Source organism: Providencia sp. PROV261 (genome assembly GCF_028477945.1).
GTDB classification, from domain to species: domain Bacteria; phylum Pseudomonadota; class Gammaproteobacteria; order Enterobacterales; family Enterobacteriaceae; genus Providencia; species Providencia stuartii.
Window position 1 is genome coordinate 57672 of the sequence record NZ_JAMPMC010000006.1, and the last position, 57671, is coordinate 115342.

The following is a 57671-nucleotide window of genomic DNA, read 5'->3' on the forward strand; positions in this document are numbered from 1 at the left end:
TTGCTTAACAGCATGCCAACCATACCCGCTTGCTATAACTCACCAATCTCTATGATTGTGGCCCTTGTTGGCGCGATTTTCTCAAACACCCAACAGCACCTTGCTACAGCCTTGGTAATTTAGAGTATACTTAGATACTAAACCTACCTATTTAGACGGAGCTAACAATGAGAGATAGCCACCCACAAGCTTTGTTCGATGTTCTTGAGGAGTCACTCGCAAAAACGCGCAGCCCCTTGCTCACCATTCAACGTAATGCTATCGCGATTAATAAACTAAACAAAGCCGTTAAAGCACTGCTGCCAAGCGAATTAAAACCCATGTGCCGCGTAGCAAACTACCGTAATTGCATTTTGGTTATCGAAGTTGCTAACGCAAGTTGGATGACGCGACTGAATTACGAAAAACTTCAGCTACTTTCTGCATTACGAAACTCTATTCTACCATCTTTATCTTCTATAGACATCAGAATCAATCCCGTTCTCATGCGAAAAAAGGCTGAAAATAGCTCACTGAATAATCAAACAGCTAAAACTGCTCAGGTTGCGAATAAACGTAAGATCAGTACAGAAACGGCAAAACAACTTTTGCATTTAGCGGAGAATAGCCCGAAGAGATTAAAAGAGAGATTAGAGCGGCTGGCTGCACTGGCCGGAGAGAGTACCAGTACAACCAACAGAAAAGACTAACACATCATTATATATGTGGTAGTAATATCACTGCTTACTCAACACTGACTATTATCAGTGTGATTAGGCGTAAACAGTTGAAGGTGCTTTGAATGCCACCGGCAATTCAGCTTCATCTTCAAATGTGACCAGATCCCAAGCAGATTCTTTTGCTAATACCGCTTGTAGAAGTTTGTTATTCAATGCGTGGCCTGACTTGTATGCAGTAAATGCACCAATAATATTATGTCCACACATGAATAGGTCACCAATAGCGTCGAGAGTTTTGTGACGAACGAATTCATCTTCAAAACGTAGGCCATCTTCGTTGAGTACACGATAGTCATCAACAACGATAGCGCAATCGAAGCTACCACCTAAGCATAAGCCTTGGGATTGCAGATATTCAATATCACGCATAAAACCAAATGTACGCGCACGACTAATTTGGCGTACAAACGCTTCTGCTGAAAAATCCAGCTTATAACGTTGAGTGCTGCTATCAATCGCTGGGTGATTAAAGTCAATGGTAAAATCTAGGCTAAAACCATTGTATGGTGCAAATTCTGCCCATTTATCACCATCTTCTACACGTACTTTCTCTTTTATACGTAAGAATTTTTTCGCACTGTTCAATTCTTCAATACCAGCATCTAGTAATAAGAAAACGAACGGTGCTGCACTGCCATCCATGATCGGGATTTCAGGCGCATTGACTTCAATAACAATGTTATCGATACCTAATCCTGCCAAAGCAGCATTCAGATGCTCTACGGTCGAAATACGCACGTTGTCTTCGTTGACTAAGCAAGTACATAACATGGTATCGCGGACAGACTTAGCATCAGCCGGAAAATCAACCGGAGGATTTAGGTCAGTACGACGGTAGATGACCCCGGTGTTTGCCGCCGCTGGACGCAGAGTAAGCGTGACTTTTTTGCCGGTATGTAAACCAACACCAGTCGCTTCAACTATACGTTTAAGTGTCCTTTGTTTGATCATCGTATTTTTCTCGCAATGTTATCCGTCCTGCTGATTATCTTACTAGATAACCAGCGGGAAAGTTTAGCACAAAAAGCGGAGAATCCAATATTAATTAAAATTAATCGGCCTGTTTACGCAAAAATGCCGGAATATCCAAGTAATCAGGTTCTTTATTCGCTTGCGTATTTTGGTCATTCACCGCTTTCGCAGCAACTGGTTTTTCCTCTGTCAGAGAAGACATGCTATTTTGCATTTGCTGATAACGCTGCTCCATAGACGCTTGCTGTGACATCTTGTTATTCACCAGAGTGATTTCAGGGCGTTTGTCCATACCGATACCGGTAGCCACGACAGTCACGCGCAATTCATCATTCATCTCAGGGTCAAGTGATGTACCAATTACGACGGTTGCATTATCAGATGCGAATGCGCGGATGGTATTACCCACCGTTTCAAACTCATCCAAACGCAGGTCGAAACCAGCGGTAATGTTGACAAGAACACCACGTGCGCCAGACAGATCGATATCTTCCAACAGTGGACTTGAAATTGCCATTTCAGCCGCTTCTTCAGCACGATCTTCACCACGAGCCACACCGGACCCCATCATTGCGTAGCCCATCTCTGACATCACAGTACGTACGTCAGCAAAGTCCACGTTCATCAGACCTGGGCGTGTGATCAGTTCCGCAATACCTTGAACAGCGCCTTTCAGTACATCGTTAGCTGCGCCAAATGCATCAAGTAAAGAGATACCACGACCCAAGACTTTTAATAATTTATCATTTGGAATCGTAATCAATGAGTCAACATGCTTAGATAGCTCAGTGATACCTGATTCCGCAAATGCCATGCGCTTTTTGCCTTCAAAGTTGAATGGCTTAGTCACAACAGCAACTGTTAAGATGCCCAGCTCTTTGGCAACCTCAGCCACAACTGGGGCAGCACCTGTACCTGTACCACCACCCATACCAGCTGCAATAAAGACCATGTCAGCACCTTCAAGTGCATTACGTAAAGCTTCACGATCTTCTTCAGCGGCATTGCGACCGACTTCTGGGTTTGCACCCGCGCCAAGGCCTTTAGTGATACCAGTACCGATCTGGATTGTTTGTCCGACTGCAGTTTTACGCAGTGCCTGTGCATCAGTATTGACGGCGAAGAATTCCACGCCTTCAATACGTTCACGCACCATGTGTTCAACGGCGTTACCGCCGCCGCCACCAACGCCGATGACTTTAATCACCGCATCGTTGGTTAGCTCCATTGGTTCAAACATAATGTCTCTCCGTTTTGTGCTTTACTTCGAAGCTAATAATATGCTTCTGAATAAAAATTAAAATTCTTTTCTCAGCCAGCCTGTGATTTTACTAAACCACCCTTTAACTGAAGCACGTTTTTCCGTTTCGGTATCATCGCCAAGATGGCTCTCTTTACCGTAATGCAGAAGCCCAACCGCAGTTGAATAGTATGGCTCCTGAGCATAATCCGTTAAGCCTGTAATATTGAGCGGAATACCGACCCTAACTTGTGTATGGAAGACTTTTTGAGCACATTCGACGAGGCCATCGATTTGTGCCGCCCCTCCCGTTAGCACGATACCCGCTGCCAAATGGTGTTTGACACCTTGTTGGCGTAACTGTTCCTGTAAATTTAAAATTTCTTCATTTACAAGGTTTAACAGCTCTGTGTAACGTGGTTCAATGACCTCCGCTAAAGTCTGACGTTGTAGACTTCTTGGAGGACGCCCTCCCACGCTAGGGACTTCAACAGTTTCATCTTTGCTCACTATCGAACCGACAGCGCAGCCATGACGAACTTTGATTGCCTCCGCATCACTCGGTGGAGTACCGAAGGCATAAGCGATATCACTGGTAACGACATTACCTGCATAAGGGATAACTTTGGTATGACGTAGTGCCCCACCGGTGTATACCGCCATATCCATGGTTCCGCCGCCAATATCGACAACACAAACGCCAAGTTCGCGTTCATCTTCGGTCAATACTGAATAGCTCGCCGCAAGACCTGCAAAAATCAGCTGGTCGACTTTTAATCCACAACGCTCAACCGCTTTTACAATATTTTTTGCCATGTCGTTATGACAAGTAATCAAATGTACCTTGGCTTGCATACGTACACCTGACAAACCAACAGGGTTCTTAATACCTTCTTGGTAATCAATCGCGAATTCTTGTGGTATGACATGAAGAATTCGATGCTCATCACGAACCCTAACTGATTTTGCGGTATGAACAACACTGTCAACGTCTTCTTGTGTCACTTCCTCTTCCGAAACGGGCACCATGCCGATTTCGTTTTGGCAGCTAACATGCTTACCTGATAACGCAAGATAAACTGAAGAAATTTGGCAATCCGCCATCAACTCAGCCTGATCAATCGCCCTTTGCACGCATTTAACGACTGATTCCAAGTCATTAACGCCACCTTTGTCCATTCCACGAGATGGACAACTTCCCACCCCGATAATATTCACCATACCATCGGGCAGAATTTCGCCGACAAGGGCCGACACCTTGGAAGTTCCAATTTCAAGGCCTACAACTAATTTTCTGTCCGTCGTTTTGATCATTTGCTTCTGCCTAGTCTGAGTTATTAGCAATATTAATTATTGTAACTCCAGTGGAGCATCCACTAGGAGCGGAGCCCACCCCACCGCAGCACCACTGGTATAACGAAGGTCAACATAGTCGACACGTTTATCTGTGGCTTGCTGCAAAAGCGGATAAAGTTCAAGGAAACGATTTAACCGCTGAAAAACTTCTTTTTTCCCGAGCTCTACTCGGACATCATTATCTAAGATAAGTTGCCAAGCATGGCGTGCCGTCATAGATACTGATTTCAATTTTAAATTGTGTTCTGACAATATTCTTTTAAATTCAATGTACTCTTTTATAACTTCTTTTTGGCTACCTTGGGGGCCATAGAGCATCACATAATTGCCCTTGCTGCTTTCACTCGCAGGGAGGCTAAATACTCGCCCCTCCTGATCAACCATATTTTGGTCATTCCAACGTGCGTAAGGTACGTATTCTACCAGATGTATCTTTAACTCATCAGGCCACTGTTTGCGAACCGTCACCTGACGGATCCAAGGCATCGCACTTATCTGATTTTGGATGGCATTGACATCAACTGTCATAAAAGTACCAGGTTGCCCTAGAGATAATATCGCCTTCCTCACATCATCATTGCTGGTATAGTGGCGCTCTCCGGTTAATACTAACTTTGACATTGGCAGCCTATCTGCATCTTTCATCCAGTTCATGACGGTCCAGCCACTCCAAATGATTGTTCCCACAACCATTAGAAAGAAAATCAACCCGCCGAGAAAAGCACCATTACTTGGGCCTGACCCTGACTCGTTGTTGTCATCATTATGCTTATGATGCCGAACATTCAATGCTGCCTGTGACATATCAGTTAGCCAATTCCAAAATACGTACTACCAACTGCGAAAAATCCATACCTGCTTGGCGCGCTGCCATTGGCACTAAACTGTGACTTGTCATTCCTGGTGAGGTATTCACCTCTAGCAAGTAGAATTGACCGTCACTATCTTGCATTACATCAACTCGCCCCCAACCGCGACACCCAACCGCCTGATAAGCACGCATCGCAAGTTGTGATAACTGCGCTTCTGATCCTGCATCTAAGCCACTTGGGCAAAAATATTGCGTTTCATCAGAAAGATATTTCGCCTCATAATCGTAAAACACCCCAGGAGGCTGAATACGAATTGATGGTAATGTTTGTTCACCAAGCACTGCGACCGTATATTCTGGACCACTTAACCATTTCTCAATCAGTACGGTTTCATCGAAACGAAACGCTAGTGCCAACGCCGCTGATAAATTACCTAAATTATCAACTTTGCTCATCCCTACACTTGACCCTTCAAGGCTCGGTTTGACAATAAGTGGTAATCCTAGATATGCGACTAATTCTTCAATTTTTTCAGTTTTAAGTGAACTAAACTCAAATTTACTCAACGAAACATAAGGCGATACTGTTAGCCCTGCTCCTTCCCAAAGTTGCTTTGTTCTTAATTTATCCATACTCAAGGCGGAGGCCATCACGCCACTACCTGTGTACGGCAAACCTAAAAACTCCAGCATTCCCTGAATTGTACCGTCTTCCCCCCCTCGGCCATGAAGGGCGATAAACACTTTATCAAACCCAGCATCCTTGAGAGTGACCACTGGAAAATCTTTTGTATCAATAGGATGCGCATCAATTCCAGCCTGACGTAAACCAGCAAGCACCGCATTGCCTGATTGAAGAGAAACTTCACGTTCAGCAGATGTTCCGCCAAATAACACCGCGACTTTCTCGGCCATGAATCACTCCTCTACCATGGGTGGCTGTAATTTTGTTTCAGCAAGATTACGCGCTATTTTACCAATATTCCCAGCACCTTGAACTAAAATTAAGTCATTATCTTCAAGTGCTTGAGCTAAAATTTGTGCAACTTGTTCAGGCTCTGCCACATAAATTGGATCAAGCTGACCACGACCGCGTATCGTCCGACATAATGAACGACTATCCGCCCCCGGCACAGGCTTCTCTCCCGCAGGATAAACCTCTAGCATCAGCAATACATCTACTTGGCTGAGGACATGGGCAAAGTCATCATATAGGTCACGAGTACGTGAATAACGGTGTGGCTGAAACACCATCACAATTCGTTTGTCTGGCCATCCGGCTCTTGCCGCTTTTATTGTCGCGTCAACCTCTGTTGGATGGTGACCATAATCATCCACCAACATCACTTCGCCTTCTTTACCATTCACATGACGTAGTGAATAGTTTCCAAGAAAATCAAAACGGCGCCCTGTACCTTGGAACTCAACCAGTGCAGACAAGATATGCTGATCATCAATGCCTTCTTCCGTCGCCACGGCGACAGCCGCTGTTGCATTCAGAGCGTTATGTCGCCCCGGTGCATTCAGCACTACGGTCAGTTCCGGCATATTTTCACGGGCAATAGTAAAGAAGCCTTGATTACCTTTTTGCTCATATTTAACGATGCGTACATCGGCATCTTCACTAAAGCCATACGTCGTCACGTAGCGACTGACTCGCGGTAATAATGAACGGATCACAGGATCATCAATACACATCACCGCACGACCATAAAATGGTAAGTTATGCAGGAAGTTGATGAACGTATCTTTCAAGGTTTCAAAGTTACCTTGGTAAGTATCCATATGGTCCGCTTCAATGTTAGTAACCACTGCAACTAAAGGCTGCAAATGTAAGAAAGAGGCGTCACTTTCATCAGCTTCTGCGATTAAATAACGGCTACTACCTAAACGGGCATGAGTCCCCGCGGATTTCACTAGACCGCCGTTAACAAATGTAGGATCTAAGCCCGCTTGCGCATAGATCCCTGAAATCATCGCTGTTGTCGTAGTTTTACCGTGTGTACCTGCCACTGCAATACCATGACGATAACGCATTAATTCCGCCAACATTTCAGCGCGGCGGATAACAGGAATACGTAATTCATGCGCCGCTTGGATTTCAGGGTTGTCCGCTGAAATTGCAGTCGAAACAACGACTACGCTCGCATCTTCAACATTCTCAGGACGGTGATTAAAATAAATAGTTGCACCTAAAGCCGTAAGTTGCTGAGTAACGGCATTTGGCGCTAAATCAGAACCACTAATTTGGTAACCTTCATTTGCCAACACTTCGGCGATACCACCCATGCCAGCACCACCGATACCGACAAAATGGATGTGCCTGACTCTTCTCATTTCTGGCACTGATGTTCTTAATTTCGCCAACTGTTGTGTATTCACTGTATGTCTTCGCTTTTAGTTAATTCTATATCTATGCCATGTTATCGATGGTGATAACTATTTAGCCACTTCACTGATTACTGCTGCTACACGCTCTGTCGCGTCGGTGATAGCACAAGAACGTGCCTTTTTCGCCATCGATAATAATGCTTGCCTATCCCACTGCGCCAATAGGCTAGCAACGTTATCCGCAGTAAATTGTGGTTGCTCAAGGATTTTTGCCGCTCCCGCCTTTTCTAGCGGAAGCGCATTCCAATACTGTTGACGATCTTTATGCTGAAATGGCACAAAAATCGCAGGTAACCCTGCTGCGGCAATTTCACTGACCGTTAACGCTCCAGAACGGCAAACCACAATATCCGCCCATGCATACGCCTGAGCCATATCATCAATAAACTCCGTAACTTTATACTCGGAATTAACTGAATTTTTTAGCCGTTCATTATACAACGCTTCTGTAGTTTCCTTACTGCCTTTTCCCGCTTGATGCCAGATATTTAACTGTTTGCCTACTTTTTCAGCAACCTCTGGCATTACTTGGTTCAAAATACGCGCGCCTTGACTACCACCTACAACCAGTACGCGTATTTTACCGTCACGATCCGATAATCGCTCCTCGGGCAGTGGCAGCGCTAAGACATCTTTTCGTACTGGATTGCCAACAATTGGCGCATCCGCAAAAGCACCGGGGAACGCTTGAAGTACTCGTTTTGCAATTTTTGACAACCATTTATTCGTTAAACCTGCAATCCCATTTTGTTCATGTAGCACCACAGGTACACCTGATAACCAAGCCGCAATCCCACCAGGCCCTGAAACATATCCGCCCATACCGAGTACAGCGTCAGGTTGATATTGTTTGATAATGGCTTTTGCTTGGCGTATCGCTTTAAAGATCCGCCAAGGCGCGGCAGCCAATGCTAACGCGCCTTTACCTCTAAGCCCTGATATCCGTATAAATTCAATCTCAATACCATGTTGCGGTACTAACGTTGCTTCCATGCGATCGGCTGTGCCTAACCAACGGATTTCCCAGCCTTGAGCCTGCAAATAATGGGCCACAGCTAAACCTGGGAATACATGCCCCCCAGTACCACCAGCCATGACTAATAACCTTTTTGCTTGACTCATTTAACACTCCTTACAAACGCCTGCGCTTTTTGCAGACGTGTTTCAAAATCGACACGTAATAACACGGCAATAGCAGCAGACATAATTAATAGGCTTGAGCCACCATAGCTGATCAATGGTAATGTTAACCCCTTCGTCGGTAACATACCGGCAGCAGCCCCAACATTAACTAATGCTTGGAAGGTAAACCAAATACCTATCGAACACGCTAAATAGCCAGCAAATAATTGGTTAGCTAATAAAGCTCGACGGCCTATCATCATTGCGCGAAATGCCAGCATAAATACCATCAATAACACCAACACAACGCCAATATAGCCAAGCTCCTCAGCTAAAACCGAAAAAATAAAGTCCGTATGCGCTTCTGGTAAATATTCCAGTTTTTGGACTGAGTTCCCTAACCCTTGCCCAACTAACTCACCTCGACCAAATGCCATTAATGATTGGGTAAGCTGATAACCGCTACCAAACGGGTCTTCCCATGGATTCAAAAATGATGTCACTCGGCGCAAACGGTAAGGCTCAAACCAAATCAGTGCTAATACCCCGACAACACACGCCGCAATCCCAATAATAAAGGGGGCCAATCTTGCTCCGGCAAGGAAGAGCAACCCTAGGGTGGTGACGACTAGTACGATAACAGTTCCTAAGTCAGGCTGTAGTAGCAATAATGATGACATCACAATCAAGATACACATTGGTTTTACAAAACCAAGGAAGCGTGTTCTCACTTCCTCTGACTTTCTTACTAAGTAACTGGATACATAGCAAAATAGAGCCAATTTAGATAACTCAGCCGGCTGAATTTTAACAATACCGATATCAATCCAGCGCGATGCCCCGTTGACAGAGCTCCCTGCAACCAGTACTACCGCTAATAACAGCAGGGAGACCATTAACAATACAAAGCTGTATTTTTCCCAAACTGCCATTGAGATCCGCATCACGCCTAACACTAAAACAAAGGCAATGGCTAAATAAACGGCATCACGCTTGGCAAAATAAAAAGGATCTTCTGTCAATCTTTGCCCCACCGGCATGGATGCCGATGTCACCATAATAAAACCGATTGCAGCGAGGCCAAGTGCCAGCCATACCAAGGTGCGGTCATAGAGTGTTGAGCCAGCAATAACGCCACCCTTTTCACCAAGTACCCAGTTTTTTATGCGCACAGCACCTGGTATAGTCATCAGCCTAACTCCTTCGCTAACTGAGCAAAAATCATCCCTCGCTGCTCAAAGTTTTTAAATTGGTCGATACTTGCACAAGCTGGAGACAGTAAAACCATATCGCCTGATTTTAAATGTGGAGCCAAATAACGCATGCTCTGCTCCATCGTTTCCGTCAGCACAGATTTTTCAGGCTCCAATTGGGCTAGAGCTTTACCGTCACGACCAAAGCAGTACACACGCACATTATCTTGGGCAAGATACGGCTTTAAGGGTGAAAAATCGGCAGCTTTACCATCACCACCTAATAGCAGATGCAGTGTTCCATCCACTTTTAAGCCATTTAGTGCGGCTTCCGTGCTACCCACATTGGTCGCTTTAGAGTCGTTAATCCAACGTACTCCGTTGTTCAATAACACCAGTTGGAAACGGTGCATTAATCCAGCGTAATTTTTCAGTACATCCAAGCAAGCCTTACGCTCTATGCCTGCAATATCTGCCAGTGCAAGCGCTGCCAGCGCATTCGTGTAATTGTGTTGCCCAGTCAAATGCATATCAGCAACATCAATGATGGCTTGCCCTTTCGCAACTAATAAACGCTGCTGTGTATCAAAATAATAATCACCACTATCGACCCCAAAGCTGATACACGCTTCATGACGTCTATCTCGTGGTAACGTCAGTGGGTCTTGCGCGTTCACAATGCAATTCGCCGCATTATGATAAATACGTAATTTAGCGTCGCGATACTGCGCTAACCCTAATGGATAGCGATCCATATGGTCTTCTGTCACATTCAGTACGGTTGCCGCTAAGGCTTGTAAACTGGATGTGGTTTCTAATTGGAAGCTTGATAACTCAAGCACATAAAGCTGGTGACCTTGGTTCAGTAGGGATAATGCAGGAATACCAATATTGCCACCCACACCAACAGAGATACCTGCGGCTTTTGCCATTTCCCCGACTAAAGAAGTCACCGTGCTTTTACCGTTAGAGCCAGTAATGGCAATGATTGGTGCATCAGCCTCACGACAAAACAGCTCAATATCGCCAACAATCTCAATGCCTTTATTAGCCGCCTGTTGCAACTCAGGTGTCGCTAGAGCAATACCCGGACTTGCGACAATCAAATCAGCTTCTTGTAACCATGAGTTATTTAAACTGCCATGGTGATATTCGACATTGCTAGGTAATTGCTCTACGCCAGGTGGGGCAGAACGAGTATCTATCACACGTGGAATGACACCTTGTGATAAGAAAAAGTGCACACAGGATAGGCCTGTTAGGCCTAACCCGATAATCACCACTTTTTTACCTTGATACTGTTTACCCTGAATACGAGCCATGTTTAACGTACCTTCAATGTTGCTAGCCCAATCAGGACTAGCATTAAGGAAATAATCCAAAAACGCACAATTACGCGTGGTTCCGGCCACCCTTTCAACTCATAATGATGATGAATTGGTGCCATACGGAATATACGTTGACCACGTAATTTGAAAGAACCCACTTGTAAGATGACTGATAATGTTTCTACAACAAACACGCCACCCATAATGACTAACAAAAACTCTTGGCGTAGTAGAACTGCGATAGTACCTAAAGCGCCTCCGAGTGCTAAAGAACCTACATCACCCATAAAGACTTGTGCTGGGTAAGTGTTAAACCATAGGAAACCTAATCCCGCACCAACAATAGCCGTACAGACGATCACTAGTTCACCAGCGTGTGGCAAGAATGGAATATGCAAGTAACTCGCAAAGTTAACGTTACCTGTCGCCCACGCGACCAGAGCAAACCCTGCCGCAACGAATACTGTTGGCATAATTGCTAAACCATCAAGACCGTCTGTTAAGTTAACGGCATTACTGGTTCCAACAATTACAAAGTAAGCCAGCAGAATATAAAGCATTCCCAGTTGAGGCATCACATCTTTAAAGAAAGGTACGACTAATTGTGTCGCTGGCGTCTCGTTACCGACTGCATACATTGAAAAAGCAACAATGAGCGCAATGACGGATTGCCAAAAATATTTCCAGCGAGCAATTAAGCCTCGGCTATTTTTTCTAACCACTTTTAAGTAGTCATCAGCGAAGCCTACAAGGCCATACCCCACCAATACCAACAGGACACACCAAACATAGGGATTATCTAAACGCGCCCACAACAACACCGATATACTGATTGAAAATAGAATCAGTATGCCGCCCATTGTAGGTGTGCCACGTTTACTAAAGTGAGACTCAGGCCCTACATCGCGAACGACTTGACCAATCTGCATTTTTTGTAAATAGGTAATTAAACGTGGCCCCATCCATAACGCGATAGCGAGTGCCGTTAGCAAACCGACAATGGCTCTGAACGTCAGATAAGAAAAGACGTTAAAAACAGAAAAATGATGCACCAATATTTCGGCAAGCCAGACTAACATGCAAAGCACTCCTTTAATGCATTCACGACATCTTCCATCGCGGAGCTACGTGAACCTTTAACTAAAATAGAAACAACTTCATTCTGCTGGACTAGCGGAATCAGTCGGGTTAATAAATCTTTTTTGAATGCAAAGTGCTCACCACATTCACTGAATTGACTGATCATTTCGCTCAGCGTACCCACACTCAGTACTTTATCCAGACCTGCATCTTTTGCCGCAATGCCAACTCGTTGATGACAATCTTGTGCGTAATCGCCAAGCTCGCCCATATCACCTGCAATCAAAATACGATAGCCGGGCATTTTAGCTAAAACATTAATTGCTGCAATCATTGAGCCATCATTCGCGTTATAAGTGTCATCCAATACCACTTTTGTTGGACTCAGTTGTACCGGATATAAACGCCCCGGCACTGCTTTCGTCGTCGCTAACCCATTGCGAATATCTTCCAGCGTTGCGCCAACTGAAATGGCAAGCGCACTTGCCGCAAGGACATTGGCAATGTTATGCATCCCCGGTAAAGGCAATGTGATTGCAATTTGCCCAACTGGCGTATGCAACGTAAAGTTTGTTGAAAGTTGTTTAACTTCAATATCCGATGGATAGAAATCCGCTTTGTCTTGTGGCTTCAGCGAGTAATACCACACGGTTTGCCGCGGTTGAAATTGCCAATGTGGCGAATAACTATCAAGGTTAACAATCGCGGTACCTTCGTCAGGTAGACCTTGGTAAATTTCCCCTTTTGCGCGAGCCACACCTTCAGGTGAACCAAAGCCGGCAAGATGTGCTGCAAATAAATTATTCACCAGTGCACTCTCAGGCTTCACGATATTCGTGGTATAGGCGATTTCATTTGGATGATTCGCCCCCATTTCAATTACGGCATAATCATATTCGTGAGTTAGCCGAAATAGCGTTAATGGCACACCAATATCATTATTTAAGTTACCCGCTGTATACAGGGTTTTGCCACGCTGAGATAAAATGGATGCGGTCATCTCTTTAACAGAGGTTTTCCCCGAGGAGCCTGTTAAACCGACTACTTTCGCTTGGCTTTGCTTGCGCACCCATGCAGCAAGTTGCCCCATAGAAAGACGAGTGTTCGCCACAATAACCTGTGGGCAATCAACATCAAGCTCACGCTCAACCAGTAATGCAACGGCGCCATTTTCAACCACAGAAGGGGCAAAGTCATGGGCATCAAAACGCTCACCTTTTAAGGCGATAAATAAGCAGTCTTGACCAATTTGGCGGCTATCTGTACTCACTTCACTTAATGTCAGTGTAGCGGCATCAATACCTTCAGCATTAAATAAACGCCCAGCGGTCACGGCCGCCAGTTGAGCTAACGTTAAGGGGATCATGCTAACACCCCCAATAGCCTTGCAACGGTTAGGCGATCTGAATAATCTAAACGGCGATGACCGATAATTTGATAATCTTCATGGCCTTTACCTGCGATCACAATCACATCATCCGCATTTGCCTGCATGATTGAGCTGGTAACCGCTTCCGCACGCCCTGGGATCGCAAGAACTCGACTTGAATCGAGGATCCCCGCCATAATGTCATTGATAATATCTAACGGCTCTTCACTGCGCGGGTTATCATCAGTAATAACGACTTTATCCGCCCACTCTTCTGCCGCTGCGCCCATCAAAGGTCGCTTGCCTTTATCACGGTCTCCCCCGCAACCAAAGACACACCATAATTGGCCTTTACAATGTAAGCGTGCTGCCGCCAACGCTTTTTCGAGTGCATCCGGTGTGTGGGCATAATCAACAACCACGGTTGGTTTGTTTGGCGCACTAAACACTTCCATTCGACCACATACTGGTGAAAGAGATGATGATGCCTCTAATAGCTGTTCTAACGAATAATCCATCGTCAGCAGTGTTGCCATAGCTAACAATAAGTTGCTGACGTTAAATGCGCCCATCAATGGGCTTTCTAACGTTCCGTTGCCCCATGATGAGGTAAATTGAATGGTTGCTCCGCGATCATGATATTCAACCGCTGTTGCTTGTAACCATGGCCCTTGCCATTGCTCAGGAATTCGTTGTTCCATAGAAACGGCGCAAGCTTGCGGTAAACGCTGTAACCATTTTAGACCCACATCATCATCAGCATTAATAATTTGCGCTTTGGTTTGATGTGTCGAAAACAGTAACCATTTCGCCGCTTCATAACTTTCCATATCACCATGGTAATCTAAATGGTCACGGCTTAAATTTGTAAATACTGCGGCATCAAAAGGTAAGGCAGCTACGCGACCTTGCACAAGGCCGTGAGAGGAGACTTCCATCGCGGTTAATGTAGCCTTCTGCTTCAATAACTGAGTCAACTCAACTTGAATATCCACAGCGGAACCTGTGGTGTTTTCACTCGGCGCAACTTGCCCAAGTAAACCATTCCCTACGGTCCCCATGACAGCACTGGTTTCACCTAATCCTTGTGCCCACTGCGCGATCAGTTGAGTTGTCGTCGTTTTACCATTAGTGCCTGTCACCCCAACCAATTTCATTTTTTCAGCAGGATGTTGATAAAATGCCCCCGCTAATGCTGATAGGCGACTATTCAGATCATTTAGGTAAACAACGGGAACGCCGTGGATATAACGAATTTCACCTTCAGCGGCTTCACCATGCGCTTCTGCAACCACCGCGGCGACCCCTTGGGCGATCGCTTGAGAAATATAGTGTCGACCATCTGATTGATGGCCTTTAATTGCGATAAACAGATCACCGGCAGCCGCCTTACGACTGTCTAATGTCATCTCACGTAACGAGACACTTGCTGTGCTAACGCCAAATGGCGAAAGAAGATCACAAAGATTACGATCTGCCACTTTTAACCTCTTTTCTGTTAAGAACTGTGTCGTTTTTATCGTCTGTTTGTAGTGCATCAGGTTCAACGTTCATCATGCGTAAAACACCGCCCATAATTGAACCAAACACGGGTGCCGATACTGCACCACCATAATATTTACCCGCTTTAGGCTCATTGATAAGAACGACAAGGGCATAGCGTGGGTTACTTGCAGGCGCGACGCCTGCGGTATAAGCAATATATTGATTAATGTAGCGCCCTTCCGGCCCTACTTTTTTCGCAGTACCTGTTTTTATCGCGATACGATAGCCTTTTATTGAGGCTCTTGTTCCCCCACCACCCGGCAAGGCAACACTTTCCATCATGTGCACAACGGTGCGCATTATATGCTCAGGAAAAACGCGTGTTCCCGGCACAGGAGGGTCAACTTTAGTAATCGATAGCGGGCGATAAATCCCGAAACTACCAATTGTTGCATAGGCACGGGCTAACTGTAACGGTGTTACCATTTGCCCATACCCGAAAGAAAAGGTGGCCCTTTCTAAATCAGACCACCGTGTTTTTTTACTTGGAAAGATGCCACTACTTTCCCCGACTAACCCCAGATTAGTCGGCTTGCCAAACCCAAAGCGGCTATACACATCCACCAGCTCTGTGGCAGGCATCGCTAACGCCAGTTTTGAAACACCCACGTTACTCGACTTCTGTAAAATACCTGTAATTGATAATTCAGGATAACGAGCTACATCTTTGATTTCATGACCATTAACTCGATATGGATAGGTATTCAATACGGTATTTTCTTTGACAATACGGTTATTTAATGCACTCATAACGACGAGCGGCTTGACCGTTGAACCCGGTTCAAAAATATCGGTGATCGCACGGTTACGCATAGCATCCATGGGGGTTCCTGCCAAATTGTTCGGGTTATAGGATGGGCTATTCGCCATCGCTAAAATCTCCCCCGTGTGCACATCCACTAAAATGGCAACACCTGATTCAGCTTTGTTTTCCTGAACACCTTTCGTTAATTCACGATAAACGATAGATTGAATGCGTTCATCAATACTTAGCACTAAGTTATGAGCCGCTTGGCTATCAACGGAAGAAACCGTTTCAATCACACGCCCATTACGGTCTTTACGAACAATACGCTCACCTGGCTCCCCTTTTAACCAGCGCTCAAAGCTCTTCTCGACGCCTTCTATCCCTTCGCCATCAATATTTGTCACACCAATTAAGTGCGCTGCAACAGGCCCTGAGGGGTAGTAACGGCGTGATTCTTTGCGTAAATAGATACCGGGTAATTTTAGTTTCGTGATGTATTCGCCAATAGAAGGGTTGACTTGACGAGCGAGGTACACAAAGCGCCCTTTTGGATTGGCAGAAATTTTAGCGGTGATCTGCTCAAGTGGGATCTCCAATGCATCAGCGAGCGCTTTCCAATGTTCATCATTGTTCACCCCACCTTTTTCAAATACCACTTTTGGGTCAGCCCAAATCGCATTAACAGGCACACTAACAGCCAGTTGCCGCCCTTCCCTATCGCTTATCATGCCACGTGCTGTAGAGACCTCTTGAACACGTAGGGAGCGCATATCCCCTTCTTTAACTAACTTTTCAGGCGAAATGATTTGTAGATAAGCTACACGCACTAAAAGCCCGACTAAAGCCAGTAGAATACCGCCGCACAACAAGGCAAAACGCCAGCTAACAAAGCTGGTATTTTCAGACTGTTTTTTATTCCTAGCTGACTTAGGTGCTTTCATTCGTAACCTTATCTACTGCTTAGAGACAATGATATTTTCTTGAGAAGGTTCAACATGAACCATCTGCAACTTTTCCACCGATAAACGTTCAACTCGGCTATGACTTCCCAATGCGTTTTCTTCCAAGATCAAGTTACGCCATTCAATATCCAGCGCATCTTTCTCTTCATATAACTTGTCTTTTTCTGCCGTTAGCAAACGCGTTTCATGGGCAGTTGTGACCACAAAAATAGCGCTAATAATGATGGCCACTAGCAAAATCAAAGGAATTACCCCATGACGAAAAAGGTCACGACCAATCACTTTCCCAAGACTATGCCTTTCTGGAACCATAATTACAGTGTCCTCTGTGCAAAACGCAGTACAGAACTACGTGCCCTTGGGTTTTCGTCAATTTCAGCGTCTGAAGGCTTCATTTTGCCCACTTCACGCAGCTTAGCGACGCCCAGTTCTCGTATTTGAGCTTCCGTAAGAGGGATGCCAGCAGGAACACTAGGCCCTTTGCTATTTTGACGAATAAACCGCTTCACTAGCCTATCTTCCAATGAATGGAAACTGATCACCGAAAGACGTCCTTCCGGTGCTAATACAGAGACAGCACCTTCAAGCGCCTGCTCTATTTCTTCCAACTCACTGTTAATGTAAATACGTATTGCTTGAAAACTTCGCGTTGCAGGGTGCTTATGACGCTCTTTGATAGGGCTGACTTTAGCGATCAATTCAGCCAACTCACGAGTTCTCGTTAAAGGTGTTTCTTCTGGATTGTGGTTACGCTCAACGATGGCTTTCGCAATGCGTTTTGCAAAACGTTCCTCTCCAAAAGTTTTCAAAACCCATGCGATGTCATCAGCTTGTGCATTCATTAGCCATTGTTGGGCTGACTGCCCTTTCGTTGGATCCATACGCATATCCAACGGCCCATCACGCATAAATGAAAAACCACGCTCAGGATCATCCAGTTGGGGGGATGACACCCCTAAGTCCAGTAATACGCCATCAATTTTGCCAACTAGCCCTTCTTCTTCTACATACTCTGCAATTGCAGAAAATGGGCCATGCTTGATCATAAAGCGAGGGTCATCAATTTCTTGCGCTGCTTTAATCGCCTCTGGATCACGATCGATAGCAATCAGACGCCCTTGCTCGTTTAGCTGGCTTAAAATCAGCCTTGAATGCCCACCACGCCCAAAAGTTCCATCAATATAAATACCGTTTGGTTTAATATTTAGGCCATTTACTGCTTCATCAAGCAGTACTGTTACATGTTTAAATTGTTGCTGTGTCATGTTTATAGTGACAAATCCTGTAAACGGGTTGACAGTGGTTCTTGGGTTTGTCGTTCAGCGGCAATATCCTCTTCCACTTGCTGATACCAAGTCTGTTCATCCCAAAGTTCAAATTTATTTATTTGGCCTACTAGCATGACCTCTTTTGTTAGCCCTGCATGTTGACGTAGCGTGCTGGCTAACAAAAGACGCCCTGAGCTATCCATTTGACATTCACTGGCATGTCCCAACAAAAGTCGTTGGACACGTCTTTCTGCTGGATTCATGGTTGATAGGCGAGAGAGCTTTTCTTCGATGATTTCCCACTCAGGTAAAGTGTAAAGCAGCAGGCATGGCTGGTGGAGGTCGATAGTACAAACCATCTGCCCCTTAGATTCCTCGCTCAACATTCCCCGATATCGGGTAGGCACGGTAAGCCGCCCTTTGCTGTCGAGATTTACCAGTGTTGCCCCACGAAACATACCCAGTAAAACCTCTTTATTTCCTATTTACCCACTTTACCCCACAATTCTCCACTTATAAAGTTTACGAATGGTAGGAAAACGTTGTCAAGCCAGACGCGCCTAGCTTTTGCTTTATTTACAGAACAATTCAGAAAAGATAAGAGTGGGTAAAATCTACTTCGGAGATAAAATGAGGAATAACGGATTGATATAATTCATTTATTTTCAACAAAAGAGCAAATATTACGTAAACTCTATTTTACTGATGAAAAAACACTCAAATGATGATATTTCCTTTATATGTCTCATTTTTAATCAGTATATCGTTAACCGATTCTTTACTTTCAAAATAACCGTGAATGTTTAATAAAGGTAAATATTATCGATAACAGCCTCACAGAAAAATAAAAACCATATATTTCATATAATTAAAACACTGTTTTAATAGCCAGTATTTTACAATAAATAAAATTTTACGTGCTTTCTTTGATTTAAAAATTATTTCTTAAATCAAATTTTTTTATTTTATTTTCTTTACAATGATAAATTAGATTTACCTCGTTAAGAATAGTCCTAAAGTTAAATATTTACTTATTTTTAGCATGAAATAAAAAGCCCCATTTACTTTGGGGCTAACATAATACTTATAAACGTGATCGATATCACTTAATATTCAACCTGACTTTTTGTCTGGTTTTTATTATTTAAATGATATTTTACTGTTTGCGCCCGAGGCTACCACGTCGGCACAGATCACGACGAATACGAGTAATCCCTGCATCCGGTTTTTGTTTTTCATCTAAACTTGCCAACACCAGTTCTAAAATACGCTCAGCAATATCTCTGTGACGTTGTGCAAGTGATAAAACAGGGCAACCTAAAAAGTCCAGCAACCCACTGTCACCAAACGTTGCAATTACCATATGCTCAGGTAGACGACCATCACGCTTCAATGCAACATCTAACACCCCCTGTAACAGCGAAAATGAGGTTGTAAAGAGTGCATCAGGCATCTGATTGCCTTTATCTAACCAGTCAGCAAAGACCTCCGCCGCTGACGCCCGCTCATAGCTATTTGCATAGAGATACTTGACCTCACGAGCATCACCTTGCCAGCCTTTTCTAAAACCTTGTTCACGAAGGTAGCTCACCGATAATTCTGGCAGAGCGCCAAGATACAAGACTGACTCCGCGGAAAATTGCCTCAACTCCGTAGAGAGCATCAATGCATCTTCTTGGTCATCCCCGACAACGCTAATAAAGTGCTCTTGTTCTAGCGCCCTATCTAACGCAATAATCGGCAAAGAACGGTTGGCCCAACGCTGATAAAAAGGATGTTCAGGTGGCAGCGCCGTTGAAACAATAATCGCATCAACTTGGCGTTGTAGAAGGTGCTCAACGCAACGAATTTCGTTATCGGGCTGATCTTCTGAACAGGCAATCAACAGTTGGTAGCCACGCTGACGTGCTTGACGCTCAAGATAATTAGCAATGCGAGTATAACTTGTGTTTTCGAGATCGGGGATCACTAGCCCAATCGAACGTGTTCTCCCTGCACGTAGCCCTGCTGCTACAGCATTTGGATGGTAATTGTGCTCTCTGACAACAGCCATCACTTTTTCTACAGTTTTATCGCTGACTCGATACTGCTTGGCCTTGCCGTTGATCACATAACTAGCCGTTGTGCGAGATACCCCCGCTAAACGGGCTATTTCATCCAGTTTCACGTTAACCTCTTTGTGTTATCAGATAAAACCAACATATTGATTTTACTATTTATTTTTTACAATCCCTGATAACCGTAGCCAAGCTAAAATAGCCGCCAACGGTTAAAGCCCCGAATCAATCGGGGCTCTATGCAATGGTATTCTACCTTCAGCCGATAAATTTTTCACCGCATAATTTTATCGCCACGTGAAACACCAACAATACCTGAGCGTGCAACTTCAACAATTTCAGCAACGCCACGGACTGCTTCAATGAATGCATCCAGTTTATCGCTTGTTCCCGCTAGCTGAACGGTATACAGCGTAGGCGTTACATCAACGATTTGACCGCGGAAAATATCGGAGCAACGTTTAATTTCATCGCGGCCATAACCCGATGCTTGCAGTTTAACTAGCATAATCTCACGTTCAACATGTGCTGAAGCCGTTAGTTCGCTTACACGTAAGACATCGACTAACTTATGCAGTTGCTTTTCAATCTGCTCAAGCACCTTTGCATCACCTTTTGTTTGAATGGTCATACGTGACAGTGTTGGGTCATCGGTAGGTGCAACCGTTAAACTTTCGATATTATAACCACGTTGAGAAAACAGCCCAATAACACGGGAAAGTGCCCCCGATTCATTTTCTAGTAAGACGGATAAAATACGACGCATGATCAGGTCCTCTCTGTTTTACTCAGCCACATTTCATCCATTGCACCACCACGTATCTGCATTGGGTAAACATGTTCAGTTTCATCAACGTTAATATCCACAAAAACTAAGCGTTGGTTTTCATTCACTTCTACCAGTGCTTGTTTTAATTTTTCTTCGAGTTCATCGGGGGAATGAATCGAAATACCTACATGACCATAAGCTTCTGCAAGTTTGACGAAATCAGGAAGCGATTGCATATAAGATTGAGAATGGCGGCCTTGATAAATCATATCTTGCCACTGCTTAACCATCCCCAAAAACCCATTATTGAGATTCAACACAACCACCGGTAAACCATATTGCATTGCGGTCGACAGTTCTTGGATATTCATTTGAATACTGCCATCGCCAGTAACACAGATAACCGTAGATTGTGGATGTGCTAATTTAACCCCCAAAGCGGCAGGTAAACCAAAGCCCATAGTGCCTAAGCCCCCTGAATTAATCCAATGGCGAGGCTTATCAAATGGGTAATACAGTGCGGCAAACATTTGATGCTGCCCAACATCAGAAGTGACATACGCCTCACCATTTGTCAGGCGGTAAATGGTTTCAATCGCTTGCTGAGGTTTCACTTTTTGGCTATTGGTTTCATAACGGAGGCATTTTCTCTCTCGCCAAGTTTCAATCTCTTTCCACCATGTTTTTAATGCTTGGCTATTTTGTTTGGTGGATACTTGATCGAGCTGACTCAACATTTGCTGAAGTGTCAGCTTAGCATCCCCTACGATCGGAATATCTGTATTAACGGTTTTAGAAATAGAGGTTGGGTCGACATCAATTTGGATCACTGTTGCATTCGGACAATATTTTTCAAGATTATTCGTTGTCCTATCATCAAAACGCACACCAACAGCAAAAATAACATCAGAATTATGCATCACCTTATTGGCTTCATATGTACCGTGCATACCAAGCATCCCAACTGACTGGTGATGGGTTTCTGGAAATGCCCCTAGCCCCATGAGTGTTGATACAACAGGCAGTTGCAGTTTTTCTGCTAATGCGATGATCTCAGCCGAACAATTTGCGTTGATTGCCCCTCCACCGATATAGAAAACAGGTTTCTGCGCCGCAATCAATTTTGTTAACGCTTTTTTAATCTGCCCTTTGTGCCCTTGAAGGGTTGGGTTATAAGAGCGTAAAGAAACCGCTTCAGGATAGCGGTAAGGGTATTTATTTGCCGGATTAACCGTATCTTTAGGTAAGTCGATAACCACAGGACCTTGACGACCACTTGCAGCGATATAGAAGGCTTTCTTAATGGTTTCAGGTATGTCTTCGGCTTTTTTAATTAAAAAGCTGTGTTTTACAATTGGGCGAGATATTCCCACCATATCACACTCTTGAAATGCATCATTCCCAATCAAGGAGCTTGCTACTTGTCCTGATAAAACAACCAAAGGAACAGAGTCCATGTATGCCGTCGCAATCCCTGTAATTGCATTTGTCGCACCAGGACCCGAGGTCACTAAAATCACCCCGACTTCTCCTGTTGAGCGTGCATAACCATCCGCCATATGAACCGCGGCTTGTTCATGGCGAACGAGGATGTGATCAATACCACCTACCGTATGAAGTGCATCATAGATATCTAAAACAGCACCACCTGGATACCCAAATACATGCTTTACACCTTGGTCAATCAAAGACTTGACGACCATTTCTGCTCCCGACAACATCTCCATGAGTTTGCCCCCAGACTATTTTTACAAGTTAACAGAGGTATGACAGTCCTCTACTATGTATTGTCATTTCTGCCGTAGTTATGACTGCTATTAACATATCGTTGTGTCTAAGGTGACGCAAACACCATTTATTAAGCAAACATGACAACTTTGAATATTATCTTTATCTACTCAGATTATTGGTTGAATTAACCAAGAAAAGGAAGAATGGTGGAAAATATCACTATAAAGCGATGAAAAAGAGTACAAAGAGAAGCCGGATATCATGCTATGTGTTATCCGGCTCTATTGAGGAATTATTCGCGGTACATTGATTCAATTTCAGAGTGATAACGCTCTGAAATAATTTTTCTACGCAGCTTTAAGGTTGGTGTGAGCTCCCCTTTTTCCATGGAAAAATTAGCCGGGAGTAACGTAAAACGCTTAACCTGATGGAAATTTTCGATATTTTTCTGTAGCTCTTTTAAGCGATTTTCAAACAGAGCCACAATATTCGAATCTTTTAATAGCTCTAATCGATCACGATATTTTAAATTGATCGAACGCGCATATTCTTCTAATGAATCATAACAAGGTACGATCAGCGCCGAAACGAATTTACGCGCATCCGCGATAACGGCGATATGCTCGATAAACCGGTCTTGGCCTAACACCCCTTCGATCATTTGTGGTGCAATATATTTCCCATTTGAGGTTTTCATTAAATCTTTTAAGCGGTCGGTAATATACAAATTACCTTGAGCATCGATTTCACCTGCATCCCCAGTTTTTAACCAGCCGTCAGGGGTAAATGCATCTTCTGTCTCTTTTTGGCGATGATAATAGCCTTTCATGACCACAGGCCCTTTTACCTGAATCTCATTATTATCGCCAATACGTACCTCAACCGATGACAACGGTGTGCCGATAGAGCCTAATGGGTATTCCCCCTCTTCCCAACATGACACCGTCGCACAAGTTTCTGTCATCCCATAACCATATTTGATGTTCACGCCTACTGCGAGAAAAAAGGCGATAACATCATCATCTAAACGAGCACCGGCGGCAGGCATAAAGCGAATACGTCCACCTAACAGTTGGCGTAGCTTTGTTAACACTAACTTGTCGGCTAAATTAAACAACGACTGATTCAGCGCATTTAGCTGCTTACCTTGTGCCAGCGCTTTAACCCTTTTATTGCCTTGTGCGATTGCCCATTTAAATAACAAACGACGCATAAGTGGTGCTTTAGCAACCTTACTTTGTACAGCGCTATACACTTTTTCATAAAAACGAGGCACCGCACACATCACGGTAGGTTTAACTTGTGTCAATGCATCCCTAACCGCATTAGTATCAGTGAGATAAACATTGCGAGCACCTGTATGCATGACATAGAAGCTCCAAGCGCGCTCAAAAACATGTGATAACGGTAGAAAACTTAATGAAACATCATCGATGTTTAACTTCAAACGCTGGTCATGAAGATAGAGCTGCGCCGCCATATTGTAATAATCCAACATGACCCCTTTAGGCTCCCCTGTCGTACCCGATGTATAGATGATGGTGAAAAGATCACTCAGATGGTGAGCCGCAATACGTTGATTTAGCTCGTCTTGGTATTCAGGCTCTGCTTGCGCGATAAAATTTGATAGGTGAACAGAAACCAGTTCTCCATCGACTAATTCAACATCCTCATTCAGCACCACGATAGTGGTTAATTGAGGACAGCGTGATTTTAGTTGGCATGCAACTTGGTATTGCTCTTGCTCACCAACAAATAGAATACGAATATTTGCATCATTAATAATATAAGCAGCTTGTTCAACACTGCTGGTCGCATATAAAGGTACAGTAACGGCTTTTAACTGTAAGACCGCAAGATCCACCAAAGCCCAATTCATACTGTTATGCGCAAATAACCCAATATTTTCTTGTACTTCAACATTGAGTGCCAAAAGGCGGCGAGCAATGGCAAAAGAGTGCTGTTCAACCTCTTTCCATGTTAGATCACTCTGTTGCCCATTATGCCATTGACTGAAAGCTATCCGAGTCGCTGAATCAGCGGCATTAAACCGGCTGTGCAAGCGATTGACCATATGGTATGGATATAGATTTTCAGTAATCAAAATGTTTTTCCTATAGTACATTTGTTAACTGAAGCCGCTCGGTAAACCCACGAAGCGCTTCACCAGTTAATTATTTCAGCTTACAAGTGTTAGCTGAATGATTTGAGTGTATAGGTGAAAGAGTGTCGTGAAAAGAGATATTATGTAAATATTTTGCAAATGTTAGTCAGGTAACATAACTCATCATAGAGTTTTACCATGATGAGTTAATCATAAACCGTGCAACTGCCGCGATTTCAGCGGATGATTAAGCCAATGCTACATAGGTAATTCAGTGATTAGTTGGCAAAATTGTGACTTCATCCATTGATGCCCTTTATCCCGAGCCGTTGATTCATGCCACGTTAAATAGCAAGGGCGCGTATTTTCTGCCCATGGCAAAGCGGCTGTTCGTAATTGGAGTTTATTTGCTGAGTTTTCAACAAGCCATTTTGGCACAATTGCCACTAAATCAGTTAAAGAAACGATATTTAAAACACTATTTAAATCCGTGCCCTGATAGCTAATTGTATGTGATAACTCTGTATTATGATAATAAGGCTTACTAAAGGACCCCATATTATCCATTGACATCACGGCATGCTTTTCATTAATTAATAATTCTTGCGTAACATTACCGTGAATTCGTGGATGATCATTGGCGACCACGACAACTAACTCATCATTAAATAAAACCTGATGTTGATATTCGCTTTTTTCGAATTGATTATAGCTTACCGAAAAATCTGTCTCTTGGTACTTTAATTTATGCTCAATGTTATTATCTAAGAAACAATGAATACGTACATTAATATTTGGTGATACTTGTTTGAATTTTTCAACGATAACGGCAGCTAAACGAATATCTAATGGAGAACAAATAGAAAGATTAAATACTCGCTCACTTAATTTAGGGTCAAAACCAGCCCCCGGTAACTCATTATGAACGAGTTGTAGAGCTTGCCTAACCGGCCCAAACAACTGTTTAGCGCGGGATGTCGGTTGTATACCGCGTCCATAGCGGACAAAAAGCTCATCATTGAACATTGATTTTAAACGGGATACAGCATTACTCACGGCAGGTTGAGACATGCCTAATACCTGTGCTGCCCTTGTTACGTTTTGCATCTGCATAACCACATCAAAAACGGTGAGTAAGTTGAGATCAACATTTCGCAAATTGATGTCATTATTCTCTTTTTTAGCTGGTGAAGCCGTATCAAAATCAGTCATTATGTACTCCAATAAAGATATTTATCATTTTTAATTAATGAAAATCATCTCCCCTTAAATAAATAAGGTTTTTATAAATTCATTAAATATTATTCTTCAAAAAACTTATCAATGATAAGCTATTTCGCGTTCCCTGCATTTATTAAAACGACGCTTCTATTATATTACCTATCATTTTAGCAACACAATATAGATACGATAATGAAACGAAGGTATTCATCGACATAATAAGTTTTATCAAATCATTTAAAACTATTATTGTTAGCATCAAAATAATAAAACAATTCTAAAAATAAATCATAATAAATATCATCAACAACCACGATACTATCCCATTATCAGATTAATTTTAAATAATTCATTTACTAAATAATTTATTTAATAAAAACTATAATTAAAATTTATTTTTATATCTCATGTTATCGTTTTCGTTTTTCCCCTCACAGAGCAGTTCAAAAAGCAACCAAACCATCAGTTTATGCTATGTTTCAGCCCGGCTCTTTCATAAAAAGAATTTTACCCCTAACTTATCGGTAAAATATAGGGAAAAACATCACTAAAAATATAGAAATTAGTCACAATCACCAAGTATTAGTGATGATTCATCATTCTCCAAAATTGACAAAAAAAACTAAAGTTGACAGCCAAGAAAAGATCACGTATCAATAAATACAGATTGATTAAAACCAAATTTAGAGACTGTGAAAATGACAACTTCTATCCGCCTACTAAGCCTACTACTACTCGCATCCAATGTGCGCGGTATGCTTATGGACGGAAGATAGGAAACTCACAGTCCAGAAACATAAAAACCCGCGCTAGCCGCGGGTTTTTTTATGCCTGCCGGCACCGCAAAAATATAACGACAAATTCTGTATAAGAGGAACACAACATGAGCGATCAAGTCATTATATTCGACACCACGTTACGTGATGGCGAGCAGGCATTACAGGCAAGTTTATCCGTTAAAGAAAAATTGCAAATCGCTTTTGCTTTAGAGCGCCTTGGGGTCGATATCATTGAAGCTGGTTTCCCCGTCTCTTCACCGGGAGACTTTGAGTCAGTACAAACTATCGCTCGTGAAATCAAAAACAGCCGTATTTGTGCATTAGCGCGATGCGTACAAAATGATATTGATGTGGCCGCTGAATCATTGAAAGTTGCCGAAGCATTCCGCATCCACATTTTTTTAGCGACATCAAATTTACACGTCGAAAAGAAATTGAATAAAACATTTGATGGGGTGATGGACATGGCTATCGACTCTATCAAACGCGCAAGACGTTATACTGATGATGTTGAGTTTTCTTGTGAAGATGCGGGCCGTACTGATATTGATAACTTATGCCGCATTGTTGAAGCAGCCATTAAAGCTGGCGCGACAACCATCAATATTCCAGATACTGTCGGTTACACAACCCCTTACCAATTCGGTGGGATCATCACCTCTTTATATGAAAAAGTACCAAATATTGATAAAGCCATCATTTCAGTTCACTGCCATGATGACTTAGGTATGTCTGTTGCCAACTCTATCACTGCCGTCCAAGCGGGGGCTCGCCAAGTTGAGGGAACGATTAATGGGTTAGGTGAACGCGCTGGTAATACCGCCTTAGAAGAAGTGATCATGGCGATTAAATTGCGCGAGCAAATGTTAAACGTCCATACCAACATCAATCACAAAGAGATTTATCGTACCAGCCAATTAGTTAGTCAATTATGCAACACCCCTATTCCAGCCAATAAAGCGGTTGTTGGTAGCAATGCCTTTGCTCACTCATCCGGTATTCACCAAGACGGTGTGCTGAAAAACCGTGAAACCTATGAAATCATGACACCGGAATCCATCGGCTTAAAAGCGATTCAATTGAACTTAACTTCCCGCTCTGGCCGTGCTGCGGTTAAACATCGTATGGAAGAAATGGGGTATCAAGAAGGGAAAGATTTCAACTTGGATGAGTTGTATACCGCCTTCTTAAGTTTAGCGGATAAAAAAGGCCAAGTGTTTGATTACGACTTGGAAGCTCTGGCCTTCTTCGCTAGTCAACAAGATGATACCGACCATTTTTCGATGGATTATTTCAGTACTCAGTCAGGCTCTAGCGTTGTCGCCACGGCTACCGTCAAAATGCGTTGCGGTGAAGAGGTTAAATCAGAAGCGGCAACAGGAAATGGCCCTGTCGATGCTATTTACCAAGCGATTAGCAATATCACCAATTACCCTATTAAATTGGTTTCTTATAAATTGTCAGCGAAAGGCCAAGGGGAAAATGCGTTAGGTCAAGTGGATATTGTCGTGGAATGTTTTAACCGCCGTTTCCACGGAATGGGCTTGGCAACGGATATCGTCGAATCGTCAGCCAAAGCAATGGTGCACGTATTGAATAGTATTTGGCGCTCTGAACAAGTTGAAAAAGAAAAACAAAAAATAAATCAAAAAGAATCACAATCCAATACAAAGGAAGCTGTATAACAATGTCTAAAAGCTATCATATTGCCGTATTGCCTGGAGATGGCATTGGCCCTGAAGTTATGGCCCAAGCCCATAAAGTGTTAGATGCGATCCGCCAGCGCTTTGCATTATCTATCACAACAAAAGAGTATGACGTTGGTGGTATTGCAATTGACCGCCATGGCAAACCGCTGCCAGAAGCAACAGTCGCGGGTTGCGAAAGTGCAGATGCCGTTCTGTTTGGCTCTGTTGGTGGCCCTAAATGGGAAAATTTGCCACCCGATAGTCAACCTGAGCGAGGCGCATTACTGCCATTACGCAAACACTTTAAATTATTTAGTAATCTACGTCCGGCTCGTTTGTACCAGGCATTAGAAGCATTTTGCCCATTGAGAGCTGATATTGCAGCACAAGGCTTTGATATTCTCTGTGTGCGTGAGTTGACTGGCGGTATCTATTTTGGTCAACCAAAAGGTCGTAAAGGCGAAGGTCAAGATGAATATGCTTTTGATACTGAGGTTTACCATCGCTATGAAATAGAGCGGATTGCTCGTATTGCATTTGAATCTGCGCGTAAACGTAACCATAAAGTGACGTCAATTGACAAAGCCAACGTATTACAAAGCTCTGTATTATGGCGTGAAGTCGTGAATCAAATCGCGAAAGAATACCCTGATGTGTCTGTTAGTCATATGTATATTGATAATGCGACGATGCAGATGATCAAAGCACCTTCTCAATTTGATGTCGTGCTGTGTTCAAACCTGTTTGGTGACATCATTTCAGATGAGTGCGCAATGATCACAGGTTCAATGGGAATGCTACCGTCAGCCAGTCTTAATGAAGAAGGCTTTGGCTTATATGAACCTGCTGGTGGCTCTGCCCCAGATATTGCAGGTAAAAATATCGCTAACCCAATCGCCCAAATTTTATCAGCCGCTATGTTATTACGATTCAGTTTGAATCAAAGTGATGCCGCTGATGCCATTGAAAGGGCTGTAAATAAAGCGTTAGAAAATGGTCACCGTACCGCTGACTTAGCGGGAGGGGGCAAATCAGTCAGTACCAGTGAAATGGGTGATATTATCGCCCGTTATATCGCCGAAGGGGTGTAACATGGCCAAAACTTTATATCAGAAATTATATGATGCTCACGTTGTGCGCGAAGTGGATAATGAGATCCCGCTTATCTATATCGATCGCCATCTGGTTCATGAAGTCACCTCACCTCAAGCATTTGATGGACTGAGAACGAAAAACCGTCCGTTGCACCAACCAAGCAAAACATTTGCAACGATGGATCATAACGTTTCCACTCAAACGAAAGATATCAACGCCTGCGGTGATATGGCACGCATTCAAATGCAAGAGTTGATGAAAAACTGCCAAGAATTTGGCGTTACTTTATATGATCTCAACCACCCTTATCAGGGGATTGTGCATGTTATGGGGCCTGAGCAAGGCATTACCTTGCCGGGAATGACCATTGTGTGTGGGGATTCACATACAGCAACACACGGTGCATTCGGTGCATTGGCGTTTGGTATCGGAACCTCTGAAGTTGAGCACGTCATGGCGACACAGACCCTGAAACAGGCTCGAGCCAAAACGATGAAAATTGAAGTTGTTGGTAAAGCACCTGTGGGGATCACCGCAAAAGATATCGTCTTGGCGATTATTGGTAAAACTGGTAGCGCGGGTGGCACAGGTTATATTGTTGAGTTTTGTGGTGAAGCCATTGAAAACCTCAGCATGGAAGGCCGTATGACAGTGTGTAATATGGCCATCGAATTAGGGGCGAAGGCCGGGATCATTGCACCAGATGAAACTACCTTTAATTATATGAAAGGTCGCCAATTTGCCCCTAAAGGCCAAGAGTGGGATGACGCCGTTGCTTACTGGAAAACATTAAAAACCGATGAAGGTGCACAATTCGATAAAATTGTCACCTTGCAAGCCAGCGAAATCGCACCGCAGGTCACTTGGGGAACGAACCCCGGTCAAGTGATTGCCATCAACGAGCCGATCCCATCTCCGGACTCTTTTAGTGACCCAGTAGAACGCGCATCGGCAGAAAAAGCATTAGCTTATATGGGGTTAGAATCGGGCATTAAATTGTCTGACGTTAAGATTGATAAAGTGTTTATTGGTTCTTGTACTAACTCACGCATTGAGGATTTGCGTGCAGCCGCCGCTATCGCAAAAGGTAAAAAAGTGGCTTCAGGGGTACAGGCGATTGTTGTTCCAGGCTCTGGACCTGTTAAAGCCCAAGCTGAGCAAGAAGGATTAGATAAGATCTTTATTGACGCAGGTTTTGAATGGCGTTTACCTGGATGCTCCATGTGCCTTGCAATGAACAATGACCGCTTAAACCCCGGCGAACGTTGCGCATCGACCAGTAACCGTAACTTTGAAGGTCGCCAAGGCCGTGCTGGACGCACCCACTTAGTTAGCCCAGCAATGGCGGCAGCGGCAGCAATCAACGGGCATTTCGCGGATGTTCGCGATATCCAAATCTAAAGGAGATCATTCATGGAAAAATTTATCACCCATACTGGCATTGTTGCCCCTTTAGATGCAGCGAATGTCGATACTGATGCCATTATTCCAAAACAGTTTTTACAAAAAGTGACTCGCACAGGGTTCGGGCAACATCTGTTTCATGACTGGCGCTTTCTTGATGATGCAGGCCAACAGCCCAACCCTGACTTTGTGTTAAACAAACCCATTTTTAAGGGGGCGACGATTTTACTTGCGCGTGAAAACTTTGGTTGTGGCTCATCGAGAGAGCATGCTCCATGGGCTTTAACAGACTTTGGCATTCAAGTCGTCATCGCACCGAGTTTTGCTGATATTTTTTATGGTAACTCTTTCAATAACCAGTTGTTACCGATTAAATTGAGCGAAGCAGAAATCGACGAAATGTTTAACTATGTGAAGAGCAATGAAGGCTGCCAATTCACTGTTGATTTAGAAAAGCAAACGGTCAAGGCGGGTGAAAAGACTTATCGATTTGATATTGATGGCTTCCGCCGCCACTGCATGATGAACGGCCTTGATAGCATTGGCTTAACGCTGCAACATGCTGATCAAATCCGTCAATATGAGCAAAATATCCCTTCATTTATGCGTTAAGAGCAAAAACGCTGCCCCAAACGCCTGCCAATCGCAGGCGTTTTTTATTGTAAAATAGTGAATAAATTTACCATAGAGGGTTAATCTCTTTTAAAATTATCCCTATTATTAGGTATAATCATTAAAAAATTGCCATCAAAATAAAGGTAATAAAAAAGCCGATAATGATGCTATCGGCTGGTAAATTACCATTACTCAATAATTCGGGGAGTCAGTCTGTCAACTAACAGACCAAACGAGCTACATACTGGTATCTATTATCAACGGATATTAGGAAATAAAAATTGATACAATCGCCAGCGGAGTTCCTCTTTTATGACCAGTTCTCGTTTACAAACACAATTTGTTCGTCTGTGGCAACATTTTCAGGGGCAAGACAGTGAAACCACATTGCAGCATATTGCAGATACCCTGTTTTGTTCTCGACGCCATGTACGTACCTTGCTCAATAGTATGCAGTCTCATGGATGGCTTAGTTGGCAAGCCGAAGCGGGTAGAGGAAAGCGTTCTACCCTTCTGTTTCATGTCAATGGATTAGAGCTACAGCAAGCCCAAGCAGAGCGCCTATTAAAAGAAGAGAGCATAGAAAAATTGGTTGCCTTAGTCGGCGATAAAGAAACTATTCGCCAAATGGTGCTCTCCGAATTAGAAAGAAGCTATCGGCAAGGTAAAAATTTATTACGTATTATCTACTATCGAGACTTCCCCAATTTATTACCGGGAACACCTATGCGGCGTTCAGAAATTCATTTAATGAGCCAAATATTTAATGGCTTAACCCATATAAATGAGGAAAAAGGGGAAATTGAAAATGGTATCGCACATCATTGGCAGGCGATAAGTGATACTGAATGGCGCTTTTATTTAAGGCCTAGCATCTACTTTCATCATGGTAGAGAAATGTTAGTCGATGACATCATCAGTTCGCTTATGCGTTTACGACATTGTTGGCCTCTGTTTTCACACATCCAATCGGTTACCTCTCCTCTCCCTAATGTCATCGATATTCAATTAAGTGAAGTGGATAAACAACTCCCTTTGCTACTTGGTAGCCCCCATGCAGCAATTATTCCTAAAGAGTGGGAGTCCATTGATAATTTTGACAAAATGCCAATTGGTACCGGCCCTTTTTTCGTTGAGAAAAACCTGCCTCAAAAACTCACGATTACCGCATTTGATCGCTATTTTGGTTATCGAGCACTCCTTGATGAAGTGACCATTTGGGTGGTGCCTGAACTATCTGAGCAGATGGTCTGTACCACGTTGAAAATGGACAGCGATAATAAACCTAATGATTCATTAGAAAGCAGAATGGAAGAAGGATGCTACTTTTTATTAATGGATCAACGCTCTGAGCTTTCCAGACGTAGCGATATACGTAAATGGCTGTGTAGTTTTTTAACACCAATCAATTTATTAGCTCACTGTGAATCCTTCTATCAGCGGCATTGGGCGCCTGCTTACGGATTATTGCTACATTGGCATCATAGCCGAATGCTCACACAGTTACCTAAGCCTGCTGATTTAACGGAACTCACCGTCACTTTCTATCATCAACACCATGAATTTTATTCTATTAGCCAAATCATGAAACGTGTGTTGAAAACTCAAGGTGTTGATCTAAAAATCAACATTGTTGATTATCCTGAGTGGTTTAATGGCACTGTCGAGAGCGATATTTGGCTTGCTACCGCTAACTTCTTTAAACCGCTCGAGTTTTCTATTTTTGCCACCTTGTATGAAATGCCACTATTGCGCAAATGTTTAGGCTCTACGCTCTCTGAGGCGTTATCAAAATGGCGTCGGCAGGAGCTGCATGTCGAATCTTGGTGTGAAAGCCTCATTGACACACAAATTTTTCACCCTATTTTTCACCATTGGCTAGAGTTGCAAGGCCAAAAAACCATGCGCGGAGCACGCATGAATACCTTTGGTTGGTTTGATTTTAAATCTGCATGGTTTCAACCTACTGAGGATAATACACAGAAATCATAAAAGTTATAAACACTGAGAGTGAATAATAAGGATGTTATTCACTTTTTCTGTGGATATCCATGTGAACAACCCGCTAGTAATCAGGGTATATCCCTTCCCCTGTTTTTTAACAGAAAACAAGAAAACCAATTAACTTCATTAAAAACAATAGGATGAATCAATCACCCTCTCTTTATACACAGTTTATCTTTTCGACTTTATGCTTTAGGAGTTCAAATGCGCAAAGATCAATCAATGTATGATTTATCCACAAGTAATGTGCTTAACTTGCCCAATTTATGTGATTAGGTTCAAAAAACCACGTAAGTCAAGCCTGTAAATACACACAGTAATTAAAGTTTTTCACAGTTATCCAATAATTCTGTGGATAACCTAGTGAATGATCCTGTGATTATTATGGGATGAACATGAATAACCTATTTTTCTTTGAGGATTATTTTTTAATAGACTGAATTATTTCCTTATATATCAGCAAATTAAATATCTCTTATAAAAAGTGATATACTATTGTTACCCTGTGAATTTTTTCTGGTTACTATTTAATCGTATTATGCCATTTATACCACCATCCCCTCCTGAAAATGAGTCCGTTTTAATGGCTAGGGCACAAGCTCTCGCTGGCTATACTCTTGGTGAATTAGCGGCATACGCTGGCTTACCTATGCCGCCCGATCTTAAACGTGACAAAGGCTGGGTGGGTATGCTGTTAGAATATTTTTTAGGAGCTACCGCTGGCAGTAAACCCGAACAAGATTTCGCCAATATTGGTGTCGAACTAAAAACCATCCCTATTGACCGAAATGGAATGCCCCTTGAAACCACATTTGTGGCGATCGCACCGCTCACAGGCAATAGTGGGTTAACATGGAAAAATAGCCATGTGTACCGAAAACTCTCTCGTGTTTTATGGTTTCCAATTGAAGGCGAACGACAAATACCACTCGCTCAACGTCGTATCGCAAGCCCATTATTATGGAGCCCTTCTCCTTTGGAAGAGCAATTGCTGCGCCAAGACTGGGAAGAGTTGATGGATCTGATTGTGTTAGGCAAAGTGGAAAGTATCACCGCTCGACATGGACAAGTCCTACAAATACGCCCTAAAGCGGCAAATAGCAAAGCACTAACAGAGGGTATTGGCGAATTTGGGCAAACAATCATGACGCTGCCGAGGGGTTTCTATCTGAAAAAAGACTTTACCGCCCCATTGCTTGCTCGACATTTTAAAATCGATTAATGGTTTTTCCTCCGTTAAAGTCGACCATTAACCCTGCAATACTCGCCTGCTCACACTGTTGTATCGTAACCGGTGCACCAACGACAAAAGCCGCTTGGATTAACTCCAACATTTTTTTGTTTAGCTCATGCTCAATGGTATTTAATACGGCGATTTATTGCGTCGTTTTTTTGCCATCAACTAACGTTATTGTATAAAAAACACGTTGCTGATTAATCAGTTGCTCACCGAATGTCATTGCGGCAATTCTTTTTGGTATCCCTTTATAGGCTTCACATTGATTCGAAAAAATATTGATACCTTTTGGGCTCGCAGTCATCGCCATAACAGCGAATATAATAATGACTGCCCTAATAGTTTTCTTATACATGATGTTAATAATATTATGATTTAGCTTTAAGCTAACCTTAAAGCAAACCTTTTAGTACTTCATGCAAAAAGAGAGGTTGTTTTTATCAAATTAGATAATGAAACCCTTTTACCGAATCAGGGTTATTTGGTGGCTTGTTTCGCCGCGGCAATTGCCCCTTCTATGGCTTTCTTCGCTTGTGTACTATTTTTCCAGCAACTCGAGCCTGTTAAAGCAGCCCCAGCAATTAAAATGTCTTCATATGATGCTTCACTCAGTTGAGTTAATGTCGAAAATCCCATTTGTTCTAACCGACTTATAACTGTTGGGCCAACACCTTTTACCGCCAGTAGGCACTGCTTATCCGCATCTGAAAACCCCATATCAGCTCCTTATTGAGAGAACAAATAATCTTTTTCGTAATTGGCTTTGCATTATACCTGACGATTATTTTATTATTCGTTTTATGGCTAGCATTATTAAGATTCAATCAAATATACCCTTGCCACTTTCACATTGATTGTGACCATCCCGTGCCCCAAAATAAGTTAGGACTCAGCAATGCAGACAAACACATTCACAAACACGCGCCAAGGTTCACTTCAATTGTCTGATGGCCGCAACTTAAGTTGGTATGAATCAGGCCCAAGAACGGGATTCCCTGTTATTTTTTGTACTGGCGCAGGTATGAGTGGAACGTTAGGCTTTGGCCTTGAGCAACTTGATCCACTTAATATCCGACTCATCGTACCTGAACGTGCTGGGCTAGGCGAATCGTCACAAGATCCACAAAAATCGCTTTCACGTTTTGCGGCAGATATTGACGCGTTATTGCAAGCTCAGCAAATTGAGCAATATTCTGTTATTGGCTTTTCTCAAGGTGCTGTATTTGCCATGGCATTAGCTTTCTATGGCACTCCTAACACTTTATCTATTGTTGCTGGGCAAGATCAATTTGACTATCCCGCGACAAGTGCTTTATTAAAAGCCGATATTATCAATATGCAAGAGCAAGCCAGAAATACACCTGATGCGCTATCTGATTGGTTACAGAAAAACGTGAGTGCACCTTGGTTACTGGCTTTTATACTCAATAGCAGCGCGACGGTTGATCAAAATGTTTACAATCAGCCCTCATTTTTGCAAGCCTATACTGACTGTATGAACCGAGCCTTTCTTCAAGGCAATTTAGGCTATGTACAAGACTTATTGATCTCATTACAGCCTTGGCCTTTCCAGCCTGAAGAGATCCATTGCCCTGTTTCACTGTGGTATGGTGAGAAAGATGAAAGCACTGTTCATTCACCAGACTTTGGTAAAACCCTCGCAACGCGTTTCCCTAATTGCCAACATTTCGTGTTAGAAGATGATGGTGGTTCACTACTCTGGACACAAGCGGAGCGCATCTTAACCCATTTAGCTCCACAATAAAGGCGCCTTAAAAATATGTGGCTGAAATATCTAATTATCACAACTCAATTTCAGCCACTACAGGATAATGATCGGAATAATCAAAAAAGACTTTATTATTATAGTTATAACCAATTTTGCTTTTGATCACCCGTGTTTGCTGTTTAATTGATCGCATATTTTTGGCAAAAATATAATCCAAATGCCAACTTTGCCTAGTATCGGGATAAGCTTCTCTAATCACGTTATTAGTTGAAAAATCCCATGACGGTCGTGGATTAAAATGGTGAGGCTCTCCCCAACCAATAATATCTAATGCTTGCTCGTACTCTTCCGAACCATAATTAATATTTAAATCTCCCCCTAAGATTGTTATTTGACGATCTTCAGTGATTGAAGTTTCAGCCCAATTAATTAACTGAGTAAGTTGGGCTTTGCGATGGGATGAAGGTGAGGTCATTAGGCAGAAGTTGTCATCCGATTGCAGATGAGTTCCTATGACTTGAAGCATTTTACCTTCTATTTCAATAACGGCTCTCACCCCACCTTTAGCACTGAAACGGTCAGCACCGCATCCTGCATCATCAAACAGTTGATATTCACGATAAACTATAGGATAACGGGAAACTATCGCGATCCCTGAATTGACCTGCTGAACCATATCCCATTCACCTTTTTTAGCATTCCAACAATGGTTTGAATCACAATAAGAGAGGACAGATTCATTATATTGTGCGGCAACCGGTGTGTGGTAAAAAAAGCCTAAACTCCTCATACCCGAAAAAAGCTTTTGTGCTGAATGAGTATTAAATACCTCTTGTAAAATAACGATATCAACATCATAGAATATATTATCTTTTATCATCGCATTAATGCGAGCATCTTGAGTGGATGCCCCAATACTAAAAAAAGGAATATGCAATAAATAGGTATTAAATGTCATCACTTTAATTTTATGTGGCATAGTTTTTCCTTATTCGTTTTCCATTAATAAATGTATAAATTTCTTTATCCTATCAATACTGTTTTATTGAAAACATTGAGTTCACAATGACGACAAGGAGTATGCTAAACGAGACTAACATGCCTGAACATATTATTAATTAATGCATTACCTAAAGATTTTTGATGGATGATAACAATAAATAAAATAGTTTTATCTACTGTTAATAAAGGTAGGAGAAATATAGTTTCTAATATAATAGCGAATTAATATTTAAATTGTGCCTTTGGCCTATTTTAACTAGCCAAGGCACAATGTTAATTTACAGAAAATGCTCTGCTTAATAAGTGGTTTGATTAACGGTAAACAATACCACCGTCAGTCAAGATCGACTGCCCTGTAATATAGTCTGAATCATCACTTGCTAAAAATGCGACTAAACCAGCAACATCATCTGGAGTTTGAGCACGTCCTAATGCAATGCCTTCAACATATTTTTTATAGGTTTCACCTTTTGGTGCACCTGTAATTTCAGCAAAACGCTCATCAATTTCAACCCACATGTCCGTACCTACAATACCAGGGCAATATGCGTTAACGGTAATGCCAGAACTTGCATACTCTTTAGCAGCGGCTTGGGTCAATGCACGTACAGCGAATTTTGTAGCGGAATAAACACCTAGCATTGCAAAGCCGTCATGCCCTGCAATGGAAGAAGCGTTAATAATTTTCCCTTTTTGTTTACGCTGCTGGAATTTTTCACTCGCCGCTTGAATTCCCCACATCACACCATCGACGTTAATCTTGAAAATCAGATCCATATCTTCTTGGCGTACATCAGCAATAGGCTTAACTTGTGCAATCCCTGCGTTATTGATCATTACATCAAAACCACCGAGTTCAGCTTCTGCATGTGCAACTGCGGCAAAAACTTCCTCACGCTTACTGACATCAGCAGCAAATGTTGTCGCTTTACGGCCTAATGCTTCAATTTCTTTAGCCACATCCGCTAATTTTTCTTTTTTCAGGTCGACAAGTGCAATATTGGCACCTTCTTTCGCTAAACGTAATGCGATACCACGACCAATACCTTGTGCTGCGCCAGTAACTAAAATGACTTTATTATTCAGTGCCATAAGCTTTCTCCCAATAAGGATAGTTAAATGAATGACTCTAACTGATTAATACGTTAGCAAGATTAACAATAAGTTACAAAATCATGATATTAGACTACAACTATGTTCTATAGAGATAAATATGACTGTAATTGAGTGATAATCACTCGCATTTATGAAAGAAATAACTTTTAAAAGGGAAATAGGTAACAAATCGAAGTGGAACTACTCACAAAGAGGTATAGCAAAAAGTGCTATTTCCTCATATTTGTTTAAATAACAATCTATTTTATTGAGAATAAATTAGGCTGCCTAGAAGGCAGCCTAAAAATCAGACAAACTATAGGTTATTTTTTAGATGCTTGTAAGTACAACATATCTAAAGCAATGGTTGCTGCGGCCAATGCAGTGATATCAGATTGATCATAAGCTGGTGCGACTTCAACTAAATCCATACCAACGATATTTAACGGTTGTAAACCACGCAACAGTTTTAATGCACGATCTGAGGTTAATCCACCAATGACAGGTGTTCCGGTTCCCGGCGCAAAAGCAGGATCTAAACAATCAATATCGAAAGTGAGATAAACAGGCATATCACCCACAATAGATTTAATTTGTTCGATCATCTCATCAACACCGCGATCATTAACTTGTGCGGCATCAATGACTGTAAACCCGTTATCACTTTCATGCTCTGTACGAATACCAATTTGTACAGAACGAGTCGGATCAATTAACCCTTCTTTTGGTGCATGGTAGAACATAGTGCCATGGTCATACTGGCTACCATTACCATAAGTGTCTGTGTGTGCATCAAAATGGACTAACGCCATTTTACCAAAATGCTTTGCATGGGCGCGCAACAGAGGCAAAGTCACAAAATGGTCACCGCCAAATGTTAAGCAGCGCTTGCCCGCCTCCAGCAATTTTTCTGTATGTGCTTGTAGCTTATCGCACATGTCTTGTGCATCACCAAAAGCAAACACCACATCGCCACAATCCACAACATTTAAGCGCTCTGTTAGTTTAAAATTCCATGGCCAACGATGGCTTTCCCACGCTAAGTTGGTAGATACCTGACGAATAGCAGCAGGTCCATGACGGCTGCCCGCACGACCAGAAGTTGCCATATCAAACGGCACCCCCGTTATCACCCACTCAGCATCTGAGTTATAAGGTTGAAAGTTTAATGGGAAACGTAAAAAGCCAAATGCGTTAGAAACCAGTGAATTATCGACCTGATTACCTAATGTGCTATTAATCATCACTCTTCCTCTATCAGTATTTGTAATCTGCAAATACTTTTATTATTTAGACTCATAGGTGGCTCTACACCACCTGTGATTAGCTACCGTTTATTTATCGCCAATTATTCGTCTTCTAAATAAGTATAGCCATAAAGCCCATTCTCAAACTCATCAACGAAATCTTTTTGCAACTGCTCGCTCAACCCAGTGCCTTTAACTTGCTCTGTAAAGCTTTCAAGCAATACTTCTGGTACTAGCTTCACATATTGCAGCATATCAGCGACCGAATCGCCTTCTTCACTTTGCAGATAACGCACGTTGCCTTGGCTATCAACCCAAACATCGATTGCTGCTGTATCGCCAAATAGGTTATGCATGTTACCTAGAATTTCCTGATAGGCCCCTATCATAAAGAAGCCGATCATGGGTGGGTTTTCAGGGTCGTATGCAGGCATTGGCATAGTTGTTTCAACACCGTCACCATCGACATAATGGTCAATAATACCATCCGAATCACAAGTGATATCCAATAATACCGCGCGACGGTCAAGAGGCTTATCAAGGCCTTCTATCGGTAAAACGGGGAACACCTGATCAATCCCCCAAGCATCTGGCAACGATTGGAATAACGAGAAATTCACATAGAACTTATCGGCCATCCGCTCTTGCAGTTCATCAATAATTGGACGATGAGCACGGTTACTTGGATCTAAGTCTTGTTGAATACGACGACAAATATTCAAATAAAGCTCCTCGGCCCACGCTCGCTGAGTCAGGTCGAGTACACCATGAGCATACTGCGTATGCGCTTCTTGTAAATCAAACTGACTATCATGGAGCCATTCACGTAACGAACGGCTATTACCTTGGTGCTGCATTGATTCCCAGGTTTCCCACAATGAAATCAATGAACGCGGTGCATCCTCATCGGGAGGAGATGTTTTGGTAAATTCATTTCGCTCCACCCCGATCACATTAGAAACTAAGACCGTATGATGTGCGGTCAATGCACGCCCTGATTCGGTGATCACCGTCGGATGTGGTAAATCAAACTCCTCACACGCATCACCAATCGCCCAAATCACATTATTCGCATATTCATTTAAACCATAGTTTACTGAACAATCTGATTGGGAGCGCGTTCCTTCGTAATCCACACCTAAGCCGCCACCCACATCAAAACATTGAATTTTTACGCCTAAACGGTGCAACTCAACATAAAAACGTGCAGATTCACGGACACCTGTCGCGATATCACGAATATTCGCCATTTGTGAACCAAGATGGAAATGCAGCAACTGTAAACTTTCTAGGCGACCTGCCTGACGTAAAATTTCAACAAGTTGTAAAACCTGTGTTGCCGCTAAACCAAATTTTGATTTCTCGCCACCACTTGCCTGCCATTTGCCTGACCCCTGCGACGCCAAACGAGCACGAACGCCTAAACGAGGTGTCACATTCAAGCTTTCCGCTTCTTTAAGAACAACCTCAATTTCAGACATTTTTTCGATAACAAGGTAAACCTTGTGACCTAATTTTTCCCCGATAAGCGCTAATCGAATATATTCACGATCTTTATAACCATTACAAACAATAACGGTACGAGTACGGCCGGCATTTGCTAGCACAGCCATCAATTCAGCCTTCGACCCAGCCTCTAGTCCAAGCGGTTCACCTGAATTGACTAATGATTCGATGACTCGACGCTGCTGGTTGACCTTAATCGGATAGACCAGAAAATAGTCGCCTGTATAGCCGTACGATTCACGAGCACGCCTAAATGCCGCATTAATTGAGCGCAAACGGTGCTGTAAGATTTGTGGGAAACAGAATAATGCGGGTAAACGCAAGTGCTCCTGCTCCTCTTTAACTTGATTAACAAGTTCGGCTAGATCAATAGACGTGTCTGGGTTATCAGGATTTGGGCAAACACAGACATTTCCGCGCTCATTCACCTGATAGTAACCACCGCCCCAATACGCGATGTTGTACGTCTGGCGCATTTTGCGAGCGATATTATCATTCATAACAAACTCCTTTATGGAGGGGTGAGTGACGCTTTCTCCGGCCAGGCAGCGACCCGTCCTAAGACGTGGCTCTGCAAGGCAGTTATGTCGGGGAAACAGCTATTACTCGGATTAATTAAAGTGCTTAGAACATCTAAACGGTGACAAATACAACCATTTGGCTGACAGTTACTGACTGATAGCCAAGGGTGTACTAGGAAGATGATAGTAACTTCGAGAAGAAGTAAATAAAGACAGGAAAGTAAACGCCAAAAACACGCGGCGATCCGCATTTAGCTGCTGATTACTGTTATTCAGTAGATTATGGATCATTACCCATTAACCCCCAATATAACTGTTTAATCTTTATCAATAGCGAGAAAGATAAACACTCCTGATAGATAGCAGGCACATTGTACGCCTACTGGTATATAACGGAACATTTTTAACTAACCGTCACGGTCGCTGTTTATACATTGATTAGGCAGAAATTGCAAAACGTTATTGGCTTAATAGAAATAAAATTTGTAAGGCTCGTCTTTTTACTTATTGTTTTTCTGTCAAACGTAAAAACAGGTAGCACTTTTTTTGTTAAAACATTAAAATAGACGTCTAGATGTTAAAACATCCAATTACAATCAGCGAATTCTTAAGGTATTAATCTCATGGCTACACATCTCTTTACTTCTGAGTCTGTATCGGAAGGGCATCCTGATAAAATTGCCGATCAAATCTCTGATGCGGTTCTTGATGCGATTCTTGAGCAAGATCCAAAAGCTCGCGTTGCTTGCGAGACCTATGTCAAGACAGGTATGGTGATGGTCGGGGGAGAAATCACCACCAGTGCTTGGGTTGATATTGAAGAGATCACACGTAAAACCGTTCGCGAAATTGGTTATACCAGCTCTGACATGGGTTTTGATGCAAACTCGTGTGCGGTTTTAAGTGCGATTGGTAAACAATCACCTGATATCAACCAAGGTGTTGACCGCGCAGACCCATTAGAACAAGGGGCTGGCGACCAAGGTATTATGTTCGGTTATGCGACAAACGAAACTGACGTTCTGATGCCTGCACCAATTACTTATGCTCACCGTCTGGTACAGCGCCAAGCAGAAGTTCGTAAAAATGGCACTCTGCCATGGTTACGTCCAGATGCCAAAAGCCAAGTCACTTTCCAATATGACAACAACGAAATTGTTGGTATTGATGCGGTTGTTTTATCCACACAGCACGCAGAAGATATTAAACAGCAAGATTTACATGAAGCTGTAATGGAAGAAATTATTAAACCTGTTCTTCCAGCAGAGTGGTTAGTGCCAACAACAAAATATTTTATCAACCCAACAGGTCGCTTTGTTATCGGTGGGCCAATGGGCGACTGTGGTTTAACTGGTCGTAAAATCATCGTTGATACCTATGGCGGCATGGCTCGTCACGGTGGCGGTGCATTCTCCGGTAAAGATCCTTCTAAAGTAGACCGTTCAGCGGCTTATGCTGCTCGCTATGTTGCCAAAAACATTGTTGCAGCCGGCTTAGCTGATCGCTGTGAAATCCAAGTCTCCTATGCAATTGGTGTTGCAGAGCCAACTTCAATCATGGTTGAAACATTTGGTACAGGTAAAGTTCCAGAAGCGCAACTGGTTCTGTTAGTGCGTGAATTCTTTGATTTACGCCCATACGGCTTGATTCAAATGCTGGATTTACTACATCCAATTTACCAACAAACGGCTTCTTACGGGCATTTCGGTCGTTCTCAATTCCCTTGGGAAAAAACAGACAAAGCCGCTATTTTACGTGAAGCTGCTGGCCTAAAATAATTAGCCAAACCAATAAGCCCCACACTGTGGGGTTTATTTCTTTATTCATCCTCTATCTTATTTCCTCACTTAAATTCATTTTTAGAACTCCTTGAGCAAAAGTACAATTCTCCTAAACTAATTGGGCTAAAGAATATAATCATCACGTTTGTGCCTTATCATACCTATAGAATAAGTATTGCCATGTAATAATTTTTATATTAGCAATGATTCGTACTTAGAAACGCATATCTCATATTTATTTCATTTCATAGTGGAAAGAGATAAGTGGTTATAAAAACCAGTTAAAGGCGGTAGTGTCTATAGAGAAAACGTTTATTTACTATGGAATAATAAACGTAATGAAATCGTAGAAGAAGCCAACCCTAGATATATTAGGTATTTTTATAACTAGGGTAGCTCAGCGTCATCCAAGCCTACAATATGCAAGATATTATGTATGCTTTCTATTATACCGTAGATAAATTTTCAATAAAACTTGATGTATCAATCTTCTTTATTAATCGCTCTTTCCACCAAGAGAAATTACCACCTTGACTTGATGGATGCCAAGCTAGCCAAATAAATTGATCATCTTTAGGGATCTCTACCGGAACAATGACTAATTCTTGGTTCTTTAACTCTTTTTTAATATGTGAAGGACAAATAAACCCATACCCTATTCCTCGCTTAATTAAGACTAATTTACTTTCTAAATCGCAAACCAATATTTGCCTTCCTAATATGACTTCTTTTTCTCTATTAATTGATAGCTCATGGCTACTATCTGCAATTTCAACGTGGATATCGTTTATTAACTGATTTCTCGTTATTATCGTTTTTTGTGAAGCAAATGGATGTGATGGGGAAACACAAAGGGCAAAACTAAGTTTTCCTAGTAGCTGGGTTCTTACCTTTATGTTTTCAGGGATCCCCCCAAGAGCAATAATAAAATCTGCTCTATTTTCTTTTAATGCATCCCAAGCCCCTGTCATTGCTTCTCTTAGGATTGAAATATGAACATCACCATTTGCCTTAATATAATCACGAATATCTTGAACAAAGATATCTAGCGGTAGAAATTTTTCAACCACAATACGAATTTGGTTATCAAATGTTGGAATATTTCTCACTCTATTTTCGAGATCTTGCACTGCATTTAAGATCCATGCCCCCTCCTGTAATAAAAATTCCCCCTCCTTAGTTAAACGAATTACAGGTCCATTACGGTGAAAAAGCTTAACTTTCAATCGACTTTCTATATTTAATACTTGATAGGAAATCGCAGACGGTGTTTTATGCAATACATCTGCCGCTGTTGAAAAAGAACCTGTTTTTTTGATAGTGCTTATTATATTAATTGCATCCACGGATAATCTAGTCATATAAGCTCCTAATTAATTTAAATAGCTAATACAATGATTTCAGCGCATTAATATTTAGTCGACTTCATATATAGAACTATCATAATGTTGTTCATAAACAATCAAGAAACATCCTAATCTACTAACTTAATAGTCATTAATTTTCTTAGTAGATATATAATTAATAAATAGAATTAAAATAAAAATCATTGGTAATATAAAATAATAGATCTTATAGAAGTATATCTTTATGAAAAACAGCGCTCACTTAATGCTGGATAATTATAGAGGGAAATAGACTCCCTCTATAATAAATATTAATATCAATTTATTTAGCAAGACTATTACCTAAACTCGAATTCATGCTATTTAAAATATCACCATTATCCGCATCAATTTCCCATGCAAATAATCCTCCAAGTTTGTTCTCTAACACATACTTCCCTTTTGCTTGCACTGAACGTTGATCGTCAAAGGTAATCAGATCCCCTGTTGATGCTTTAAATACATAGGGCGCTTCTGCGACTTCATCATAGCTATATACCCATTGTCCGCTCATATACTGATTTTTGATTTGGCGATAATCAACAACTCCATTTTCCCATGTCCCTGCAACTGGGCCTGTCGCTTTCCCTGTAAATGGATTACCGTTGGTATAGCCATTCACCCCCGTCCATCCACGCCCATACATCGCTGCACCTACCACGATTTTCGCGGGATCAACACCTTGATTCAATAAAGCATTTACCCCATTAACCGTTGTATATTCCGTATCTGGACGCCAACTGGAGGCATTAAGTGCGGTTTGGTAGCCAAGTGTATTTAAATCAAATGCACCATAAAAGTCGTAGCTCATCATAAAAAAGTGATCAACCGATTTTTGTACCTCACCAAAATCGACTTTATCTATTTTGGCTTTCGCGGCACTAATAGCTGATGTTAATTGATATTCGCGCCCGGTTTCTTTCTCTAATTCATCCAACATCGCGCGAAGCTCTTGCATCAACAATAAATAAGTTTCACCATCTTTATCTGACGCTAATGTGGTGCTGGCTCCATTTGCACCAGGATATTCCCAATCGATATCAACACCATCGAAGAATTTCCATGTCAACAAAAACTCTTTGACAGACGTTACAAATTTGTCTCGTTTGGTTTTATCCTTCATTGCATAAAATGGATCTGATAATGTCCATCCACCAACAGAAGGTAATATTTTCAAATGGGGATAGGCTTGCTTTATTGCCATTAACTGCCCAAAGTTACCTTTATATGACAATGAAGTTCCTGTTTGAGAGACATTAATTGCAGCCCAAGGATCATGAATAGTCACTTTATAGTCATCCCTACCTGTACATGACTTCTGCAATGACTCAAAACTACCTTCAATTTGCTTTAAGCTATCATTAATTCCATTTCCGCCGCATATAGGAATAAAAGCATACAAAATATGAGTAAGATTTTGTGCCGGTATTTTATCGGCAGAAAATTTCCGTCCATATATTCCCCATTCAACAAAATATGCAGCAACGACTTTTCCTGAGTCTTGCTTGTAAGCTTGGTTATTTTCTAAAAGTTGCGTTTGCAACGGAGCAAAATGACTTCCATCTGTATCTTGGACTGTAATTTCAACCACATCACTAAAATTACATTCGTCGCCATTGCATAGTGCAACCTTCAATTTATACTTCCCGCCTTTAGATATTGAAAGGCTTGCTTGACCTGAAGAGCTGGTTGAAGGACCACTCCATACCTCTTGGTCATTCAAATACACTTTTGCCGTAGTTCCATAATCTCCATACCATAAATCCCAGGAGACATTAAAAGTTGCCGCCTCTTTTCTCGTCACTAATAATTCATATTTATCCTCATTAGGGTTAATTTCAACAATGCTATAGGTGTTATCCATCCATTGAATTGTGGGCTTTCCGGGCAACGCTGCATATGCAAACTGAGTAGCACAATGACCGATAAGTGCTGCTAGCATTAACTTATTTAGTCTAAACATGTTTTACCCCTTAATGTGTTAAGGAATACGGGATATTTTATTGAGTTCAACAATTAATCGTTCGATATTAATCGCTGATATTGACATCACTAACTTGGTAGAATGCATTTGACGTATCATAAACATCCCACACCGCAAGGATGACATGATAGCCAGAGCGATCTTTCGGCACATCACACTCGATTTCTGTGACGACTGGTGGTCTAACGCCATTTTCATATTTGACACAGAAAGGCGTTAAATCGAAAGAATCGCGTGTGAGTGGCTGTGATGGGTCCCAATCAGGCTTAGTGATAAAATACCGCCAGCTATCGGTTGAATGCACAACGGTTAAATACCAAGCAAAGGTATTTTTCCCCGTTTTAAGCTCACTTTTTACCCACCGGGTCGGCGACTGTTCATCCATTTCAGAGTGAGCTGCTATCGCAGCACTGGCAATGACTCCATCAGCCGGACCAGCCTCAGGGAATCCTTTTGGTGCTTCAAAACTATGTGGGTCATAAGGTACTTGATTGCCACAGCCCGTATTTTTTAATTCAGTGGTATTACGCACCGAACATAAATAAGCACGACTTGGTGGTTCTGTTGTATAACCATGTGCTAGGGCAAACTGAGAAACGCCTAGTAATAGCGATCCTAAACAGCTTAAGGATATAAGATGCTTAAATTGATTTTTCATAATGCACCTCTTTATTCACTTTATAATAAATGTTTTTTAAACAGTGCGATTAATAGCCATCACACGGTTCATTTATATTATTATCAGTTTAAAAGCGTTTTTTATGAATAAATCAACGAGCTAAATTAAATATTTATCATGATAAGTATTTTTTTAAATATGAATAGATATATTTTTATATGAAAATAGAAAAGCAGAAATGTTATTTAATAGATATCACTAATCTTTAATAAAAAATTCAGCCCCTTTAAATTTGGGGCTGACGCTATTATTTTTTGAATAATTGAAAAACAGACATGCCCGCAATCATGGCTAATGTAAAAATGATCCCTTGTGTTAACCCCATCCCCGTTAATAGCAATGCAGGCCCTGGACAAATACCGGCTAATCCCCAACCAAGTCCAAATAACACACTCCCTATCACTAGAGGCTTATCAATTTTTTGATTGGTCGGGATCTGCATAGGGCATTTTAATACACTAGCTTGACGTTTTTTGGCGAAGGCAAATGCAATTGCACTGATCACCATCGCCACTGCCATAGTGACTAATAAAGAAGGATCCCAATTACCCGTAATATTTAAGAAGCTAAGAATTTTAGCCGGATTTCCCATCCCCGCTAATAATAGCCCCAAGCCAAATAATAAACCTGAGATTAATGCGATAATAACTGGCATAACTTTATCCTCTTAATCCCAATAAATTTATAACCGCTACCGTCGCAAATGCCACTAACATAAAAGTGATAACCGCAACTATCGAACGCCGAGAAAACCTCGCCATACCACAAATTCCGTGACCACTTGTACAGCCACTCCCTAATCGCGTACCAAAGCCGACGAATAAACCGGCGAGGATAAGGATAGGGGTGCTCGTCGTGATCGACACTTCCGGTGAAAAGAAAAAGAGCGTAAATAAAGCAGGAGCCGCCATAATCCCGAGCACAAATACCACCTTCCAAGCGGTATCCCCTGCAATCGGTTTTAAAACGCCACTTAAAATACCGCTGATACCAGCAATTCTGCCATTAAAAAGAAGTAATAGGGAAACTGCCGCGCCAATTAATAAGCCTCCCATCGCAGCTGACCAAGGGGTAAAATTAGCCCAATCAATAGACATCATTATTTCTCCTGAACCGGACAATAAAGTTGGTAAAGTGTATTCAGTAACGTGAAGAGCTTTTCATCGGCAATCGCATAATAAATTCGTTTACCTTCACGACGTGTCGTCACGAGCCCTTCATGACGCAATACCGTTAGTTGTTGAGAAAGGGTTGGTTGCTGTATGCCCAGCGACGTTTCAAGATCGCTCACACACGCCTCACCTTGCGTTAACTGGCATAACAGAAGTAATCGATCCGGATTACCTAATGTTTTCAGCAATGATGACGTTTGTGTTGCAGCCTGCTTCATCGCCAAAAGCAATTGGTTTGTAGAGTCCTCGCTCATAAATCCTCCCAATAAATACATTATCATAAAATATAATATATATTTTTATATAATGATAGCCAATAATGCTTGTTTCCTCATATCGGCTTATATTATGCTTAGTTATATGAAAACCGTTCGAATCCCCATTTATCTTCAACAAAAAGCCATGCGCATGCTGAGGGCAAAACTGAATTTAGCCCAACAAAAGCTGGAACAAATCTTTCCAGAACCAACACTTAACTATAAGCAGCGAGGAACAACAGCAGGGAGTGCCTACTTAAAAGAGTGGGAAATTCGTTTAAATGCTGTCTTACTGATTGAAAATGGTGATAGCTTCATTAATGAGGTGATCCCTCATGAGTTGGCTCATCTATTAGTGTATCAAGTCTTTGGCCGTAAAGGTATTGCTCCCCATGGCAAAGAGTGGAAGTGGATGATGGAACACGTTTTAGACGTTCCCGCAAAACGTACACATCGCTTTGAAGTCACGTCCGTCAAAAGTCGCACTTTTACCTACCATTGTGCGTGTTCCACAACGCACGAATTAACCATTAGAAGGCATAATAAAATTGTCAGAGGGGAGAATCAGTATTTGTGCCGAAAATGTGGGGAGGTTTTAAAACAGAATGAGTGGGTGAATGCGGCAGATGTTGAATAACACTGCCGCATCAAGTCGATGGTGTGTCTTTAGGCGAACTCCGTCATTACCAATTTGGCAATTTCGAAGTAAATAATTAGACCCGTTCCATCAATGAAGGTTGCAATAAACGGCGCAGATACTACTGCGGGGTCAACTTTTAATTTCTTCAATACCATTGGGATAATCGAAGAAACAATTGCACTCCACATGGTGATAGCAACAATAGTTAGACTTACTACAATCGTCACTTCAGCGCCCACACCCAGTATCCATGCCCTAATCAAAGCAGCTGCACCAATAGTCACGGCCACTAAGAAAGAGGTTGATACTTCTTTTTTCAATACCGCGCCCAAATTACGTAGGCTCACTTCCCCTAGCGCCATCGCCCTGACAAGGGTTGAAGTGATTTGCGTTCCACTGTTCCCGCCCGTTCCAATTAATAATGGAATAAAGAAGGCCAGAGAAATCGCAGCTTCTAATTGCTCTTCAAAGGCTTTTAATACTGTACCGGTATACGCTTCCGCAACAAATAGCATTAATAGCCATACGACACGTTTACGCCATAACGTAATAGGACTGGTTGCTAAATAAGGCTCTTCAAGTGGTGTAGTCGCCCCTTGAAGTTGTGCGTCTAACGTATTCTCATCTTCAATTAATTCAGCAATATCTTGAGGACGTAATACCCCCATCAATTTGCCAAATTGAACAACGGGTATCATATCCAAACCACTATGGTTGATCAGATCATAAACATCATGACGTGATTGATCAGGCGCCACTGAAAAGTAGTTGTGTCTCATAATATCGGATACAAGCAACCCTTCATCCGCCGCTAATAGCGATTTGACTGAAAGAATACCATTTAAATAATTTTCCTGATCAACAACAAATAAATACGTTGGGATCTGCTCACCGTCTAAGTGTTCGATCAAATTCTTTTTCACGCAAGCAACAGAATCCGCAATAGAAACAGGCAAATAAGATTGGCTCATATATGCGCTGACAGTTGCGTCATCAATTTTTGGTTGCTGAGTGTTGTTGTTATTCAGGCGTGCGCCTTTCATTGCGGACTGAGCAATTGCTACAGATCCCGCTTTGTTCTGGGTAGTGAAAGTCATTTTTTTAGTCCCTAGTTACTGTTGTTTACTCAAACAGTACTCACATAGGGGCGAAACCAGATGAGAGAATGCGGTGGCTATCTCTACGTCTCGGTTTTAGCACTATACAACGTATCCAACTTACATTGGAAGTTACATGGGGATATACCTTCGTTCGATATATCCTGTCCTGATCTTGGGCGTCTCTCGACGTCGTCAGATCAGTAACCTGTGTTTGTATAGGAGCCTCGCCTAACGAGATACTGCACTTTTGATGCGACGCGAATTATAACCATAAGATTATTAATTACCACCCCGAAAATAGCGTTAATAACACATGTTGATTATCTTGTTTAGGTTTTGTTTAAGTTGATGTATGACAACAATTCGTCGCGTTACTAAATGTAACCAAGCATGTATTAATATTTTATTCACTGTTCAAAACACGCTGCTTTTGACTTATTTTTTACACGTGAATAAAAAACGTAGTTACCCGATTAATAAATTTATAACGCAATGACAAAAAAGGAAAATTACTTGATTTTATCTAATTTATTTTATCTTTCATCCTAAGATAAAAGAATAATATTGAATATATTAATTTGCATTATTATAATTTTTTGAATAACCTATACTATATAAAAAAACCCGCCAAACAGGTAAATTATTTTATTTCTGTCACATCTTATTTAATTTAAATCAACCATCATAAAAAACGTCTTAATAAGAGAATGCACTTAATGCATTATTTAATTCGAAAAAAGTCTCAGCTTATTAGTATTTCAAAATAAAAATACATAATCACATATTAATTTAGTGGTTAATATATTTATTTTTATTTTAAAATACCGCAAGGTTAATTAAAGAGTGAAGTTTTAATTATGGACAGAACCATTGTCGGTATGCTGACAAATCTAACATTTCGAGTGAATGATGAGATAAAAATCGCCGCTATATCAGCGTTAGGAGATTATAAAGCAACTATTGAACACCAAGAAGCTATTGTTCGTATTATCAATCTTTGCCAAGATCCAAATAAAGAGATTGCAGTATCAGCTATCAACACATTAAGTAAATTATCCGTTTATTTTATACCTGAAGGATATACACTTAAATAAACTCGTTTAATGTGTTATATCGATATTCAGTTACCTTTTATTATATAATAACTTACAACCAATTACGTATTTTTGTTTAATAAATAATACATAGGTCACTGTCTCATTACTTAGCCACTATAATGAGACAGTTCATTGATGAGGTCACTTACGCTATTTCTGTATCACCTTGTAATTGGCAGCTACAAGCCAAGACATAACCGGCCGCAATCTCTTCTTCTGTCAATGTCATGGTACTGCTCGTCGTATAATTGCCTGAGAGTACTTTTGTTTTACAGCTACCACAAACACCAGCACGGCAAGCCGCAATGACTGGCTGTTTATTTTGTTCTAAAGCCGACAGCAACGACGTTCCGACAGGGACTTTAAAATCGACCAAACGGTGGCGTATTTTTAATGTCACTACGTCTTCACTTTCAACCGGCTCCGGCTCTAGCGAAAAACGTTCCATAAAGAAATGATCAGCAGGTACACCTAGGCTTTTAGCGAATTGCTGAGCATTCTTCATATAAGGTGTAGGCCCACAAGTCATGACCACTCTAGCGCTAATATCCGGCACCAAGGCAGAAAGTTTCTCAAGGGTTAATCGCCCTTCTGCGACGCCACCATTATCTGGCGTTTCCGCCATAATGCACAGTTGTAATCGAGATGGATATCGCTCAATCAACCGATCCCATTCATCCGCAAAAATGACTTGTTGGCTATCACGCACGTTAAACAAAACTTTGACATCCGCCTGAGGCCGATTAGCCATCAACCAACGCACCATCGACATAATTGGCGTCACACCACAGCCAGCGGCTAACATCAGATATTGGTTACTATTGAGCTCTGCACAGGTAAACTCCCCCTGAGCGTCAGAAAGCCAGAGATAATCACCGGGTTTTACTGCCCCCGTTAACCAGCATGATCCTGTGCCTTGTTCTAAGCGTCTTACCGTAATCGTGATAAAACGGCTTTGCCCAGGTGTCGATGAAATCGTATAAGCTCTCATGATTTCATCGCTGTTTTTAATACTAACAAGTGCATATTGACCGGGTGAATATGTATAAAAGTCGTGATTGATTAAATTAATCGTCCATACATCGGAGGTTTCTTGATGAATAGAATGTATTTGCATTCTATTTGGACATAAACTACTCGGCATTGTCATCCTATCACTCCAATTGGGGGGAAATATCCCCCCCTTCACTCTTAATATTAAGCAGGCAAAATTTCAGCTAGATCTTGTTCAACTGTTGTAATGCTACGCATACCGAATTTTTCGTTCAGCACATTTAATAAGTTTTCAGTTAAGAAACCAGGTGCTGTTGGGCCGGTATAAATATTTTTAACGCCCAGCGACAACAGCGTCAGTAAAATAACAATCGCTTTTTGTTCAAACCAAGACAGAATCAAGCTCAATGGTAAATCATTAACGCCACAACCTAATTTTTCGGCTAAGTTCACTGCAAGCATGATTGCTGAATAAGCATCATTACACTGACCCACATCTAGTAGACGAGGCAAGCCTTCCAATGTACCAAAGTCTAATTTATTGAAACGATATTTACCGCATGCCAACGTGAGAATTAAGCAGTCTTCCGGTACACTGCGAGCGAAATCCGTATAATAACTACGCTCACCACGGCTACCATCACAACCCCCTACTAAAAATACGTGACGTAATTTTTTCTGTGAAACTAAATCAATTACGGTATCAGCGGCACTCAATAATGTTTGACGACCAAAACCAACCGTAATTTTGTGTTCAATTTCTGTATATGGGAAGCCATTCATTGATAGAGCTTGATTGATCATTTCAGAAAAATCATCTCCCGTTAAATGTTTCGCTCCAGGCCAACCCACGATACTGCGAGTCCAAATGCGATCTTTATACTGACCGACATCAGGGTCGATAATACAGTTTGAAGTCATCAGCACAGGACCCGGGAATTTCGCGAATTCCGTTTGCTGATTTTGCCAACCACTACCATAGTTACCAACAAGGTGTGAATATTTTTTAAGTTCAGGGTAACCGTGAGCAGGTAACATCTCACCGTGAGTATAAATATTAATCCCCGTTCCTTCCGTTTGTTCTAACAACATTTTCAAATCTTTCAGGTCATGGCCTGAAATAAGAATACATTTACCAGCAACAGGGCGAACATTGACCTCTGTTGGCACAGGGTGACCAAACTCCCCTGTTTCACCTGCATCTAGAATTTCCATGACTTTGAAATTCATTTGGCCAATCGCCATCGCGTTATCAAGCAGTTCATTCATATCCGCTGGTAACGTACCGAGCCACGCCATGATTTGATGATATTGACGATAAATCTCATTATCATATTGGCCCAATACATGAGCATGCTCCATATAAGCGGCAGCACCTTTTAGCCCATATAAGCAAAGCATGCGTAAGCCATGAATATCATCACCCACTTGTGCTTTATCAATATCAAGTGCGAACGCTTCGGCTTGTTTTTGCAAGGTCGAAATATCGTTGCCATTTAATTGGATATTAATCAGGGGGTGATTAAACACAATGGCACTATTTTTAGCTTGGCATTGCTTGATTAATTTATCACGCAGATAAATCGCTTCACGTGCATAGCCAATAATACGCTCTGAATCAAAGTTAACGTTTGTCAGTGTTGAGAAAAAAGCTCGAGGAGCAAAGCTATCGACATCGTGGTCAATAATTCCCAATTCACGGGCCGTAACTGCACTCGCCGACAGACTTTGTAGTACAGCCACTAATAAATCTTGCAGGTCAGACGTTTCCGCCGTTTTACCGCACATACCCTGCGCGTATGCACAGCCATTGCCAGCTGGAGTTCTAATTGTTTGTTCACATTGCACACAGTACATGTTCATTGCCTCATAAGTTGCATTTTGAATACAACATTAAGATTAAACCTTTTTCGATAATAAGAAAGCGGATTTAAAGCTTATCTGATGCTTTATTGATCTATATTAATGTTTTTAGTAAATGAGAACTATTTGCATCTATCTCACTAATAAAATAAGGAAAATTAGCCTTATGACAGTATCCTTAAGATAAATAGTTTCATTTTTGCTCGAATTAGTACTTGCTAAATTTGATTTTTTAACTTGATAATACCCGCGCTTAATTTGTTAGGCACAAAAAGATTTCACTTAGTTAGTAAATGGCTTAAAGGATTTTTTATGAAGAAAAAGACTATTCTTGCAGTGACTATCTGCTCATTATTCGCGGCGGGTGTTACCAATGCTGCTGAGGTTTATAACAAAGATGGCAATAAACTGGATGTTTACGGTCAAATTGATGTTCGCCACTATTTTGCCGATGCAAAAAGCGGGGAAGATGGGGATGATTCACGAGTCCGTTTAGGGTTTAAAGGTGACACGCAAATTACAGACCAGTTAATTGGTTTTGGTCGTTTTGAGTGGGAAACGTCGACCAATAAAGCGGAAACCAGTAATGATAACCAAAATCGTTTAGCGTACGCTGGATTAAAATTTGCAGACTACGGCTCACTTGATTACGGTCGTAATTATGGTGTGATTTATGATACCAATGCTTGGACAGACGTATTGCCACTTTGGGGTGCTGATACCATGGATCAAGAAGATACCTTCATGATGGGCCGTAACCGCAATTTACTAACTTATCGTAATAACAATGGTTTTGGTTATATTGATGGTTTAAGCTTCGCTCTACAGTACCAAGGTAAAAATGGCGATCAAAATAAATCAACCGGCTCAAGCGCATTAGATAACAATGGTGATGGCTACGGTTTTTCTACCGCTTATGAATTAGGTTGGGGTCTCTCAATTGGTGGCGGTTATTCAAATTCATCGCGTACGCCAAGCCAGAATAATATTAAAACGGGAGCAACAGGAAAACGCGCCGAAGCTTGGAACGTTGGCAGTAAATTAGAACTTGATGAGTTATATTTAGCCGCGATGTATGGGCAAACACTCAACACAACCCGATTTGGCGATGATGACGCTGAGGCGATTGCCAACAAAACAGAAAATCTTGAACTAGTTGCATTGTATTCGTTCGATTTTGGCCTGACCCCCTCCATTGGCTATAACCAATCTAAAGGTAAAAACCTAGGTAATTATGGCAATAAAGACTTAGTGAAGTATATTGCGGTTGGTGCATCCTACGATTTCAACAAGAATATGGCCGCTGTCATTGATTACAAAATCAATTTATTAAAAGATAACCAATTCACCGATGACTATGGTATCAATACAGACAATGTGCTTGGCTTAGGTTTAATTTACCAATTTTAAATCTATTTAAGTAATTCACCCCCATTATGGTTTTCATAGTGGGGTGAATTCCATCATACGCAATTATCCCCAAACGTCCTGTCATTCACCGACTTAAATATTAACTTACCGATTATTTTATTAACAAATCTAATAAACTTTAGCGCATATCCCTTATTATTTACTTAAACTAGCTTACTTTATACAGATATTATAAATGATTACACATTTATGACTTATTAATTTCACTTTAATTAAATAATGTCATATTCCAATAATTAAAAAAAGTAAAGCCTTACGTTTTATTTGCTTTGTTTATTAAATAAAATACCTGACAATAAAATTGTGGTATGGTTTGACATACTGCTTGTCATACTAAAATTACAATAAGTTGCTATACATCACTAATAGAGAGTCATAAAAAGATGTCTGAACAAAGTTCAATGAGTCAATCCGCAATGAAATATCGTTTCGGAATACTCAGACGATTAAAAGAATCTAATAAGACCCCATTTGGCATATTGCTTTTATCCGCGGTCATTGGTGCATTTGTTGGCTTGGTGGGAACCTTATTTGAACTAGGCACAACATGGGTGAGCAACTATCGAAGCAGTTCTGTTAATGAACTTATTACCGACAAATGGCTACTTATTCCTGCTATGTTTGCAGTATCTGCAATATTAGCGATGATAGGCTATTATCTCGTCAAGAAAATCTCACCAGAGTCAGGGGGATCAGGGATACCTGAAATTGAAGGCGCATTACAAGACCTACGCCCTGTACGATGGTGGCGCGTTATCCCCGTGAAATTTTTTGGTGGATTAGGTGCATTAGGCTCTGGAATGGTGCTAGGCCGCGAAGGCCCAACAGTACAGCTCGGCGCCAATATCAGCCAAATGTTTTATGATATTTTTCGTATTAAAGATAATGAATCACGTCATACGTTATTAGCTGCGGGTGCAGCAGCGGGGCTATCAACGGCGTTCAATGCCCCACTGGCAGGTATCTTATTTATTATTGAAGAGATGCGTCCACAGTTTAAATATAGCTTAATATCCATAAAAGCGGTGTTTATTGGTTCAATTACCTCTACCATTGTCTACCAATTAATCAGTGGTCAAGCCGCCATCTTAAATATTGGACAATTTTCATCTGCCCCCTTAAATACATTATGGCTTTATTTAATTTTAGGAATGCTGTTTGGGGTGATTGGTATTTGCTTTAACCGCTTTTTGCTTTATCTACAAACGAAATTCCTCGCATTTTATCAAAATAAAGTTTCTCGTTTTGTATTAATGGGAGGCCTAATCGGTGGATGCTGTGGTGCTATTGGTGTTTATACTCCTGAAGTTGTTGGAGGCGGTTTTTCTGTGATCCATCAAATGGTAGCAGGAAGTTTTACTGTATCGGTCTTAATACTGTT

The 57671-nt window shown here is 41.7% G+C and carries 50 protein-coding genes and 1 riboswitch (1 of these 51 only partly in view); of the genes, 13 read left to right on the forward strand and 37 right to left on the reverse strand.

The features are described 5' to 3' along the window. Positions 1-167 precede the first annotated feature (167 nt). Entirely contained in the window at positions 168-689 is a 522-nt protein-coding gene (locus PR675_RS04500; protein ID WP_004921887.1) for a DUF721 domain-containing protein, read from the forward strand. A 63-nt stretch (positions 690-752) separates the two neighbouring features. Here the strand turns inward: PR675_RS04500 and lpxC are convergent, their stop codons facing one another. The 21 genes from lpxC to leuO all read right to left on the reverse strand — a co-directional run bounded on the left by lpxC (position 753) and on the right by leuO (position 25977). Next, positions 753-1670 carry a UDP-3-O-acyl-N-acetylglucosamine deacetylase gene (gene lpxC / locus PR675_RS04505; RefSeq protein ID WP_004921892.1) on the reverse strand — a complete coding sequence of 306 codons (918 nt, stop codon included), beginning with the start codon at positions 1668-1670 and terminating at the stop codon, positions 753-755. A gap of 100 nt (positions 1671-1770) precedes the next feature. Beyond that, a complete protein-coding gene (gene ftsZ / locus PR675_RS04510) occupies positions 1771-2931 on the reverse strand; it encodes a cell division protein FtsZ (protein WP_014656415.1) in 1161 nt (386 codons plus the stop codon). Between the two features lie 57 nt (positions 2932-2988). Continuing rightward, positions 2989-4245, reverse strand: coding sequence for a cell division protein FtsA (gene ftsA / locus PR675_RS04515; RefSeq protein WP_004921898.1), 1257 nt, complete (start codon positions 4243-4245; stop codon positions 2989-2991). Between the two features lie 36 nt (positions 4246-4281). Beyond that, on the reverse strand, positions 4282-5091 hold the full coding sequence (gene ftsQ / locus PR675_RS04520) for a cell division protein FtsQ (protein WP_004921902.1): 810 nt from the start codon (positions 5089-5091) through the stop codon (positions 4282-4284). 1 nt (position 5092) lies between these two features. Further along, positions 5093-6013, reverse strand: a complete 921-nt coding sequence (locus PR675_RS04525; RefSeq protein ID WP_060560867.1) for a D-alanine--D-alanine ligase — start codon at positions 6011-6013, stop codon at positions 5093-5095. Between the two features lie 3 nt (positions 6014-6016). Continuing rightward, positions 6017-7480, reverse strand: coding sequence for a UDP-N-acetylmuramate--L-alanine ligase (gene murC / locus PR675_RS04530; RefSeq protein ID WP_036941184.1), 1464 nt, complete (start codon positions 7478-7480; stop codon positions 6017-6019). A gap of 57 nt (positions 7481-7537) precedes the next feature. Further along, positions 7538-8611 carry an undecaprenyldiphospho-muramoylpentapeptide beta-N-acetylglucosaminyltransferase gene (murG, locus tag PR675_RS04535; protein ID WP_004921911.1) on the reverse strand — a complete coding sequence of 358 codons (1074 nt, stop codon included), beginning with the start codon at positions 8609-8611 and terminating at the stop codon, positions 7538-7540. Continuing rightward, positions 8608-9801 carry a cell division protein FtsW gene (gene ftsW, locus PR675_RS04540; protein ID WP_004921913.1) on the reverse strand — a complete coding sequence of 398 codons (1194 nt, stop codon included), beginning with the start codon at positions 9799-9801 and terminating at the stop codon, positions 8608-8610. The genes murG and ftsW overlap by 4 nt, the downstream gene beginning before the upstream one ends. Then, a complete protein-coding gene (gene murD / locus PR675_RS04545; RefSeq protein WP_004921917.1) occupies positions 9801-11126 on the reverse strand; it encodes a UDP-N-acetylmuramoyl-L-alanine--D-glutamate ligase in 1326 nt (441 codons plus the stop codon). The genes ftsW and murD overlap by 1 nt, the downstream gene beginning before the upstream one ends. A 2-nt stretch (positions 11127-11128) precedes the next feature. Next, positions 11129-12211, reverse strand: a complete 1083-nt coding sequence (gene mraY / locus PR675_RS04550) for a phospho-N-acetylmuramoyl-pentapeptide-transferase (RefSeq protein WP_004921918.1) — start codon at positions 12209-12211, stop codon at positions 11129-11131. Continuing rightward, entirely contained in the window at positions 12205-13578 is a 1374-nt protein-coding gene (murF, locus tag PR675_RS04555; RefSeq protein WP_004921921.1) for a UDP-N-acetylmuramoyl-tripeptide--D-alanyl-D-alanine ligase, read from the reverse strand. Before murF ends, mraY begins: the two co-directional genes overlap by 7 nt. Beyond that, entirely contained in the window at positions 13575-15062 is a 1488-nt protein-coding gene (gene murE, locus PR675_RS04560; RefSeq protein ID WP_040133347.1) for a UDP-N-acetylmuramoyl-L-alanyl-D-glutamate--2,6-diaminopimelate ligase, read from the reverse strand. Before murE ends, murF begins: the two co-directional genes overlap by 4 nt. Continuing rightward, the gene (ftsI, locus tag PR675_RS04565; protein WP_004921927.1) at positions 15049-16815 is read right to left on the reverse strand and encodes a peptidoglycan glycosyltransferase FtsI; all 1767 of its coding nucleotides are present in this window, start codon (positions 16813-16815) and stop codon (positions 15049-15051) included. The genes murE and ftsI overlap by 14 nt, the downstream gene beginning before the upstream one ends. 12 nt (positions 16816-16827) lie before the next feature. Further along, positions 16828-17148: a cell division protein FtsL gene (gene ftsL, locus PR675_RS04570; protein ID WP_004921932.1), complete on the reverse strand. Its 321-nt coding sequence runs from the start codon at positions 17146-17148 to the stop codon at positions 16828-16830. Between the two features lie 2 nt (positions 17149-17150). Continuing rightward, positions 17151-18101: a 16S rRNA (cytosine(1402)-N(4))-methyltransferase RsmH gene (gene rsmH, locus PR675_RS04575; RefSeq protein ID WP_004921934.1), complete on the reverse strand. Its 951-nt coding sequence runs from the start codon at positions 18099-18101 to the stop codon at positions 17151-17153. A gap of 2 nt (positions 18102-18103) precedes the next feature. After that, the gene (gene mraZ, locus PR675_RS04580; RefSeq protein WP_004921936.1) at positions 18104-18562 is read right to left on the reverse strand and encodes a division/cell wall cluster transcriptional repressor MraZ; all 459 of its coding nucleotides are present in this window, start codon (positions 18560-18562) and stop codon (positions 18104-18106) included. 698 nt (positions 18563-19260) lie between these two features. After that, on the reverse strand, positions 19261-20271 hold the full coding sequence (gene cra / locus PR675_RS04585) for a catabolite repressor/activator (RefSeq protein WP_272582693.1): 1011 nt from the start codon (positions 20269-20271) through the stop codon (positions 19261-19263). A 164-nt stretch (positions 20272-20435) separates the two neighbouring features. Beyond that, positions 20436-20927: an acetolactate synthase small subunit gene (gene ilvN, locus PR675_RS04590; protein ID WP_004921945.1), complete on the reverse strand. Its 492-nt coding sequence runs from the start codon at positions 20925-20927 to the stop codon at positions 20436-20438. Between the two features lie 2 nt (positions 20928-20929). Then, positions 20930-22657 carry an acetolactate synthase 3 large subunit gene (gene ilvI, locus PR675_RS04595; RefSeq protein WP_272582694.1) on the reverse strand — a complete coding sequence of 576 codons (1728 nt, stop codon included), beginning with the start codon at positions 22655-22657 and terminating at the stop codon, positions 20930-20932. Between the two features lie 296 nt (positions 22658-22953). Further along, a complete protein-coding gene (locus PR675_RS04600) occupies positions 22954-24735 on the reverse strand; it encodes an AMP-dependent synthetase/ligase (RefSeq protein ID WP_169342124.1) in 1782 nt (593 codons plus the stop codon). A 288-nt stretch (positions 24736-25023) separates the two neighbouring features. Next, positions 25024-25977 (reverse strand): transcriptional regulator LeuO, encoded by a 954-nt coding sequence (gene leuO / locus PR675_RS04605; protein ID WP_004921954.1) that lies wholly within the window; start codon positions 25975-25977, stop codon positions 25024-25026. Between the two features lie 892 nt (positions 25978-26869). Between leuO and leuA the strand changes: the two genes are divergently transcribed. From leuA to mutH, 6 genes are all read left to right on the forward strand, one after another. Further along, a complete protein-coding gene (gene leuA, locus PR675_RS04610) occupies positions 26870-28450 on the forward strand; it encodes a 2-isopropylmalate synthase (protein ID WP_004921957.1) in 1581 nt (526 codons plus the stop codon). A 2-nt stretch (positions 28451-28452) separates the two neighbouring features. Further along, a complete protein-coding gene (gene leuB, locus PR675_RS04615; protein WP_004921959.1) occupies positions 28453-29544 on the forward strand; it encodes a 3-isopropylmalate dehydrogenase in 1092 nt (363 codons plus the stop codon). A gap of 1 nt (position 29545) precedes the next feature. Continuing rightward, a complete protein-coding gene (gene leuC / locus PR675_RS04620; protein WP_004921962.1) occupies positions 29546-30949 on the forward strand; it encodes a 3-isopropylmalate dehydratase large subunit in 1404 nt (467 codons plus the stop codon). Between the two features lie 12 nt (positions 30950-30961). After that, positions 30962-31564 carry a 3-isopropylmalate dehydratase small subunit gene (gene leuD / locus PR675_RS04625; RefSeq protein ID WP_004921966.1) on the forward strand — a complete coding sequence of 201 codons (603 nt, stop codon included), beginning with the start codon at positions 30962-30964 and terminating at the stop codon, positions 31562-31564. Between the two features lie 315 nt (positions 31565-31879). Continuing rightward, the gene (gene sgrR / locus PR675_RS04630; RefSeq protein WP_060560865.1) at positions 31880-33559 is read left to right on the forward strand and encodes an HTH-type transcriptional regulator SgrR; all 1680 of its coding nucleotides are present in this window, start codon (positions 31880-31882) and stop codon (positions 33557-33559) included. Positions 33560-34109: 550 nt separating this feature from the next. Continuing rightward, positions 34110-34793, forward strand: coding sequence for a DNA mismatch repair endonuclease MutH (mutH, locus tag PR675_RS04635; protein ID WP_060560879.1), 684 nt, complete (start codon positions 34110-34112; stop codon positions 34791-34793). Here mutH and PR675_RS04640 read toward each other — a convergent pair. The 3 genes from PR675_RS04640 to PR675_RS04650 all read right to left on the reverse strand — a co-directional run bounded on the left by PR675_RS04640 (position 34780) and on the right by PR675_RS04650 (position 35525). Then, complete coding sequence (locus PR675_RS04640) at positions 34780-34905, reverse strand: hypothetical protein (RefSeq protein ID WP_272582695.1); 126 nt, start codon at positions 34903-34905, stop codon at positions 34780-34782. The two genes, mutH and PR675_RS04640, sit on opposite strands and share 14 nt — an antisense overlap. Before the next feature lie 42 nt (positions 34906-34947). Then, positions 34948-35163 (reverse strand): hypothetical protein, encoded by a 216-nt coding sequence (locus PR675_RS04645; RefSeq protein WP_272582696.1) that lies wholly within the window; start codon positions 35161-35163, stop codon positions 34948-34950. Between the two features lie 122 nt (positions 35164-35285). Then, complete coding sequence (locus PR675_RS04650) at positions 35286-35525, reverse strand: hypothetical protein (protein WP_060560864.1); 240 nt, start codon at positions 35523-35525, stop codon at positions 35286-35288. 178 nt (positions 35526-35703) lie between these two features. On the opposite strand from PR675_RS04650, the gene PR675_RS04655 reads away from it, so the two are divergent. Next, positions 35704-36573 carry an alpha/beta fold hydrolase gene (locus PR675_RS04655; RefSeq protein ID WP_004921981.1) on the forward strand — a complete coding sequence of 290 codons (870 nt, stop codon included), beginning with the start codon at positions 35704-35706 and terminating at the stop codon, positions 36571-36573. Positions 36574-36610: 37 nt separating this feature from the next. Here the strand turns inward: PR675_RS04655 and PR675_RS04660 are convergent, their stop codons facing one another. The 4 genes from PR675_RS04660 to speA form a co-directional block, all read right to left on the reverse strand. Beyond that, positions 36611-37516, reverse strand: a complete 906-nt coding sequence (locus tag PR675_RS04660) for a sphingomyelin phosphodiesterase (RefSeq protein ID WP_004921983.1) — start codon at positions 37514-37516, stop codon at positions 36611-36613. Positions 37517-37851: 335 nt separating this feature from the next. Further along, positions 37852-38631 (reverse strand): acetoin reductase, encoded by a 780-nt coding sequence (locus PR675_RS04665; protein ID WP_004921987.1) that lies wholly within the window; start codon positions 38629-38631, stop codon positions 37852-37854. A 326-nt stretch (positions 38632-38957) separates the two neighbouring features. Beyond that, positions 38958-39878, reverse strand: a complete 921-nt coding sequence (gene speB / locus PR675_RS04670) for an agmatinase (RefSeq protein ID WP_004921989.1) — start codon at positions 39876-39878, stop codon at positions 38958-38960. A 104-nt stretch (positions 39879-39982) separates the two neighbouring features. After that, a complete protein-coding gene (gene speA / locus PR675_RS04675) occupies positions 39983-41887 on the reverse strand; it encodes a biosynthetic arginine decarboxylase (RefSeq protein ID WP_004921992.1) in 1905 nt (634 codons plus the stop codon). 644 nt (positions 41888-42531) lie between these two features. Here speA and metK point away from each other — a divergent pair. Then, positions 42532-43686: a methionine adenosyltransferase gene (metK, locus tag PR675_RS04680; protein WP_004921998.1), complete on the forward strand. Its 1155-nt coding sequence runs from the start codon at positions 42532-42534 to the stop codon at positions 43684-43686. Between the two features lie 449 nt (positions 43687-44135). Here the strand turns inward: metK and PR675_RS04685 are convergent, their stop codons facing one another. From PR675_RS04685 to PR675_RS04710, 6 genes are all read right to left on the reverse strand, one after another. Further along, positions 44136-45050: a LysR family transcriptional regulator gene (locus PR675_RS04685; protein ID WP_004922001.1), complete on the reverse strand. Its 915-nt coding sequence runs from the start codon at positions 45048-45050 to the stop codon at positions 44136-44138. A gap of 307 nt (positions 45051-45357) precedes the next feature. Beyond that, positions 45358-47037 carry a glycosyl hydrolase family 18 protein gene (locus PR675_RS04690; protein ID WP_004922004.1) on the reverse strand — a complete coding sequence of 560 codons (1680 nt, stop codon included), beginning with the start codon at positions 47035-47037 and terminating at the stop codon, positions 45358-45360. A gap of 67 nt (positions 47038-47104) precedes the next feature. Next, on the reverse strand, positions 47105-47716 hold the full coding sequence (locus PR675_RS04695; RefSeq protein ID WP_004922007.1) for a lytic polysaccharide monooxygenase: 612 nt from the start codon (positions 47714-47716) through the stop codon (positions 47105-47107). A gap of 268 nt (positions 47717-47984) precedes the next feature. After that, the gene (locus PR675_RS04700; RefSeq protein WP_004922016.1) at positions 47985-48392 is read right to left on the reverse strand and encodes a DUF6691 family protein; all 408 of its coding nucleotides are present in this window, start codon (positions 48390-48392) and stop codon (positions 47985-47987) included. A 4-nt stretch (positions 48393-48396) separates the two neighbouring features. Beyond that, a complete protein-coding gene (locus PR675_RS04705; protein WP_192840888.1) occupies positions 48397-48834 on the reverse strand; it encodes a YeeE/YedE family protein in 438 nt (145 codons plus the stop codon). 2 nt (positions 48835-48836) lie between these two features. Beyond that, the gene (locus PR675_RS04710; protein ID WP_040133352.1) at positions 48837-49163 is read right to left on the reverse strand and encodes an ArsR/SmtB family transcription factor; all 327 of its coding nucleotides are present in this window, start codon (positions 49161-49163) and stop codon (positions 48837-48839) included. A 106-nt stretch (positions 49164-49269) separates the two neighbouring features. On the opposite strand from PR675_RS04710, the gene PR675_RS04715 reads away from it, so the two are divergent. Beyond that, positions 49270-49803, forward strand: coding sequence for a SprT family zinc-dependent metalloprotease (locus PR675_RS04715; protein WP_141173165.1), 534 nt, complete (start codon positions 49270-49272; stop codon positions 49801-49803). Positions 49804-49832: 29 nt separating this feature from the next. On the opposite strand, the gene PR675_RS04720 is transcribed toward PR675_RS04715, so the two are convergent. After that, the gene (locus PR675_RS04720; RefSeq protein WP_004922030.1) at positions 49833-50903 is read right to left on the reverse strand and encodes a magnesium transporter; all 1071 of its coding nucleotides are present in this window, start codon (positions 50901-50903) and stop codon (positions 49833-49835) included. Between the two features lie 74 nt (positions 50904-50977). Continuing rightward, positions 50978-51149, reverse strand: a riboswitch (M-box (ykoK) riboswitch). Positions 51150-51763: 614 nt separating this feature from the next. Here PR675_RS04720 and PR675_RS04725 point away from each other — a divergent pair. Then, positions 51764-52000 carry a HEAT repeat domain-containing protein gene (locus tag PR675_RS04725; RefSeq protein ID WP_004922032.1) on the forward strand — a complete coding sequence of 79 codons (237 nt, stop codon included), beginning with the start codon at positions 51764-51766 and terminating at the stop codon, positions 51998-52000. 148 nt (positions 52001-52148) lie between these two features. Here PR675_RS04725 and hcr read toward each other — a convergent pair whose 3' ends face one another. After that, complete coding sequence (gene hcr / locus PR675_RS04730; protein ID WP_060560862.1) at positions 52149-53153, reverse strand: NADH oxidoreductase; 1005 nt, start codon at positions 53151-53153, stop codon at positions 52149-52151. Between the two features lie 47 nt (positions 53154-53200). Then, positions 53201-54853: a hydroxylamine reductase gene (hcp, locus tag PR675_RS04735; RefSeq protein WP_061063802.1), complete on the reverse strand. Its 1653-nt coding sequence runs from the start codon at positions 54851-54853 to the stop codon at positions 53201-53203. Positions 54854-55171: 318 nt separating this feature from the next. Here hcp and PR675_RS04740 point away from each other — a divergent pair, with 318 nt between their 5' ends. Both PR675_RS04740 and clcA read left to right on the forward strand, forming a co-directional pair. Continuing rightward, positions 55172-56269: a porin gene (locus PR675_RS04740; RefSeq protein ID WP_060560860.1), complete on the forward strand. Its 1098-nt coding sequence runs from the start codon at positions 55172-55174 to the stop codon at positions 56267-56269. 404 nt (positions 56270-56673) lie between these two features. Next, positions 56674-57671 carry the 5' portion of a H(+)/Cl(-) exchange transporter ClcA gene (clcA, locus tag PR675_RS04745; protein WP_036941215.1) on the forward strand. The gene runs 403 nt beyond the window's last position, so the window shows 998 of its 1401 coding nt (coding positions 1-998); it begins with the start codon at positions 56674-56676; its stop codon lies off the right edge, out of view.

What these genes read in the sequence shown, in the direction of transcription:
- PR675_RS04500 (WP_004921887.1), top strand. Translation starts at nt 168, where the DNA reads ATGAGAGATAGCCACCCACAAGCTTTGTTCGATGTTCTTGAGGAGTCA.
- lpxC (WP_004921892.1), bottom strand. Translation starts at nt 1,670, where the DNA reads ATGATCAAACAAAGGACACTTAAACGTATAGTTGAAGCGACTGGTGTT.
- ftsZ (WP_014656415.1), bottom strand. Translation starts at nt 2,931, where the DNA reads ATGTTTGAACCAATGGAGCTAACCAACGATGCGGTGATTAAAGTCATC.
- ftsA (WP_004921898.1), bottom strand. Translation starts at nt 4,245, where the DNA reads ATGATCAAAACGACGGACAGAAAATTAGTTGTAGGCCTTGAAATTGGA.
- ftsQ (WP_004921902.1), bottom strand. Translation starts at nt 5,091, where the DNA reads ATGTCACAGGCAGCATTGAATGTTCGGCATCATAAGCATAATGATGAC.
- PR675_RS04525 (WP_060560867.1), bottom strand. Translation starts at nt 6,013, where the DNA reads ATGGCCGAGAAAGTCGCGGTGTTATTTGGCGGAACATCTGCTGAACGT.
- murG (WP_004921911.1), bottom strand. Translation starts at nt 8,611, where the DNA reads ATGAGTCAAGCAAAAAGGTTATTAGTCATGGCTGGTGGTACTGGGGGG.
- ftsW (WP_004921913.1), bottom strand. Translation starts at nt 9,801, where the DNA reads ATGACTATACCAGGTGCTGTGCGCATAAAAAACTGGGTACTTGGTGAA.
- murD (WP_004921917.1), bottom strand. Translation starts at nt 11,126, where the DNA reads ATGGCTCGTATTCAGGGTAAACAGTATCAAGGTAAAAAAGTGGTGATT.
- mraY (WP_004921918.1), bottom strand. Translation starts at nt 12,211, where the DNA reads ATGTTAGTCTGGCTTGCCGAAATATTGGTGCATCATTTTTCTGTTTTT.
- murF (WP_004921921.1), bottom strand. Translation starts at nt 13,578, where the DNA reads ATGATCCCCTTAACGTTAGCTCAACTGGCGGCCGTGACCGCTGGGCGT.
- ftsI (WP_004921927.1), bottom strand. Translation starts at nt 16,815, where the DNA reads ATGAAAGCACCTAAGTCAGCTAGGAATAAAAAACAGTCTGAAAATACC.
- ftsL (WP_004921932.1), bottom strand. Translation starts at nt 17,148, where the DNA reads ATGGTTCCAGAAAGGCATAGTCTTGGGAAAGTGATTGGTCGTGACCTT.
- rsmH (WP_004921934.1), bottom strand. Translation starts at nt 18,101, where the DNA reads ATGACACAGCAACAATTTAAACATGTAACAGTACTGCTTGATGAAGCA.
- mraZ (WP_004921936.1), bottom strand. Translation starts at nt 18,562, where the DNA reads ATGTTTCGTGGGGCAACACTGGTAAATCTCGACAGCAAAGGGCGGCTT.
- ilvN (WP_004921945.1), bottom strand. Translation starts at nt 20,927, where the DNA reads ATGCGTCGTATTTTATCCGTCTTACTAGAAAATGAATCGGGGGCACTT.
- ilvI (WP_272582694.1), bottom strand. Translation starts at nt 22,657, where the DNA reads ATGGAGATGTTGTCGGGAGCAGAAATGGTCGTCAAGTCTTTGATTGAC.
- PR675_RS04600 (WP_169342124.1), bottom strand. Translation starts at nt 24,735, where the DNA reads ATGGTCAATCGCTTGCACAGCCGGTTTAATGCCGCTGATTCAGCGACT.
- leuO (WP_004921954.1), bottom strand. Translation starts at nt 25,977, where the DNA reads ATGACTGATTTTGATACGGCTTCACCAGCTAAAAAAGAGAATAATGAC.
- leuA (WP_004921957.1), top strand. Translation starts at nt 26,870, where the DNA reads ATGAGCGATCAAGTCATTATATTCGACACCACGTTACGTGATGGCGAG.
- leuB (WP_004921959.1), top strand. Translation starts at nt 28,453, where the DNA reads ATGTCTAAAAGCTATCATATTGCCGTATTGCCTGGAGATGGCATTGGC.
- leuC (WP_004921962.1), top strand. Translation starts at nt 29,546, where the DNA reads ATGGCCAAAACTTTATATCAGAAATTATATGATGCTCACGTTGTGCGC.
- leuD (WP_004921966.1), top strand. Translation starts at nt 30,962, where the DNA reads ATGGAAAAATTTATCACCCATACTGGCATTGTTGCCCCTTTAGATGCA.
- sgrR (WP_060560865.1), top strand. Translation starts at nt 31,880, where the DNA reads ATGACCAGTTCTCGTTTACAAACACAATTTGTTCGTCTGTGGCAACAT.
- mutH (WP_060560879.1), top strand. Translation starts at nt 34,110, where the DNA reads ATGCCATTTATACCACCATCCCCTCCTGAAAATGAGTCCGTTTTAATG.
- PR675_RS04640 (WP_272582695.1), bottom strand. Translation starts at nt 34,905, where the DNA reads ATGTTGGAGTTAATCCAAGCGGCTTTTGTCGTTGGTGCACCGGTTACG.
- PR675_RS04645 (WP_272582696.1), bottom strand. Translation starts at nt 35,163, where the DNA reads ATGTATAAGAAAACTATTAGGGCAGTCATTATTATATTCGCTGTTATG.
- PR675_RS04650 (WP_060560864.1), bottom strand. Translation starts at nt 35,525, where the DNA reads ATGGGGTTTTCAGATGCGGATAAGCAGTGCCTACTGGCGGTAAAAGGT.
- PR675_RS04655 (WP_004921981.1), top strand. Translation starts at nt 35,704, where the DNA reads ATGCAGACAAACACATTCACAAACACGCGCCAAGGTTCACTTCAATTG.
- PR675_RS04660 (WP_004921983.1), bottom strand. Translation starts at nt 37,516, where the DNA reads ATGCCACATAAAATTAAAGTGATGACATTTAATACCTATTTATTGCAT.
- PR675_RS04665 (WP_004921987.1), bottom strand. Translation starts at nt 38,631, where the DNA reads ATGGCACTGAATAATAAAGTCATTTTAGTTACTGGCGCAGCACAAGGT.
- speB (WP_004921989.1), bottom strand. Translation starts at nt 39,878, where the DNA reads ATGATTAATAGCACATTAGGTAATCAGGTCGATAATTCACTGGTTTCT.
- speA (WP_004921992.1), bottom strand. Translation starts at nt 41,887, where the DNA reads ATGAATGATAATATCGCTCGCAAAATGCGCCAGACGTACAACATCGCG.
- metK (WP_004921998.1), top strand. Translation starts at nt 42,532, where the DNA reads ATGGCTACACATCTCTTTACTTCTGAGTCTGTATCGGAAGGGCATCCT.
- PR675_RS04685 (WP_004922001.1), bottom strand. Translation starts at nt 45,050, where the DNA reads ATGACTAGATTATCCGTGGATGCAATTAATATAATAAGCACTATCAAA.
- PR675_RS04690 (WP_004922004.1), bottom strand. Translation starts at nt 47,037, where the DNA reads ATGTTTAGACTAAATAAGTTAATGCTAGCAGCACTTATCGGTCATTGT.
- PR675_RS04695 (WP_004922007.1), bottom strand. Translation starts at nt 47,716, where the DNA reads ATGAAAAATCAATTTAAGCATCTTATATCCTTAAGCTGTTTAGGATCG.
- PR675_RS04700 (WP_004922016.1), bottom strand. Translation starts at nt 48,392, where the DNA reads ATGCCAGTTATTATCGCATTAATCTCAGGTTTATTATTTGGCTTGGGG.
- PR675_RS04705 (WP_192840888.1), bottom strand. Translation starts at nt 48,834, where the DNA reads ATGTCTATTGATTGGGCTAATTTTACCCCTTGGTCAGCTGCGATGGGA.
- PR675_RS04710 (WP_040133352.1), bottom strand. Translation starts at nt 49,163, where the DNA reads ATGAGCGAGGACTCTACAAACCAATTGCTTTTGGCGATGAAGCAGGCT.
- PR675_RS04715 (WP_141173165.1), top strand. Translation starts at nt 49,270, where the DNA reads ATGAAAACCGTTCGAATCCCCATTTATCTTCAACAAAAAGCCATGCGC.
- PR675_RS04720 (WP_004922030.1), bottom strand. Translation starts at nt 50,903, where the DNA reads ATGACTTTCACTACCCAGAACAAAGCGGGATCTGTAGCAATTGCTCAG.
- PR675_RS04725 (WP_004922032.1), top strand. Translation starts at nt 51,764, where the DNA reads ATGGACAGAACCATTGTCGGTATGCTGACAAATCTAACATTTCGAGTG.
- hcr (WP_060560862.1), bottom strand. Translation starts at nt 53,153, where the DNA reads ATGACAATGCCGAGTAGTTTATGTCCAAATAGAATGCAAATACATTCT.
- hcp (WP_061063802.1), bottom strand. Translation starts at nt 54,853, where the DNA reads ATGTACTGTGTGCAATGTGAACAAACAATTAGAACTCCAGCTGGCAAT.
- PR675_RS04740 (WP_060560860.1), top strand. Translation starts at nt 55,172, where the DNA reads ATGAAGAAAAAGACTATTCTTGCAGTGACTATCTGCTCATTATTCGCG.